This is a genomic window from Lyngbya sp. CCY1209 (genome assembly GCF_035615495.1).
In the GTDB taxonomy this organism is placed as follows: domain Bacteria; phylum Cyanobacteriota; class Cyanobacteriia; order Cyanobacteriales; family Microcoleaceae; genus Limnospira.
In genome coordinates, this window is record NZ_JAJENU010000690.1 from 1 (window position 1) to 52,287 (window position 52,287).

General features: G+C 54.1%; 35 protein-coding genes. 22 read left to right on the top strand and 13 right to left on the bottom strand.

The genetic code is table 11. The features are described 5' to 3' along the window. Positions 1 to 86: 86 nt before the first annotated feature. The 4 genes from LKE08_RS28600 to psb27 all read right to left on the bottom strand — a co-directional run bounded on the left by LKE08_RS28600 (position 87) and on the right by psb27 (position 5,332). The gene (locus LKE08_RS28600) at positions 87 to 2,027 is read right to left on the bottom strand and encodes an ABC-F family ATP-binding cassette domain-containing protein (RefSeq protein ID WP_324707703.1); all 1,941 of its coding nucleotides are present in this window, start codon (positions 2,025 to 2,027) and stop codon (positions 87 to 89) included. 248 nt (positions 2,028 to 2,275) lie between these two features. Next, positions 2,276 to 3,127, bottom strand: a complete 852-nt coding sequence (locus LKE08_RS28605) for a prohibitin family protein (protein WP_324707704.1) — start codon at positions 3,125 to 3,127, stop codon at positions 2,276 to 2,278. A gap of 129 nt (positions 3,128 to 3,256) precedes the next feature. Continuing rightward, entirely contained in the window at positions 3,257 to 4,735 is a 1,479-nt protein-coding gene (locus tag LKE08_RS28610; protein WP_324707736.1) for a family 10 glycosylhydrolase, read from the bottom strand. Between the two features lie 198 nt (positions 4,736 to 4,933). Beyond that, complete coding sequence (psb27, locus tag LKE08_RS28615) at positions 4,934 to 5,332, bottom strand: photosystem II protein Psb27 (RefSeq protein ID WP_324707705.1); 399 nt, start codon at positions 5,330 to 5,332, stop codon at positions 4,934 to 4,936. A 226-nt stretch (positions 5,333 to 5,558) separates the two neighbouring features. Here psb27 and LKE08_RS28620 point away from each other — a divergent pair, with 226 nt between their 5' ends. Further along, on the top strand, positions 5,559 to 11,183 hold the full coding sequence (locus LKE08_RS28620) for a PAS domain S-box protein (protein WP_324707706.1): 5,625 nt from the start codon (positions 5,559 to 5,561) through the stop codon (positions 11,181 to 11,183). A gap of 93 nt (positions 11,184 to 11,276) precedes the next feature. On the opposite strand, the gene LKE08_RS28625 is transcribed toward LKE08_RS28620, so the two are convergent. Further along, complete coding sequence (locus LKE08_RS28625; RefSeq protein ID WP_324707707.1) at positions 11,277 to 12,470, bottom strand: methyltransferase domain-containing protein; 1,194 nt, start codon at positions 12,468 to 12,470, stop codon at positions 11,277 to 11,279. Positions 12,471 to 12,788: 318 nt separating this feature from the next. Between LKE08_RS28625 and LKE08_RS28630 the strand changes: the two genes are divergently transcribed. Then, positions 12,789 to 13,679, top strand: coding sequence for a polysaccharide deacetylase family protein (locus LKE08_RS28630; protein WP_324707708.1), 891 nt, complete (start codon positions 12,789 to 12,791; stop codon positions 13,677 to 13,679). 1 nt (position 13,680) lies between these two features. On the opposite strand, the gene LKE08_RS28635 is transcribed toward LKE08_RS28630, so the two are convergent. Continuing rightward, a complete protein-coding gene (locus LKE08_RS28635) occupies positions 13,681 to 13,950 on the bottom strand; it encodes a hypothetical protein (RefSeq protein WP_324707709.1) in 270 nt (89 codons plus the stop codon). Between the two features lie 619 nt (positions 13,951 to 14,569). Between LKE08_RS28635 and glgA the strand changes: the two genes are divergently transcribed. The 4 genes from glgA (at position 14,570) to LKE08_RS28655 (ending at position 18,510) form a co-directional block, all read left to right on the top strand. Next, entirely contained in the window at positions 14,570 to 16,045 is a 1,476-nt protein-coding gene (gene glgA, locus LKE08_RS28640) for a glycogen synthase GlgA (protein WP_324707710.1), read from the top strand. Between the two features lie 88 nt (positions 16,046 to 16,133). Beyond that, positions 16,134 to 16,928 carry a sulfotransferase domain-containing protein gene (locus tag LKE08_RS28645; RefSeq protein ID WP_324707711.1) on the top strand — a complete coding sequence of 265 codons (795 nt, stop codon included), beginning with the start codon at positions 16,134 to 16,136 and terminating at the stop codon, positions 16,926 to 16,928. A 738-nt stretch (positions 16,929 to 17,666) separates the two neighbouring features. Then, entirely contained in the window at positions 17,667 to 18,101 is a 435-nt protein-coding gene (psbU, locus tag LKE08_RS28650; RefSeq protein WP_324707712.1) for a photosystem II complex extrinsic protein PsbU, read from the top strand. Between the two features lie 247 nt (positions 18,102 to 18,348). After that, positions 18,349 to 18,510: an AAA family ATPase gene (locus LKE08_RS28655; RefSeq protein ID WP_324707713.1), complete on the top strand. Its 162-nt coding sequence runs from the start codon at positions 18,349 to 18,351 to the stop codon at positions 18,508 to 18,510. A gap of 148 nt (positions 18,511 to 18,658) precedes the next feature. On the opposite strand, the gene LKE08_RS28660 is transcribed toward LKE08_RS28655, so the two are convergent. Then, on the bottom strand, positions 18,659 to 19,582 hold the full coding sequence (locus LKE08_RS28660) for a TIGR04168 family protein (RefSeq protein WP_324707737.1): 924 nt from the start codon (positions 19,580 to 19,582) through the stop codon (positions 18,659 to 18,661). 427 nt (positions 19,583 to 20,009) lie between these two features. On the opposite strand from LKE08_RS28660, the gene nadA reads away from it, so the two are divergent. Beyond that, the gene (gene nadA / locus LKE08_RS28665; protein WP_324707714.1) at positions 20,010 to 20,975 is read left to right on the top strand and encodes a quinolinate synthase NadA; all 966 of its coding nucleotides are present in this window, start codon (positions 20,010 to 20,012) and stop codon (positions 20,973 to 20,975) included. Between the two features lie 327 nt (positions 20,976 to 21,302). Here nadA and LKE08_RS28670 read toward each other — a convergent pair whose 3' ends face one another. Beyond that, a complete protein-coding gene (locus LKE08_RS28670) occupies positions 21,303 to 22,010 on the bottom strand; it encodes a Uma2 family endonuclease (RefSeq protein ID WP_324707715.1) in 708 nt (235 codons plus the stop codon). A gap of 389 nt (positions 22,011 to 22,399) precedes the next feature. Between LKE08_RS28670 and mutS the strand changes: the two genes are divergently transcribed. From mutS to thiS, 5 genes are all read left to right on the top strand, one after another. Further along, entirely contained in the window at positions 22,400 to 25,036 is a 2,637-nt protein-coding gene (gene mutS / locus LKE08_RS28675) for a DNA mismatch repair protein MutS (protein WP_324707716.1), read from the top strand. A gap of 395 nt (positions 25,037 to 25,431) precedes the next feature. After that, positions 25,432 to 26,202 carry a hydroxyacylglutathione hydrolase gene (gloB, locus tag LKE08_RS28680; protein WP_324707717.1) on the top strand — a complete coding sequence of 257 codons (771 nt, stop codon included), beginning with the start codon at positions 25,432 to 25,434 and terminating at the stop codon, positions 26,200 to 26,202. A 317-nt stretch (positions 26,203 to 26,519) separates the two neighbouring features. Next, positions 26,520 to 26,978, top strand: a complete 459-nt coding sequence (gene rplI / locus LKE08_RS28685) for a 50S ribosomal protein L9 (protein WP_324707718.1) — start codon at positions 26,520 to 26,522, stop codon at positions 26,976 to 26,978. A gap of 93 nt (positions 26,979 to 27,071) precedes the next feature. Continuing rightward, positions 27,072 to 28,937 carry a replicative DNA helicase gene (dnaB, locus tag LKE08_RS28690; RefSeq protein WP_324707719.1) on the top strand — a complete coding sequence of 622 codons (1,866 nt, stop codon included), beginning with the start codon at positions 27,072 to 27,074 and terminating at the stop codon, positions 28,935 to 28,937. A 207-nt stretch (positions 28,938 to 29,144) separates the two neighbouring features. After that, the gene (thiS, locus tag LKE08_RS28695; protein WP_324707720.1) at positions 29,145 to 29,360 is read left to right on the top strand and encodes a sulfur carrier protein ThiS; all 216 of its coding nucleotides are present in this window, start codon (positions 29,145 to 29,147) and stop codon (positions 29,358 to 29,360) included. Here the strand turns inward: thiS and LKE08_RS28700 are convergent. Beyond that, on the bottom strand, positions 29,357 to 30,355 hold the full coding sequence (locus LKE08_RS28700) for a J domain-containing protein (protein WP_324707721.1): 999 nt from the start codon (positions 30,353 to 30,355) through the stop codon (positions 29,357 to 29,359). The genes thiS and LKE08_RS28700 overlap by 4 nt on opposite strands. 127 nt (positions 30,356 to 30,482) lie before the next feature. Beyond that, positions 30,483 to 32,495 (bottom strand): molecular chaperone DnaK, encoded by a 2,013-nt coding sequence (gene dnaK / locus LKE08_RS28705; RefSeq protein ID WP_324707722.1) that lies wholly within the window; start codon positions 32,493 to 32,495, stop codon positions 30,483 to 30,485. A gap of 169 nt (positions 32,496 to 32,664) precedes the next feature. On the opposite strand from dnaK, the gene pds reads away from it, so the two are divergent. After that, positions 32,665 to 34,128, top strand: coding sequence for a 15-cis-phytoene desaturase (gene pds / locus LKE08_RS28710; protein ID WP_324707723.1), 1,464 nt, complete (start codon positions 32,665 to 32,667; stop codon positions 34,126 to 34,128). A gap of 43 nt (positions 34,129 to 34,171) precedes the next feature. Further along, positions 34,172 to 35,098, top strand: a complete 927-nt coding sequence (crtB, locus tag LKE08_RS28715) for a 15-cis-phytoene synthase CrtB (RefSeq protein WP_324707724.1) — start codon at positions 34,172 to 34,174, stop codon at positions 35,096 to 35,098. Between the two features lie 193 nt (positions 35,099 to 35,291). On the opposite strand, the gene LKE08_RS28720 is transcribed toward crtB, so the two are convergent. Both LKE08_RS28720 and LKE08_RS28725 read right to left on the bottom strand, forming a co-directional pair. Further along, the gene (locus LKE08_RS28720; protein WP_324707725.1) at positions 35,292 to 35,759 is read right to left on the bottom strand and encodes an RNA-binding protein; all 468 of its coding nucleotides are present in this window, start codon (positions 35,757 to 35,759) and stop codon (positions 35,292 to 35,294) included. A gap of 747 nt (positions 35,760 to 36,506) precedes the next feature. Then, positions 36,507 to 38,897: a zinc metalloprotease HtpX gene (locus tag LKE08_RS28725; RefSeq protein WP_324707726.1), complete on the bottom strand. Its 2,391-nt coding sequence runs from the start codon at positions 38,895 to 38,897 to the stop codon at positions 36,507 to 36,509. Between the two features lie 214 nt (positions 38,898 to 39,111). Here LKE08_RS28725 and LKE08_RS28730 point away from each other — a divergent pair, with 214 nt between their 5' ends. From LKE08_RS28730 to bchB, 5 genes are all read left to right on the top strand, one after another. Next, a complete protein-coding gene (locus tag LKE08_RS28730; protein ID WP_324707727.1) occupies positions 39,112 to 39,666 on the top strand; it encodes an adenylate kinase in 555 nt (184 codons plus the stop codon). Between the two features lie 27 nt (positions 39,667 to 39,693). Next, positions 39,694 to 40,416: a ribonuclease PH gene (gene rph, locus LKE08_RS28735; RefSeq protein ID WP_324707728.1), complete on the top strand. Its 723-nt coding sequence runs from the start codon at positions 39,694 to 39,696 to the stop codon at positions 40,414 to 40,416. 164 nt (positions 40,417 to 40,580) lie between these two features. Further along, entirely contained in the window at positions 40,581 to 40,868 is a 288-nt protein-coding gene (locus tag LKE08_RS28740; RefSeq protein WP_324707729.1) for a hypothetical protein, read from the top strand. 85 nt (positions 40,869 to 40,953) lie between these two features. Next, positions 40,954 to 41,967 (top strand): GGDEF domain-containing protein, encoded by a 1,014-nt coding sequence (locus tag LKE08_RS28745; protein ID WP_324707730.1) that lies wholly within the window; start codon positions 40,954 to 40,956, stop codon positions 41,965 to 41,967. Between the two features lie 313 nt (positions 41,968 to 42,280). Then, positions 42,281 to 43,807: a ferredoxin:protochlorophyllide reductase (ATP-dependent) subunit B gene (gene bchB / locus LKE08_RS28750; protein WP_324707731.1), complete on the top strand. Its 1,527-nt coding sequence runs from the start codon at positions 42,281 to 42,283 to the stop codon at positions 43,805 to 43,807. Between the two features lie 438 nt (positions 43,808 to 44,245). On the opposite strand, the gene LKE08_RS28755 is transcribed toward bchB, so the two are convergent. Further along, positions 44,246 to 44,647, bottom strand: a complete 402-nt coding sequence (locus LKE08_RS28755) for a hypothetical protein (protein ID WP_324707732.1) — start codon at positions 44,645 to 44,647, stop codon at positions 44,246 to 44,248. Positions 44,648 to 44,779: 132 nt separating this feature from the next. On the opposite strand from LKE08_RS28755, the gene LKE08_RS28760 reads away from it, so the two are divergent. The 3 genes from LKE08_RS28760 to LKE08_RS28770 form a co-directional block, all read left to right on the top strand. Next, the gene (locus tag LKE08_RS28760) at positions 44,780 to 50,602 is read left to right on the top strand and encodes an Ig-like domain-containing protein (RefSeq protein ID WP_324707733.1); all 5,823 of its coding nucleotides are present in this window, start codon (positions 44,780 to 44,782) and stop codon (positions 50,600 to 50,602) included. Positions 50,603 to 51,102: 500 nt separating this feature from the next. Then, positions 51,103 to 51,354, top strand: a complete 252-nt coding sequence (locus LKE08_RS28765; protein WP_324707734.1) for a UPF0175 family protein — start codon at positions 51,103 to 51,105, stop codon at positions 51,352 to 51,354. Positions 51,355 to 51,762: 408 nt separating this feature from the next. Continuing rightward, positions 51,763 to 52,287, top strand: a 525-nt coding sequence (locus tag LKE08_RS28770) for a tetratricopeptide repeat protein (protein ID WP_324707735.1), incomplete at its 3' end; no start/stop codon positions are given.

Sequence of the window (52,287 nt, forward strand, 5' to 3'; positions counted from 1 at the left end):
AACAGTTGTGGGTTTTTCCGAAAAATTACTGCCGCGCCTAACCCACCCTACTATTGCCTCATTTTAGCCGAAACGGTTCACTACGACTAATCCTGAGAGTCGATTTCCGCCAACTCCATCCACCGTTCCGTGGCGCGATCGATTTCTCCCGCCAGGGATTCGACTTGTTGATGTAATTCCTGCACCCGACTCACGGAGGCGGGGGGTGCGGTGTAGAGTTCGGCTTCAATTTGGCTCTTTTTCTCCTCCAGTTCTGCGATCGCGGTTTCGAGTTTTTCGTATTCCCGCCGCTCCTTCGAGGAGAGTTTCCGCCGGCCGTCTTTTCCCCAGGAATAGCGGGGGGATTTCTCCGGTTCGGGTTCCGCCGCTTTTTGGGGGGCGGCGACCTGTATTTGTTCCTCGGCTTTTTTGACTTCTTCGGCTTGTTTGTAGTCGAGATAGACGGAATAGTTACCGGGGTAGAGGCGGACTTTTCCGGCGGACTCGAAGGCGAAAATCATGTCAACGGTGCGGTCCAGGAAATAGCGATCGTGGGAGACGGCGATCGCGCACCCGTTGAATTCTTCCAAATATTCTTCTAAAACCGACAGGGTTTGCACGTCCAAATCGTTGGTGGGTTCGTCCAAAATCAGCACGTTGGGCGCCCCCATCAATACCCGCAGCAAGAATAACCGCCGCTTTTCTCCCCCGGAAAGTTTGTGCAGGGGGGCATATTGTTGTCCGGGGGGAAACAAAAATCGCTCCAACATTTGGGAGGCGCTAATTTGGGTTCCGTCGGCGGTGGTGACGTATTCGGCGACTTCTTTTAAGTAATCAATAACCCGCTGATTTTCGTTCATCGCCGCCAGCAGGTTTTCGGAATGTTGGTCGAAGTAGCCGATGTGGATGGTACTGCCGATGTCAACGGTTCCCGCGTCGGGTTCGGTGCGCCCCGTTATTAAGTCCAAAAGGGTGGATTTTCCGACACCATTGCCGCCGATGATCCCGATGCGATCTTGGGGGCTGAAGGTGTAGGTAAAGTCTTTAATTAACGTTTTGCCGTCGTAGGATTTGGAGATATTTTCCAATTCGATCACTTTTTTTCCGATCCGGCGTCCGGGGGTGGAGATTTCCACTTTCCCCAACGCCTGTTTGAATTCCACATCCTGCATCCCTTCGATGCGCTGAATGCGGGCTTTTTGTTTGGTGCTTCTGGCTTTCGGCCCCCGCTGCAGCCACTCCAATTCCCGCCGCAATACGCCCCGGTGTTTTTGCTGTTGGCCGGCGGCGACATCTTCCATTTCCGCCTTTTTTTCCAAATAGTAAGAATAGTTGCCGGAGTAGGTGAACAAATCGCCGCGATCGATTTCCACGATGCGATTGGTGACGCGATCCAAAAAATAGCGATCGTGAGTAATTAAAAAGAGTGCGCCCCGATAACTATTCAAATAATCCTGCAACCACTCCACCGACATGGCATCCAAATGGTTCGTCGGTTCGTCCATCAACAAAACGTCCGGTTCCCGCAGCAGCGCCGCCGCCAGGGCGATGCGCTTCCGATAGCCCCCGGAAAGGGTGCCGACTTTGACATCAAAATCTTCGATACCCAGTTTCGTCAAAATAATTTTCGCCTGGGTTTCCAACTCCCAAGCGTTGCTAGAATCCATGCGCTGCATGACCTCGGAAAAGCGAGTCATCAGGCTTTCATCTTCCGGGAATTTGGCAATTTTTCGGGATAAGTCCTCGTACTCTTGAATCAAATGCAACTTCTCGCCGCTGTCGGCAAAAACCTGCTCCAAAACGGTATTATTTTCGTCGAGTTCCGGCTGCTGCGGCAGGTAAATTAATTTAATTTTCGGATTGACCCACAATTCCCCCCCGTCGGTAGGTTCGGCGCCGACGATCATTTTCAGAAGGGTCGATTTACCCGAGCCATTCGTGCCGATCAAACCCACTTTATCCGACACGCCCAAACTCAGATTGGCATCCCTGAGAATTTCCTTGGTGCCGAAATCTTTTTGAACCGATCGCAGAGTTAAAATATTCATATTCAAACGCCAAAAATAAAAATTTTATCAGTTGATAGATTATCAATTATAACAATCTGAATCCACAGAATCCGTAATCTGCGCCATCTGCAAAATCCTTAAAATCGGCGATCGCGGAGGGGGGAATGGGAATTTCACGACATCCCACACCCCCATCCTCCGGCAAATCACCCAAATTCCACTGATCGATTTTCAACTCAATTCAATCTGTGTAATCTGCGTAATCTGCGGATCGCCTCACACCCCAATTACTGGGCTTCTTCGGCAATATCGCCGACATTAAACAAGAAAGGAACGCTGCTCTTCGAGTCCCCGAGGATCAGCACCTTCGGCATCTGAGAGCCGCCCTGGCGCCAAGCTTCAATCGCCTCTTTTTGCAGCACCAATTCACCCCCCTGAGCTTTCAAGGTTTCCGCCAACAGCCGCTGGGCTTCGGCGCGACCTTTAGCCCGGTTGATATCCGCCTGGGCTTGCTGTTCGGCTTCCCGCGCCACATAAACGGCCCGCTGCGATCGCTGTTCGGCGATCTGTTTGTCCTCGACCGCCCGGGCAAATTCCGGGGAGAAGGCTAGGTCAACCACACTGGTATCCAATACGATAATGCCATACTTATCCAATCGAGAAACCAGAGCATAATCAAAATCAGCTTTCAGTTGTTCCCGTTGGGTAATCGCTTCTTCAATGGTCCGTTTTGCCGCCGCAATTTTGAAGGATTCCTGAGTCTGGGGGGCGATAATTTTGGAGACGACATTTTGCAGGGTTCCCTGTTCCCGGCGGATCTTGACCACGTTCACCGGATCGAGGCGGAAGTTGATCGCGAAACTGGCGGAAAGCTCCTGCAAATCCTTGGTGGAACTCTGGGCCGGAACTTCAAATTTCTGCACGGTGACATCGTAGATATCCACCGCAGAAATGAGGGGCGGCTTGAAGTGCAACCCCTCCAACAGCGCGCCATCCTGGGCTTTTCCCAAAATGCTCAACACAGCCGCTTGGCCGGGGGTGATGATCACGAAGGAATTGAGGCCGATGAGAAGGGCCGCTGCGGCGATAATTCCGAGGATAATTGCGGGTAAACCTTGTTGAGGTTGTGCGCTTTTCAAAATACTTACTCCTGTTTTGGATACGACAATTTGAGGGAATAGGGAATCGGTAACTTTTCACTGTTCACTGTTCACTTTCCCCACCGAGCACCGAGCACCGAGCACACCCCAACTCTCCCCACACCCCAATTATTGGCAAAATTTTCGCTCCCGGGTGATTTCCGGTTCCTGCCAGTCGTAGGAATAATGGCTGACGGATTGAATCTGGGGAACGGCGTTGATGATGTCGCGCATCTGGGTTTCCAGAGGGGGGCGGTTTTTGATAGACTGGCCCGAGTCTCCCGCGAGGGCGGGGATAATTTGGGTTCCGGGGGGAGCCCCGGCGGCGACGGTTTGCACCTGTTCGACGATGCAACTTGTGGTTCCGCAGACGCCGTAAGCCATCGGATGCCATTGTATCGAAGATGGGAAGCGATCCCAAGGTTGGAGGCGGGAGTCGAATCCCTGTCCGCCGATGCGGCGGTTGCCTTCGGGGAAAAAGACGGCGCCGGCGGGGATATTGCGCGATCGCACCCTTTGGCTGACATTGCTCAAAAAGTCGATCACCCCCTGCTGCGCGTGGGCGACACTCAACCGCCACAGTTGTTGATTGTAAGTGTCCCCGAGGGAGGGAATTCCGGCCAGGGCGGGCAAAGCTTCCTCGTCGGGCCACGGAGACGGGGGCGGTTCCTGTTTCTTGTCGTCGTCTTCGGACAGTTTGTCTTCCGCCCCGACATTGGCGGGGGAATATTTCTGGCGGATTTGGCTGACGTCGTTTTCGGTTAAATAGCCCTGTTGGAGGTAGCGCCGCAGCAGATCCCGGCCCATGTCGGTGTTGGGGCGTCGCAGGAAGGTTTCCAGGGAGGCGTCGCCGTAAATCCACAGGTCCTTGACGCGGGTGGCGACGGATTCGGGGCCGAGCCCTTTGGGATAGCGAACGTAGTCGAATAAAACGCCGTCGGGACGGCGGCTCAAAACCGCATTCAGGAGGATGTCATAATCCTGCCGCCCCCGGGGATTGTAGGGATCGACGAAGCCTTGGTTGACGTAGCTTTCGCCGAAGTCGTCCCGGTTGGTGGCGTCCACGTCGGCGCTGACGGTGGTTTCCCCGGCGCCGTTGCGGGCGAGAACCTGCTGCCGATCGCCCAACAGGGTGTAAGTGTAGCCGAAGTTGAGCATGAACATCCAGGCGTACACTTGCAGCCCTCGCCGCCGGCCTTTTTGGATGGTTTCGGCTAAAAGGTCCACTTGTTCCAAACCGGGCGATCGCATCGCGGAAGGCCAAGCCGTGGGATTATTGGCGACGGGGAGCAATACCTGGCCATCATAAAACACCTCCAGATAAACCTGGTTGTAGCCCTTGTTGATGATGTCGTCGAGCAGCCGTTCCAAGGCGCCCGCTCGGGCGTCGCAGTCGTACAACCGCACCCAGATCGCCTGATTTTGGGGGCGACTCTGCCGGCGGCAGCGATCCACAGCCTGGGCGTGTTGGGTGAGGAGGTCGTTGTATTGCTGCTCGGCGGTGGCATCTCCGCCCAGGGCGGCTTGGCGGAGGCGGTCTTTTTGGGCGATCGCATCTGGGGACAGGCGGCAGTAGGCCTGGGTTTGCGATCGCGCCGCCGTCATCATCAGGGGCGACAAGAAAACGGCCAGGAGCGTCCCCGCCAGGGTGCGTTTCAGGGCCTTTCGGTGGGGGATTGGGGCGATCAAAGGGTCGGACATGGGTTCACGGGAAAAAAAACGGAAGCAACTCCAAATCAATACGCCTGAAATTGAGTTGCTTCAGTCTATGGGTCGGTTTGAGAGTGGGAAAGTTCGGATCTCGGATCAGGCGCCCCGTTTGATCGCCGCCTCGACTTGCTTGAACTCCTGTTCCAGACGCTGCTGGAGTTTCTCCGGAACCGGGCGGTTGGGGTAAGAACTGTAATGTCCGGCCAGGGCGTTCAATGCCGTCCGCATGGTCGTGAAGGAGGCCAGGTTGGCGACGGCGGGATCGCGGCGGTAGCGGGAGGCGAAACTGTTGATCAGGGTCCGGGCCTCCGCCTGGGCGGCTCTCTTTTCGGGGGCTTCTTCGGGGAGTTCGATCGCCGTTCTCAAGCTGTTGACGACGGCTAAAGTATCCTGGCTGTAATTTCCCGTCAGGCCGTCGGTGGCACTGCCACACCCCACGAGGGTAATCGCGACAACCATAACGAGGGCGAGCAGGCGTGAAACAAAATATCTCATAAAAACGTTGTCAAAATCTTTTCTGTCCTATCCTACCTTGAATTCAGGACGGCGATTATAAACTCCTAGAATGTAGGAGTCCGCACGCAACCCGATCGCCGATCGTGTTACTCCGATTCTCTATCTCCCGCAGGGTCCGCCGAGCGCGATCGCTCCACCGCAGATTGATTGTTCCGCGATCGAGTCGATTCAATGCTGATTGCCCCTATTCTGTAATCTCAACTCCATGAGCAGCTCAAGTTCTCTACTGTCCAACTTGTCGTTGGATACTGCGATCGATCCCCACCCGCTCACCGCTTCTCCTCAAACTGCTTTGACGGAGGTCATTTCCCTAATGAGTCGGGAGCGCGGCCGGTGCGACCTGTCGGAAACGGTGTCGGAGCCGGCCCGGGAAGTTCGGGGCAGTTGCGTTCTGGCCGTCGAAGGCTCCCGACTGGTGGGGCTGCTCACTGAGCGGGATCTGGTGCGTCTGTCCACGCAATATCACGACTTGGGGGATCTGACCTTGGGAGAGGTCATGACCCGGGATTTGATCACCCTGCAAACCTATCCGAACCCGGATATTTTCACGGCCATCGCCCTGATGCGCCAACATCAGATCCGCCACCTCCCCCTGGTGTCGGAAACGGGCGAAGTGCTGGGGCTGATCGCCTCGGAAAGCATCCGCGCCCGGTTGCAACCGGCTGACCTGTTCAAATTGCGTCAGGTCGGAGAGGCGATGACGCCGGAGGTGATCCACGCCTTACCCGGCACGTCGGTGCTGGAACTGGCGCGGCTGATGACGGAATATCGGGTCAGTTGCGTGGTGATTGTTGAACCCCAGATCGCCGCGTCCCACGCACCCCGTCCGCTGGGGATCGTCACGGAGCGGGATATCGTGCAGTTTCAAGCGCTCCAACTCGACTTCCGGCGGGTGACGGCGGCCCAAATCATGAGTGCGCCCCTGTGGAGTTTGCGCCCCACGGACCACCTGTGGACGGCCCACCAGGAAATGCAGCGACGGCGCGTCAGGCGCCTGGTGGTGTGCGACGAACGGGAACAATTGCTCGGGATCGTCACCCAAACCAGTTTGCTGCAAACCCTCAGCCCCGTGGAACTCTACCAGACCGTCCGGGCCCTGCAACAGGAAGTTTGCCAACTGCAGACGGAACGGCTCGAACAGATCCATCAGAACCGCACCGAACTGATCCGGCAAGAGCACACCCAGAGCCGGTTGGAACTGCAACAGGAGCGGGATTTTACCACCGCCATTCTCGATACCGTCGCCACTTTGATCGTCGTTTTGGACCGGCAGGGGCGGATCGTCAAATTTAACCAAGCCTGCGCGAGGGCGACGGGGTATTCTTTGGCAGAGGTGCAAAACCGAGTCTTTTGGGATCTGTTGGTTCCCGAACCGGAGGTCGAGGGGGTGCGGGACACGTTTGCACGGCTCCAGTCGGGTCGGTCGATGAATTGTTACGAAAATTCTTGGGTGACGAAAACGGGCGATCGCCGCCTGATTTCTTGGTCGAATACGGTGCTGTTCAATGATGCGGGGGAGGTGGAGTTTATTATCGGCACGGGGGAAGATATCACTGATCGCCGTCGGGCCGAACTGGAGTTGGAAGAACGGAAGGAAGCCTATCGAAAGTTGTCGGAAGAATTGGAATTGCAAGTCGCCCGACAGACCGAAGAATTAGCCCGCATCAATGAAGAACTCAAGTGCGAAATTGCAGAGTGCAAGCAGACGGAGCGGGACTTGCAACTCGCCCGGGAGCGTTTGGATTATTTGCTCAAGTCCAGCTCGGCGATTATTTACAGTTGCGAACCGGAGACGTTTCGCAGTACGTTCGTCAGCGAAAATGTGCGGGATATCCTGGGTTATGATGCCCAAAATTTTGATGATGACGGGGACTTTTGGCGCGATCGCATCCACCCGGACGATCGGGATCTGGTTTTTGGAATGAGTCCCCAGGAACTGCCGGACCGCTACTGTTACGAGTATCGCTTTCTCCATCGGGACGGCTCCTATCGGTGGATGCGAGACGAGTTCAAACTGGTGCGGGACGGGGCGGGAAATCCCCTGGAATGGGTGGGCTACTGGATCGATATCGGCGATCGCAAGCGGGCGGAAATTGCCCTGAAAGAGAGCGAGAAACGCTACCGGCAGATCGTCGAAACGACCCTGGAAGGGGTTTGGATTATCGCCCAAAATAATATCACCACATTTGTCAACCGGCGCATGGCGGAAATGCTGGGATATACGGCGGAGGAAATGCTCGGGCAATCTTTGATGAAATTTATGGAATCAGGCGATCGAAACTTCGCCGCCCAAAATCTCGTCAATCGCCACCAAGGAATCGGAGAAACTCACGATTTTAAATTCATTTGTAAAAATGGCGATCCGATCTGGGTGTTGGTTTCGGGAACGCCGATTTTCGGCCACGGCGGCGAATATCAAGGCTCTCTTGCCCTGATGACGGATATCACGGAGCGCAAACAAATGGAAGCGGCTCTCCGGGAGAGTGAACAACGGTTTCGCGTCATCTTTGATGAAGCGGATATCGGAATCGGCGAACTCGATTTGGAAGGCAATTTTATTTTAGCCAATCCCAAATTAGCCGAAATTACGGGGTATTCTGTCGGCGAAATACTGCACAAAAATGTCCGAGATATCACCCATTTGGAAGATGTTGCTAACACTCGGACTCAACTCCTGGATTTGCTCGAACAAAAAATCCCGAAGTTGTCCTATGAAAAACGCTTTGTCCGCAAAGATGGTTCGCCCATTTGGGTCAATATCAGCGGTTCTTTGATTGTTAATGATGCCGGGGAACCTCAATATATCCTGGGAATTGCCCAAAATATCAACGATCGCAAACTCGCCGAAATGGCGCTGCAAGAACGGGAGGCAATTCTCAACAGCTTATACAACAGCACGACCCTGATGATGGGGGTGGTGGAACTCCTCGAAGATGACATCCTGCACATCTGGGATAATCATGCGACCGCCGGATTTTTTGGCATTCTTCCGGAGGAAATGAAGAATAAAAAGTCGAGTCAACTCGGCATTCCTGAATCCACGATCGCGCTGTGGTTGAACCATTACCGGCAGAGTCAAAAGCTCGGAAAGCCCGTTCAATTCGAGTACGTCCACTCCACCGCCACGGCTGAATATTGTATATTAGCGACGGCTAACCCCATTCTCAATTCCGACTCCGATCACATCCGTTTTTGTTATATCGCTGAGGATATTACCAAGCGCAAACAAACCGAATTGGCACTCTATCAAACGACCCGAAACATCCTCCAATCCCAAAAAATTGCCGGCATTGGAACTTGGGGATTTGATGCGGTTTCCCGCCAAATTACTTGGTCGGAAGAGGTGTTTAAAATCTTCGGCATCGACCCGACTCAGCCCCACCCGAGTCTGGAAGAACTTGTGGAGATCATTCACCCGGATGACCGCTTCATTCACGAAGAACAATTGAGGCGAACGTTGACGATGGCAGAACCGTTTAACGTCGAATATCGCCTGTTCCGTCCCAGCGGCGAGATGCGGTATTTGAGAGCCCGGGGGGAAGTGGAAATGGATTCCCGGGGACAGGTGGTGCGCCTGTTCGGTCTGGCGATGGATATCACGGACAAAAAATTGGCGGAAATCGCCCTCAGCGCCTCGGAGGCCAAATATCGCCGCCTGATCGAACAGATGCCGGCGGCGACCTATACGGCATCTTTCGACGAGATTTGTTCCACCCTTTACATTAGCCCCCAAATCGAACGCCTGTTGGGATTTTCGCCGAGCGAGTGGCTGGAAAATGCGAATTTTTGGATGGAACGGGTGCACCCCGACGATCGCGATCGGGTGTTGCGGGAGATCGGCGAGGAGACCCAGCGGGACGGGGGATTTAGCGTCGAATATCGGATGGTGTCGCGATCGGGTGAGGTTCTCTGGGTTCGCGATCGCGCCCGCACCGTCGCGGATGAGGGCGGACAACCCCTGTTCATCCAGGGCATCCTGATTGACATTACCGAGCAGAAAAATGCCGAAATTGCCCTCCAAGAAAGTGAGGAAAAATTCCGACAAATTGCCGAGTCGGTTCGGGAAGTTTTCGTGATCACGTCTTTTGACGGCCAGGAAATGCTTTATATCAATCCCGCCTACGAAGCCATTTGGGGGCAAAGCTGCGAGAGTCTCTACCGCAATCCTCGGGCTTGGATGGAGTCGGTACATCCCGAAGATCGGGAGCGGGTCGCCCAAGCTTACCGGCGACAAATTCAGGGGCCGAATTCCTTCGATGAGGAGTATCGGATCGTCCGCCCGGACGGTCAAATTCGGTGGGTGGAAGTCCGCATCTTTCCGGTGAAGGATGAGTCGGGAAACATTTATCGATTTGCGGGTATCGTCGAAGATACAACCGAGCGAAAACGGGCGATGACGAAATTAAAAGAAAGCAACATCTTTATCAAAAAAATCGCCGATACTCTCCCCAATATTCTCTACATTAACGATATCATTCAATCCCGAATGATTTATGTCAATCAAAGCATTCGGGACGTGTTGGGCTACAGTTCCGATGAAATACGGGACCTGGGCGATAATTTTTTAAAACGACATCTTCATCCGGACGATCGCAGGGCCGTTCAAGAACACTACCGACGCTTGGAAGGGGCGCAAGATGGCGAGATTCATTCCGTCGAATACCGATTGCAGCGGTCTGACGGACAGTGGCGCTGGCTGTTCAGCCGCGACGTGATTTTCAGCCGCACTGCCGGCGGAAAGGTGCAAGAAATATTGGGGACGGCGACGGATTTGACGGAACGGAAACAGACGGAAGAGGCACTGCAAAAAACCTATCAGCGGTTGAAGCAGCGCAACCGAGAAATGGAAATCATCAGTGACATGATGGAATTCCTGCAAGCTTGCGACAAGGTTGAGGACGGGTACGGGGCGATCGCAGAGTTTCTCAAACAACTGTTTCCGCAGTTTTCCGGCGCGGTTTTGCTGGTCGAAAATAACGCGGATTATGGCGGCGATCAGGCAAATTTAGAGGCGGTTTCCGCCTTCGGAGAACTCCGCGACAGCGAAATCAAATTCAACCTCAAACAGTGTTGGGCGCTGCGGCGCGGCCAAATTCACGCCGCCAACCACCGACAACCGGGGCTATTTTGTCAGCACGTTCACCTCGATCTGCCTCCCGCCAATACCGTATGCATTCCCCTGATTGCCCAAACTAAAATTTTGGGACTGTTCTATTTGAGAACTCAACTCCCGTCGTCGAATTGGCCCTACCTGGAACAGTTGGCCCGCACCGTGGCCGAACAGTTATCCCTCGCCCTTTCCAACCTCAAATTGCAGGAACAATTGCGCTTGGAAAGTATCCGCGATCCCCTCACGGGACTTTTCAACCGCCGCTATCTGCAAGAAACCCTCAACCAAGAGTTTGCTAAAGCGCGACGAAACCAAAATCCGTTGTGTATTATCATGGTCGATATCGACCATTTCAAGGGCTTTAACGATACCTTCGGCCACGAGGCGGGGGATTTCGTCTTGCAAATCATCGCCAAATTCTTGCAAGAAAATGTCCGCGCCTCGGATGTCGCCTGCCGCTACGGCGGGGAAGAACTGACCCTGATTTTGCCGCAAACGTCCCTGGAAACCGCGATCGCCCGGGCTGAGTTTTTATGCCGGGGAATTCGAGGGTTACAACTCCGACATCAGAGTCGAGATCTCGGTCAAATTACCGCCTCTTTCGGGGTGGCTTGTTTCCCCGAACACGCACAAATTCCCGACGACCTGCTCAAGATGGCCGACGATGCGTTGTATCGCGCCAAAGAGCTGGGGCGCGATCGCGTCATCGTCTGGGAGTGAAAACTCGGGGAAAATTGATAATTGATAATTGATCATTGATAATGATCAATTGATTCCCCCGACTCCCGATTCCCATTTTCAAGTTTGTCACCCTCAACAACAGCCGGACGGTGAGCAGCAAGAGTCCCCGTCATTGTCGGTGGTGACGCGATAATCCGCCCCCTTCGTCAGCTTCGGGTTGCGGACGGAATTTCGCAGGCAGTCGAATTCTTTCGCCTCCTCCAGCGGAATTTCTTGGTAAGGAGAAATGGGGATAATATCTTCGTGGTAGGGGCCGTGGCGATCGCCGTACAGTTGGAAGGTTTTGTCGCAAACCGCCATCCGCTGTCCTCGGTACAAAATGTGACCGTCGTCGTCCATCACCTGCTTCCAAGGACCTTTGTAAATGACGGCCTGATTCCGGTCTAGACAAGGCCCGTCTTTGCCCTTGTAGGCGCGGACGGTGAGCGATCGGAATTCGATGCCGTCGATCGCTTGCCAGGGTTCCACCTGGCGGGTGAGGATTTCGACGCCGTAAAATCCCGCCTCTTCAAACATTGCCAAAAATTCGTCTTCCCGAAATGCTCCGGAAATGCAGCCGCTCCACAATTCGGGATCGTTCATCATTTCCTCCGTCGGATTTTCGTCGCAGACGATATCGGAAATGACGGCCCGTCCCCCCCGCTTCAAGACGCGATAAATTTCTCGAAACAGTTGTTTTTTATCTTGGGAACGGACGAGGTTGAGGACGCAGTTAGATACCACCACGTCTACACTGTCGTCGGGGATCAGCGGCTCCTCTCGGCGGAGGCGATCGCAGGTCGCCTCGAACCCGGAAATCTCCTCCACGGAGGCGATGGGGTGCGCCCGCAACCACTCCTGAACCCGATCCAGATTCAAACTCAGATCTTGAATTTTACCTTTCACAAATTCGGTATTTTTGTACCCCAACTTTTCGGCGATCGCATCCTGATATTTTCGGGATAGCGACAGCATTTCGTCGTTGAAATCGACCCCGATAACCTTGCCGGACTCCCCGACTTTCTGGGCGATGATGTAACAATTTTTGCCCGCACCAGAGCCGAGATCGACGACGACTTCCCCCGCGTTGACGTATCGGGTCGGGTCGCCGCATCCGTAATCTTTATCAATAATTTCTTGGGGCAAAATTTCCAGATAATTGTTATCGTAGGAGGTCGGACAGCACAGGGACGGTTGGACGGCTTTCGCGCCGGATTTGTAACGCTCCAATACTTCCCGCTCCAAATCGGAGTTGACTTTCATTTCTTGGGGTTGGGCTTGGGTCATCGGGAAAAACTCTCCTCGCGGCTTCTATTGATCGTTCTTAATTGCCAGGGATGAAACTCGCGATCGCGGTCATCCGACTTCAAATTATACCGCCAATTCGAGCGGTAAAACTTAATTTTTTCTGAGAATTGACGGAGAATGCCCGCAGCGTAAAACCGAGGTCAATTTATCAATTTTTTTTGATGTGAAGTGGCGCTTTCAACGGCAGTCGAGTCGGGGACGCGAATCGATCATCAACAAATCTCAATTTTTCCGAAGCACAGGCCGCGCCCGATGAAGATAGAATGAGTCGTAATCATTACTCACCCAAAACCGACGATGGGAGTCCAGGTTTTCAACCCAATACTCGGAATCGGGCCGATCGCCCTGGGAATGTTGACGGCGATCGCATCCCCGGAACCCGCCCGGGCGGACATCCCCGGACTCTGGCGGCCCTCGGAACCCGAGGCGGTCGAAACCGATCCCTTCGCGGCCCCCGCCGTCCCCCCCCTCGGCGAAGGGCGTCTCTACCTGCCCAATCCCGCACCGCCGTCGCCCCCGGTTTTTCCCAAATCCGCGCCCAAAACCCGCACCTTTACGATTCCGGCCCGATATTACGGTGCGATCGTCAATCGAGTCTACCCCAAACAGGGGGAACGGGTGGTCGCCCTCACCTTCGACGATGGCCCCTGGCCCGACACCGATCGCGTCCTGGCGGTGCTGCGACGCCACGGAGTGCGGGCCACCTTCTTTTTCCTCGGCCAAAACCTGCCCCGGTACCCGGACATCGCCCGCCGGGTGGTCGCGGACGGCCACGCGGTGGGGAACCACACCTGGAACCACCCCTACCAGGCCCTGGACGGGGCGGCAGCAGCCCGGGAAATCGACGAGACGGCCCGCCACATCGCGGAACTGACGGGGACTCCCCTGTTGATTTTTCGTCCCCCCGGTGGCATTCTCGATAACGGGGCGGTCGATTATGCCCGCCGGAAAAATTATGTAGTGGTGATGTGGTCCATCGACACCCAGGACTATCAGCAGCCGTCCGCGGCCACCCTGGCCGATCGCGTCCTCACCCAGGCCCACCCCGGTGCGATCGTCCTCATGCATGACGGGGGGGGAAACCGGGGGCGGACGGTGGAGGCCCTCGGAACCATTATCGCCGGACTCAAAGCCCGGGGTTATCGGTTTGTCACCGTACCGGAATTGCTGGAAATGGATGGCGAGTAGATCACGGGATGTATTCCGGACACATCTGTTTGACCAAACTGTTGCGAATCATTTGATCAGCCTGCAAGATCTCCCGCAGTTGGGGGTCCGGATTCACTTCCTGGCGGAGGGACTCCTCTTGAATTTCCTGGCGTTCCTGCCAGGTCAACTCCCCGGATGCCAGGGCTTCGCAGGTTTCCCCCACATCTGCAACGATGGAGTTGAGATCGTTTTGTGCCGAAATCAGCAACATCCGCTTGTTGGGTTCCGGTTGCGAAGACTGCTCGACCATGCGCCTATAACGGGAGATAATATTGGAACCGGTCAGAATTGTCGGCGGCCCGGCTCCGGCCGGCAGTCCAGAAACCGCAATCCCAAGAGAAGCTAAAACTCCTATCCACCCATACACACCGTTCTTCATCAGGGTTCCCTCCTAAGCGGAAGTTTAAATCGGTACGGTTGTTAACGGATTCTCCAGTCCGGCCCGGGCCCAATCGGGGGAAGGGGCTATCCTCGGGATCGGCATCGATCCGGATCGACGCCGGACTCGAATCCATCACCCAACCAGGTCTGGGGGGCGATCCCCGTCGCCCCGACTGGTTTTTGAGTCCTGCGACATTCTAACCTCAGACTATACATCAAGTCTCGAATCAGCGGACCATTTGACCCGGTTTGCCCGAAAATAACTATCTGGGGTCCGAGAGCCGATCCCGGCTGATCCCCGCCATCGCACTCGGGTGGGGAAATGGGCGATCGTCGCCCCCCCGGGTTCTCGGTCCATCACCCCGGTTGAAAGATGATTCTATGGGTAGAAATGGCGGGGGTTATTTGCTCAGTTCCCGAGCGATCGGTGCTTTTTCCTGGTTGAATGGGAAAATAGAATATAAACTTTTGTTACGCGAGGAGTGAAGATGTACATCGTACAGATTGCCTCTGAATGCGCCCCCGTTATCAAAGCCGGAGGTTTGGGTGATGTCGTATTCGGGATCAGCCGGGAGTTAGAAAAGCGGGGCCACGCCGTCGAGATCGTGCTGCCCAAATACGATTGTATGCGTTATGACCACATCTGGGGGCTGCACGAAGCCTACAAAGATCTGGTCGTCCCCTGGTACGGTGCGGCCATCTACTGCGACGTTTACTGCGGCTGGGTTTACGGACGATTGTGCTTTTTTATCGACCCCCACTCCGACGACCTGTTTTTCAACCGGGGCTGCTACTACGGCTGCGAGGACGACCCCATGCGGTTCGCGTTCTTCAGCAAAGCCGCCCTGGAATTTTTGCTGCGGACGAACAAGCGGCCGGATATCATCCACTGTCACGACTGGCAAACCGGTTTAGTCCCGGTGATGTTATTCGAGGTTTACAAATATCACGGGATGGAAGATCAGCGGGTCTGCTATACCATCCACAATTTCAAACATCAGGGCATCAGCGGAACGGATATTTTGTGGGCGACGGGTTTGAATCGGGAAGCTTATTATTTTGCCAGCGATCGCCTCTGCGATCCCTTCAATCCCTTCGCATTGAATATGATGAAAGGCGGGATCGTCTACTCCAATTTCATCACCACGGTGTCTCCCCATCACGCCTGGGAAGCGCACTATGGAGATTGTGGCTACGGTTTGGGACACACCATCCACGAACACCAGCACAAGTTCGGCGGGGTGCTAAATGGCATCGATTACGAGGTTTGGAATCCGGCGAGCGATCGCTACATTCCCCACCATTTTGATGCCGATACTTTTGAAGAAAAAGCTAAAAATAAAAAGGCGCTGCGGGAGCGACTGTGGCTGGCCCACGACGACAAACCCCTGGTGGCTTACGTCGGCCGTCTGGACCAACAAAAAGGAGTCCACCTCGTCCACCACGCTATTTACTACGCCCTGCATCGAAACGCCCAATTCGTGCTGCTGGGTTCGGCGACAGAAAAGGGGATCAACAATTGGTTCTGGCATGAAAAGAATCACCTTAATAATAATCCGGATTGTCACGTCGAAATTGGGTTCAATGAAGAATTGTCCCATTTGATTTATGCGGGGGCGGATATTATTATCGTCCCGAGCAATTTTGAACCCTGCGGGTTGACTCAAATGATCGGATTGCAGTACGGGACGGTTCCGGTGGTGCGCGGCGTGGGCGGTTTGTTGAATACGGTGTTCGATCGCGATTATGACAACTATCACGACCCGGATAAACGCAACGGTTACGTTTTCTTCCAAACGGACAATACTGCGTTAGAATCGGCGATGGATCGGGCGATCGGGCTGTGGTATCACTATCCCAAGGAATTCCAAAAATTGGCAATTCAGGGGATGGAATATGACTACTCTTGGAAGAATCCCGGGACGCAGTATTTGTCAATTTACGAATACATCCGGCACAAGTAAGAGGGCGGGAGGAATTGAAAATTATTAATTATTAATTATTAATTATTAATGGATATTCCTTCCCCCGTCGTTTCAGGGCGATCGCTTTATGTTTTCATCGAGTTACCGATATCAGATTAACCGCTGGTATTTCCGGCCGAGCGATGTCTTCATCGCCTCCTATCCCCGCTCCGGCAATACCTGGATGCGGCTGTTGTTGAGCGATGTCATCCGCCAGTTGGGGGGTCACGAAACGGAGGCCGGGGGCAACGTGATTCCGGACGTTTACAAGGTGGATATCGAAGATTGGTATCGCAATCCCCAGATTGACATCCCGTTTCGGGCGATCAAAACCCACGAACCCTACGATTTGATTTCCGACTATCGGATCATTTACCTGTTCCGAAATCCGAAAGATTGCCTCTGTTCTTACTATTATTATTCGCTGCGATCGCCCAAATTTCGGGATAACAATTCCGGCATCGACGCCTTTTGTTTGGGGCGGATGGAGCAGTGGAACGCCCACATCAAAAGTTATCTGGCTGGGAAAGAAACGGCCGGCGATCGCATCTTTTTGGTATCCTACGAATCGATGAAACGGAATCCCCAAAACGTCCTCAAACGGGTCTGTCAGTTTCTCGGCCTGGAGGTGACGGACTGCCCATGTCGGAGGGCCGTCGAACATCAAGAATTTCACCGCCTCAAACAATTGGCCGACCGCGAAGATAGCCGCCGTTTGGGATTCGCCGAACAGGGGGGATTTCAGAATTTCTTTCGTCGGGGTCGAGTCAACGGCGGCGATGAAGAATTGTCGGCCGAGACGGTGAGAATTCTGGACACCCACTCCCGCCCCCTCTACGACCAGATCAAACAGTGGGAAGCCGATTTTTCCCGACCCGTTTGACGGTCCGGGGCGATTTTCGTCCCGCCGGTCCCGAAACCCATTCCGCCGCGGTCGCCCCCGGGGATCGCGGTCCTCGGATGGAGGCCAACCTCCCGGCACCGGGCGATCGCAATTTGGCCCCCTATTTTGGGTGTCGGGCGTCCGGTATTGCGGTATATTAGCAAAAAATTGGGTCTAAAGTCTTTCCCCGGGAGACTTGATGGTATCATTGGATCGGTTTGAATCCCCCTGAGTGTTGCATTGAGGCAAAATAGCCGACGATCGCCACTCAAAGGTATCCGCCGAGGATACAAAAAATTGGGTCGCGAAAACCAATAAAAACAGAGCGATCGAACTGGAGCGTCGCACGACCATAAAAGTCAAACTTTGGCTTGGAAAACGTATCGCGGGACGGGCGAGAACGCTAGGTAAATTATCCTAGTAAGCCTCGGGCGATCGTGCCATTGGGGTCAACTCGACCGGGCGTTTTTACCGGTTTTTGCCGAACGGTGAAACGGTTTAAAGATTGCCCGTCAGAGCGGGTGGATTCCCGGGGGCGATCGCAGAAACGAGGAAGTCTTGAAAGTGATTTCAAGAATCCCCATTCCGTCAGGTTGGGGAGGGCGTCAAAAACAGTATCATTTATTGCGAGACGGTGATGAAATATCGCCAGCAACGATGCTCCCCACTCAAACCGATTGGGAGTCAGTTCCTGGCATCCCGTCTGCACAGTTGATATCAATTAGGAGAAGAGTTTTGATGAAACGATTGGGACAGCTATTGGCTTTGTTGGGCTTGTTGGTCGGTTTTCTCGGGTGGACCAGTCCCCAGCGGGCAGACGCGGCAAATTTGAGCTTCGTTCAATTTCCGACGATTCAGCCCCCCGTTTTAGCCGAAGTCAACCGCATCAACCGGGCGGATAAAAAGTTGGGAACTGAATTCGGTGACAAATTGGATTTGAACAACACTTCGATTCGGGAATTCCGCAAATTACCCGGAATGTTCCCCACCCTCGCCTCCAAGATTGTCAAAGAGGCACCGTTCGACTCGGTTGAAGAAGTCTTGGAAATGCCCGGATTAACCGATGCTCAAAAAGAAGTGTTAGAACGCTATATCGACGAGTTTACCGTAACTCCGATCGAGCCGATTCTCCAAGAGGGCGACTTCCGACTCAATACCGGAACCTACGACTAGGACGAATTGCCAATTCGACACCCAAATTAAACGACCCTCGGCGTAAATGCCGGGACTGAGATGACCGCTGCCATCTCTGGGGACACCGCATCAAACGAGTGTGGTTCTCTCAAAGGTGGGAGCGGTTTAATCTATGGCTTCCCGATGATGACGTTCCCCCTAAATTCCCCTTTTCAAGAGGGACTTGAAGCAGTGCGCGTTGTGCTATAATTGACTGGAAAGCCGTAATTTTTAATTTTAGAAAAGTATGGCAACTGAAAAACTGATAATTAAAAATTTTGCAGGCTTAAATCATATCGATATTGAAATAAAAAAAATCAATATTTTGATGGGTCCTCAAGCCAGCGGGAAAAGTATGATCGCCAAAATCCTCTTTTATTGCAAAGGGTTGTCCGAACCATCCCCCTAAATCCTCCGTGGGGGCAATCGTCTCGGGTTGCCCCTTCGCCCCTTAGTCAGGGGGACGATTCCGATCCGAACCATCCCCCTAAATCCTCCGTGGGGGCAATCGTCTCGGGTTGCCCCTTCGCCCCTTAGTCAGGGGGACAGCTCAAAATTCATTTGACGCTTTCTATCGACTCCCGCTTCTCTATCAGCGGTTTTTCGGCGAGAATTTCACCGTCCGAACCCACCCAAACCTGGGAGGCTGCGGCAATTTTTCCGCCCCGCAAAACGGCGATCGCGAAATGTCGGCGTTTTTCGAGTCCGGTCCCCTGAATTCGCGGGACGCTGGCGGCATTGAGATAAACGGTATCGTGCTCGTCCACCTCCAAAGACGATCGCAGGCGGGTTTTGGTGTGGCGGAGGGTGTGGTGCATATGGCCGAAGGTGACGAGGGGAATCGTTTTTCCGAGGTCGCGGGTTTTTGCGATCGCCTCGGCAAAATCCGGGTCGCCGAAGTCCCCGCCCAGGGGCTTCCAATCCCGCCCGCAGGCCGATTCCGGGGTATCTCCCAACCCCGTCGGGCCGTTATGTCCCAAAAAAATAATTTGATTGTAAGCCGCCGTTTTCGCCGCCTCCACGATGCGATCGCGAGATTCGGCCAAGTCATTCACCCCGAACCATTCTCGGTAAAAGCTTTTATACCGCCACTCCGGACCCCCCCAACTGAAGGGGCGAGTCCCCACCACCGTCAGTCCCAACTCGGGAAAATCCCGCTTTCCATAGCCGACGTGGGCTTCCCCCAACAGGTCGATCTGATCCTGCACCCAATCTTCGGCGGCGCGATCGTAGGGGCACCGCTTCCGCCCCCAGTCCGTCATCGTGTACCAGGCATCGTGATTGCCAAACACCGCCGCCTTGGGGATATCCAGATCCGCGATCGCCCGGACGACTTCCACCGCCTCGTTGCCGAAATCCCCGACAAATAGGGCCAGATCCACCCCCAACTGTTTCAACGCCGCGCCGTCTTCCGGTTCCCACTGGTCGTGAACGTCTCCAATGACAGCAATTTTGACGGCCGTTTCCGGATTCAAACTCATGCGGTTCCTCTCGCCACTCCTTTTATAAGGATAAGGCAATGGGGAGTCGGGAGTCGGGAGTCGGGAGCAGAGGAAGCGGAGGGAGCGGAGGGAACGGAGGAAGCGGAGGGAGCGGAGGAAGTCGAGAAACAGGTTGAACAGCCAAACCGCTTGGGAATTAATTCCCAAGCTAATAGCCAAAATCATATTCAGATGATTGGGGAGATTTAGGGGGGGATAACCAGATCTGATATTAGTAAACAATAGAACTGAGTCCACTAGAGTGGACTTTAGCTATTAGCCTTGAAATTTATTTCAAGGCGGGTCTTCCTCAGCCCCCTCAGCCCCCCCTGCCTCCTCCGCCTCAACCGATGGCGGTTTCCCCCCCGACACTTTTGGTGAATTCAACTATAATTGTCACTACAGAGTAAAAACACCCAGTCAAGCCATGTTTGCAGCGACCTTAGACCGACAATCGAGCCGTGCCGAAACGCCGGACGACCTGTTCGAGGCGATCGCGACGTTGAAAAAAGACCTGAACGCGATCGTTTTGGCCCACTACTACCAAGATCCCGACATCCAGGACATCGCCGACTACATCGGGGACTCCCTCGGACTCTCCCGCAAAGCCGCCGAAACCGATGCCGAGGTCATCGTTTTTGCCGGGGTCCACTTCATGGCGGAAACGGCGAAAATCCTCAACCCCGACAAACAAGTTTTGCTTCCGGATCTCAACGCCGGGTGCTCCCTCGCCGATAGCTGCCCCCCCGACGCCTTCGCCGCTTTCAAAGCCGCCCACCCCGATCATTTGGTGGTGTCTTATATCAACTGCACCGCCGAAATTAAGGCGATGAGCGATATCATCTGCACCAGTTCCAACGCGGTGGATATTGTCAATCAAATTCCGCGCGATCGGCCGATCATTTTCGCCCCCGATCGCAACCTGGGCCGCTATGTAATGGCGGAAACGGGACGAGAAATGCTGCTTTGGGAGGGCGCTTGCATCGTCCACGAGAATTTTTCCGAAAAGAAAATCGTCCGACTCAAAGTCGAACACCCCGGCGCGGAAGTGATCGCCCATCCCGAGTGCGAACCCCCCGTTTTACGCCATGCCAACTACGTCGGCTCCACCACGGCTTTGTTAAAATACGCCAAACAGAGCCCGAATTCTTCCTTTATTGTGGCGACCGAACCGGGCATCATTCACCAAATGCAAAAAGAGGCATCCGGGAAAACCTTCATTCCCGCGCCACCGACGAACAGTTGCGCCTGCAATGAATGTCCCCATATGCGCCTGAATACGCTCGAAAAACTGTACTGGGCGATGAAAAATAGAGAGCCGGAAATTACGATGTCGGAAACGGTCAGGTCTGCTGCCCTGCGCCCGATTCAACGGATGTTGGAAATGAGTTAGGTGCGAGATGAATTGAGAGTCGAAATAGGTGAGTTATCTGTACCCAAGATAATTCCGGAAAATCCGGCTCACATCCCCCGAAAGATAGAGAAGCAAAAAAAAGCCTGATCTGGATACATTTCAACCTTTTTGGTCTATTCTCTATCTTCCTTCCTTTTTTCGCGTCAATGGAGCTGGGAAGGCACGGGCGCGAGAAGATTGGAAAATCGGGGAATTTTTTCTCATTTCCGAGGAATTTGGCACGGGGGCGGGCCAGGGAACCGCCCCGAGAAATGACAACTGCTGTAGGGGCGCAAGGCTTGCGCCCCGCATCCGATGCCGAGAATATCAATCCTCCGGTTCAATTCCAGCCGCCCGCAGTTGGGCGATCAGTCGTTCGGCGCGATCGCGTTCTTGTTGCACCTGTTCCGTACCCCACAAGAGTAAATTCCCCTGTTCGTCCCACCAACGCAACCAGTAACCGTCTCGGTTTTGCCGCGTCCCTTGCCAGACGCCCAAGAAAAGCTGCATTTCCGGGAGCCAAAATCGGTTGTTTTCGTCGGGAGATGCCAACTTATAGCGTTTATTTTCGCCGAGGCGATAGAGTTCCAACGTGCCGGTTTCCAAGTTAAAAATACCGTAACTCGGGATTTGCAAAATTCGCTCGTAGAAGAGGAATTTGCCGGGAGGATAGGTTTCTTTGATCGAGTATTCTTCCCCCGGCGTATCCGATAAAAATTCCAGCGCCACCATCGGGATTTCACCCTGAAGTTGGGGGGTATAACTGCGGACAACTTCGGTGCGATCGACGGTAATTCGGGGGATAAAAGCCCAATCGGGCGCTTTCACCACGGTTTTGCCGTCAACCGTGGCACAAATGCCGTAGTTGGTCGGAGTGAGGGCGGTTTCGGGCAGTCGGCCGGCGACTTGCAAGCTTTCAGTTAAAGCCGCGGCGAGGGCGGGTTGATTGATATTGTCCACGGGATCATCGGGGAGTTTAAAATCATCGGGTAACTTTTCCCATGTAACGTTGTAAGTTGGGGGAGTTGCTAACATGATGATTCGTCGAATTATTGCACTCCAATTCTAACTCAAAATTGAGGCGGGGGGATTTCCATTTCAGATATCGGACGGGGAGTCCGCGAATCGGGGGGACTTTTCACAAGTTGGAGGCTTGTGCTATTCTATTGGCTGAAAGTCCGATCCGAACGATCCCCCTAAATCCCCCTTAAGAAGGGGGACTTTGATACGATCCCCCTCAATCCCCCTTTTCAAGGGGGACTTTGAGGCCGAAGCGGTTTTCGATCTGATGAGAGCCGAACGATCCCCCTAAATCCCCCTTAAAAAGGGGGACTTTAGCCCCAAACTGTACTCCGCCAGCTTGAGAAACTCTAGATCTAAATTTCCGACAATAAATCGTTAAATCCCGACATCTTCAAAATCCTATGACTGTCTCCCCCAGTGCATCTGAATCGCCATCCCCCAACACCGACTACCGACAGCTCGATCGCGACAAACTGTCGGAAATGATGCAGCGTTACATCGACGTAAAATATCAATATCCCCACGCTTTACTGTTTTTTAGAGTCGGGGATTTCTTCGAGTGTTTTTTCCAAGATGCCGTCACCATTTCTCAAGAATTGGAACTGGTGCAGACCACGAAATCCGCCGGTAAAGAAATCGGCCGGGTGCCGATGACGGGGGTTCCCTTCGAGCACGTCTACCGCTACAGCAATATGTTGCTAGAAAAGGGCTATTCGGTGGTAATTTGCGACCAGGTGGAAGATGCGGCGATCGCGGCGAAGGAACGGCGGCAGGTGCGGCGGGAAATCACCCGAATTCTCACCCCCGGAACCCTGACGGACGACGAAATGTTGCGGGGCCGGCAGAACAATTATTTGGCGGCGGCCGTCATCGCCGGGGACCATTGGGGACTCGCCTACGCGGACATTTCCACGGGGGAATTCCTCGCCACCCAGTCCAAAAACTTGGAACATTTGACCCAGGAATTGATGCGGTTGCAGCCCTCGGAAGTGCTATTTCCCACCAACGCCCCCGACTTGGGGCGGATGCTGCGTCCGGGGGAAACCAGCCAGAGTTTGCCGGAGTGCCTGCCGGAGTGTTTTTGCTATTCTTTGCGATCGCAACTTCCCTTCACTTTGGGAGAGGCGAAATCCCGCATTTTGGAAGAATTCCAACTGCGATCGCTCGAAGGCGTCGGCTGCGAACACCTGCCCCTGGCGGTGCGGGCGGCGGGGGGATTATTGGAATATTTGGAAGAAACCCAAAAGGAAAATCCGGTGCCCTTGCAGTGCCTCCACAGCTACACGATCACCGATTATCTGATTCTCGACCACCAGAGCCGCCGCAACTTGGAAATTACCCAAACCGTCCGGGACGGGACGCTGCACGGTTCGTTACTGTGGGCGATCGATAAAACCGCCACGGCGATGGGAAGCCGCGCCCTGCGTCGCTGGCTGCTTCAACCCCTGTTAAATCTCAAAGGTATCCGCGCCCGCCACGACACCATTCAAGAACTGGTGGAAAATGCCGAATTGCGGCAGGATTTACAACAGCTATTGCGGCAAATTTACGACCTGGAACGCCTCACCGGGCGGGCGGGAAACGGCACGGCAAACGCCCGAGATTTGGTCGCCCTGGCGGATTCCCTCTCGAAATTGCCCGCACTGTCTAACCTGGCGATGTCGGCAAAATCTCCCTATTTGAAAGCCCTGCAAAAAGTTCCCCCGACGCTGGAAGAATTGGCGACAAAAATTAACAGTTGCCTCGTCGAATCGCCGCCCATCCATTTGAAAGAAGGGGGATTAATTCGCTCCGGAGTCGATCCGCAACTCGACGAAATGCACGCGCTGGCGGCGGGCGATCGCGAGTGGATTGCCAACTTGGAAGTGCAGGAACGGGAACGGACGGGCATCCCCACGTTGAAGGTCGGTTTTAACAAAACCTTCGGCTATTATATCAGCATCACGCGATCGAAATCCGACCAGGCGCCGGACGATTATATCCGCAAACAAACCCTCACGAATGAGGAGCGTTACATCACCCCGGAATTGAAGGAACGGGAGGCGCGAATTCTGACGGCAAAAGAGGATTTGAATCAACTGGAATACGAGATTTTTGCCCGGTTGCGATCGCAAGTGGGGGAACACACGGATTCGATCCGGGATATCTCTCGGGCGATCGCCGCGATCGATGTTTTGTGCGGGTTTGCGGAAATCGCCGTTTATCAGGGTTACTGCCGCCCCGAGATGGTCAACGGCCGAGAAATTCGCATTATCGAAGGGCGGCATCCGGTGGTTGAAAAGTCGCTGCCGGCGGGATTTTTTGTTCCCAATACCGCCCAACTCGGTAGCCGGGAGGAGGGCGACAATTCCGCACCGTCCCACCCGGATTTGATTATTTTAACCGGACCGAATGCCAGCGGAAAAAGTTGTTATTTGCGGCAGGTTGGGTTGATCCAATTGTTGGCACAGACGGGCAGTTTCGTCCCGGCAACTTCGGCGAGGTTAAGTATCTGCGATCGCATTTTTACCCGCGTGGGGGCCGTGGACGACCTGGCGACGGGTCAATCGACGTTCATGGTGGAGATGAACGAAACGGCGAATATCCTCAACCACGCCACCCCGAAATCCCTGGTTTTGTTGGACGAAATCGGCCGGGGGACGGCGACATTTGACGGCTTGTCGATCGCGTGGTCTGTGGCGGAATATCTGGCGACGGCGATCGCGGCGAGGACGATTTTTGCCACCCATTACCACGAGTTGAACGAACTGGCTTCGATTCTGGAAAACGTCGCCAACTACCAGGTGACGGTGAAGGAATTGCCCGATAAAATTATCTTTTTGCACCAGGTGCAGCCGGGGGGTGCGGATAAATCCTACGGCATCGAGGCGGGGCGGCTGGCGGGGTTGCCGGACGTGGTGATTCGGCGGGCAAAACAGGTGATGAAACAGATCGAAAAACACAGCAAAATCGCGATCGGTTTGCGGAAGGGAATTCAGAAGCAAAAACCGAAAGATAGCGCGATCGGGCAGTTGGATATTTTTGAGGATGATATTTGAATCTAAAAAATAATATCACACCCGGTTGAATGCCCGGAACACAACGGGTTGGATATCGAGTCCGCTTGGGAATTAATTCCCGAGGGCGCAAGCCAGGGGCCCCTACAAGCTCAAATCCTCGCTTCGTGGATTGGGGAGTTTGTTTTGAGTCATCTTGAGATGACTTTTGCTATGAGCCTTGAAATTTATTTCAAGGCGGGTCTAAAATTGACAGATCTGTCCGAACCGCTCTGGCAGTTGCTATAAATATCTTAGTAGTTGATGCTAAAACGGCAGAGGTTCAACAATGGATACCATAACTCGCGGCGATCGCCAAATCTTCCCCCCAGCACGATGTCGCAACCGGGCAACAATGTCACAATAGAAAATCGATGTTGACTCAGCGGTAAAGATTCATGGACGTTTATCGACTCCCGGCCCTCTCCGACAACTATATTTTTCTCCTCCACGACACCGAACGAAATCAGGCGGCGGTGGTCGATCCCGCCGAAAGCCGCCCCGTCCTCCGCAAGTTGAAGGAACTCGGCGCCGAACTCGTCGCCATTTTCAACACCCACCACCACTCGGACCACGTTGGGGGAAACCGCGATTTGATGCAAAAATTCCCCAACCTGACGGTTTACGGCGGCGCGGAAGATCGCAACCGCATCCCCGGACAGGAAGTCTACCTGCAAGAAGGCGATCGCGTGGAATTTGCCGATCGCACCGCCGAAGTCTTCTACATCCCCGGCCACACCCTCGGCCACATCGCCTACTATTTCCCCCCCACCGACACCGAAGGCGGCGAATTGTTCTGCGGCGACACCCTATTTGCGGGGGGATGCGGGCGCCTGTTTGAAGGAACCCCGGCCCAGATGGTCGATTCCCTCTCCAAACTGCGATCGCTCCCCGACGACACCCGCTTCTGGTGCGCCCACGAATACACCCTCAAAAACCTGAAATTCGCCCTCACCGTCGATGAAAATAACCCGAAATTGCGCGATCGCTTTGAACAGGTGAAATCTGCCCGCGATCGCGACGAAGCCACCGTCCCCTCCTCCATCGGCATCGAAAAGCAAACCAACCCCTTCTTCGGTTGGGACCGCCCCGAGTTACAGTCTGCGGTCCAAGGCAAAGATGCCGTCCAAACCTTCTCCCGCCTGCGGGGAATGAAAGATCGCTTCTGACACCCAATGTAGGGGCGCAAGGCTTGCGCCCTCCCCCGAACCGGCATCCCCCGAACCGGCATCCCCGAACCGGCATCCCCCGAACCGGCATCCCCGAACCGGCATCCCCCGAACCGGCATCCCCCGAACCGGCATCCCCCGAACTTACAGAAGATATTGCAGAGGGCGAATGCCATAGATATTGCAGAGGGCGAATGCCATAGATATTGCAGAGGGCGAATGCCATTCGCCCCTACATTCACCTCCGCCTTATTGCAATCTCGCCACTTCTGTCGTTATGATAGAGTGTTTGGGATAAAAATTTATCAGGAACCATTATGTCAAAGCGGATTCAAGTCGTTCTGACCAAGGATGTCAGCAAATTGGGACGGGAAGGCGATCTCGTCGATGTGGCGCCCGGTTACGCCCGGAACTATTTGCTCCCCCACAGTTTCGCGGTGCGGGCCACCCCCGGCGTGCTCAAGCAGGTGGAACGGCGCAGGGAAGAGGAACGGCAGCGGTTGATCGAACTGAAAAAAGAGGCCGAAGCCCAGAAAACGGCCCTGGAAACCGTCGGCCGCTTTACCATTTCCAAGCAGGCTGGTGAAGGCGAGGCTATCTTCGGAACCGTCACCGCCAGCGAGCTCGCCGAAGCCATTCAGGCGGCCACCGGCAAAGAAGTCGATCGCCGGGAAATCACCCTTCCGGACATCAGCAAAACCGGCTTTTACAAAGCACAAATTAAGCTGCACCCGGAAGTTACCGCAGAAGTGGAAGTTCACGTGGTCGGAAAATAGCATAAATGTTTCGGGAATAATTATTAACTATTAATTGTTAATTATTAATTATTCCCGACTCCCTAATACCGACTCCCGACTCCCAATTTTCCTATGGCTGACAATCTCCCAATTTCACCGTCCGATCGCCTGCCGCCCCAAAATATCGAGGCGGAGGAGGCGATTTTGGGGGGGATTCTCCTCGATCCGGAGGCGATTTCTCGGGTGGCGGAACTGCTCAGACCGGAGCATTTCGCGATCGCCGCCCACCAGACCATTTATCGGGCGGCCCTGGCGCTACACTTGCAGGGGAAACCCACGGATTTGATGACCGTCACCAGTTGGCTGGCGGACCAAAAGCAACTGGATTCGGCCGGGGGTCAGATGAAGTTGGCGCAACTGGTCGATCGCACGGTTTCTGCGGTGAATATCGACCAATATTCCCTGTTGGCGATCGACAAGTTTATCCGCCGTCGCCTGATTCAGGCGGGGAATGAAATCGCCCAGTTGGGATATCAGACGGCGACGGATTTGGACGTGATTCTAGATCAGGCGGAACAGCGGGTTTTCAACGTCACCCAAGTTCAGCCGAAACAGGATTTGGTTTCCATTTCGGAAACGTTGATCAATACTTTTCAGGACATTGAAGACCGCAGCGAAGGCATCGCCCTCCCCGGCATCCCCTGCGGTTTTTACGATTTGGACGCGATGACGGGGGGATTTCAACGGTCGGATTTAATTATTGTGGCGGGGCGTCCGTCGATGGGAAAAACTAGCTTTGCGGTGGCGATCGGACACAGTATCGCCAAGATGCAAAAGTTGGGAATTGCGGTGTTTAGCTTGGAGATGTCCAAGGAACAATTGGTGCAGCGGCTGCTGTCGAGTGAGGCGAGAATTGAGAGTAACCGATTGCGATCGGGGCGCATCAGCCAAGCGGAGTGGGAACCGCTGACGGAGGCGATCGGAAACTTGTCGGAATTGCCCGTTTTTATCGACGATACCCCCAACGTTACCGTCACCGAAATGCGATCGAAAGCGCGGCGGTTGCAGGCGGAACAGGGGGGCGCGTTGGGGTTGGTTTTGATCGATTATTTGCAGTTGATGGAGGGGGGAAATCCGGACAACCGGGTGCAGGAATTGTCACGAATTACGCGATCGCTCAAAGGGTTGGCGCGGGAACTCAACGTCCCGGTGATCGCCCTGTCTCAGTTGAGTCGCGGCGTGGAATCCCGGACAAATAAGCGCCCGATGATGTCGGATTTGAGAGAATCCGGCTGTTTGTCGGGGGATAGTTTAGTCACCCTCGCCGACAGTGGCTTGCAAGTTCCCATGCGGGAATTGGTCGGCAAATCGGGCTTTTCGGTTTGGGCCGTGAATGAAGCGACCATGAAGTTGGAAAAGGCGACAGTTCGGCGCGTTTTTCCGACCGGAATCAAGCCGATATTTTGTTTGAAAACTCGTTTGGGTCGCACCATAAAAGCGACGGGAAATCATCAATTTTTGACGGTTCGGGGTTGGCAACGTTTGGATCAGTTGAGCGCGGGTTCTCGGATCGCTTTACCCAGATGTTTGCCGAGTTCGGACGGGCGATCGATGAGTGATAATGTCAGCCGCGAACGAGCCACAAAATTGGCTCAAATTGTCAACTCGCGTCAAATCGCTGGTCTGGCAGAAAGTGATATTTATTGGGATGAAATTTGCGCGATCGCACCCGCCGGAGAAACGGAAGTTTACGATCTGACCGTTCCGGGGTTACATAATTTTGTGGCAAATAATATCATCGTCCACAACTCCATCGAACAAGACGCCGACATGGTGATCATGCTCTATCGCGACGATTATTATAACCCCGATTCCCCCGATCGCGGCATCACGGAAATCATCATCACCAAACACCGCAACGGCCCCACCGGCACCGTCAAATTATTGTTCGACCCCCAATATACCACCTTCCGAAATCTCGCCACCGGCAGACATTAAAACCGATTTCGTATTCTCCCCCCTACCTCCCCCCTTACAAAGGGGGGCGGGGGGGATGGGGGTTGGGGGGGATCTCTGTCTTTATTGAGGAGCGGCGATCCCCCATTATCCCCCTTCAAAAGGGGGACTTTGAGAACACAATTTATAAAGATTTATATTAAAATAAAAACCGCGATCGCACCCACCCAGTCCAACCATCAAAAACCGATGTCCGATTCCACCATCACCCTGAAAGTCAACGGAGAACCCCAAAGCTGCCCCCCAGACACCCCCCTGCCCGCATTTTTGGAAAAAATGGGGCTCAATCCCCGTTTGGTCGCCGTGGAGTACAACGGGGAAATTCTGCACCGCCAATACTGGGACGCCACCACCATGCAAACCGGCGACGTGCTCGAAATCGTCACCATCGTCGGCGGCGGCTAGACGGGGAGGGCCTGGCGGGGTTTGAACGTCTCCACCTGGCGGAGTTTTTCGTACAACTCCCGCTCCTGGGACGTCACCTGCTTGGGCACCACGATCTCAATTTCCACCAACTGATCGCCGCGATCGCCATTTCCGTTCGGATACCCCTTATTCGCCAACCGCAGCCGCTGGCCGGACGTCACCCCCGCCGGGAGCCTCATCTTCACCCAACCGTCCAGGGTGGGCACCTCGATATCGCCCCCCAACGTCGCCTCGCTCGGCGTCACCGGCACGCGACAGATGATGTCCGATCGCTCCAACTGAAAAAACTCGTGGGGCTCCACCACAATTTTCAGGAACAGGTCCCCCCCCTGAATGCCCAAATTTCTGAGGCGAATCCGCTGTCCCGTCACCATTCCCGGCGGCATATTCACCTCCAGCGATCGCCCGTCCTCCAGGCGAATCCGCTCCGTCCCCCCCGTGTAGGCTTTCTCCAGCGGCAGCGTCAACCTCGCCTCGATATCCCGTCGGGGTTGCGTCGGCACCCGCTGCACGGTTTTGCGGCTGGGGCGGTAGGGGTCCGAAGACGTCACGCGGGGGGTATCCGCGCTCACCGTCCGCACCTCCCGGCGGCGTCCGAGAAGCTGATCGACGAAGGTGTTGAAATCGGCGTAGTCGCCAAAATCCACCGGTTTGGTCTGGGTCTGGGTTGGGGCGCGGCCGGCCACCCGGGAACCCCAGGTTTTGATCCCCGCCATCGGCGATCCTTTCTTGCCGCCGAATCCCTTCTGTTTCCAGAATTGGCTGTACTCGTCGTACTGCGATCGCTTCTCCGGGTCGGACAGAATATTATAGGCCTCGCCGATATCCTTGAACTTCTCCTCGGCTTCCTTGTCGCCGGGGTTTAAATCGGGGTGGTACTGTCTCGCCAACCTCCGGTAGACCTTTTTAATCTCCTCGACGGAGGCATCTCTGGAAACCCCTAAAATTTGATAGTAATTCCGAAAGTTTTGCATCAGCGGTCAGTGTAGTAGGGCAGGCAACAGGGAACAGGCAATAGGCAATAGGGGAGGGGATGGGGAATGGGGAAAATTTCATTTTTCACTTTTCACTTTTCACTTTCCCCATCTCCCAATTTAACGTCTAGAGCCAATCGTCATCGTCATCGTCCCAATCACTGCTCTGCTGGGGATAGTAGGGGCGCCCGGGACGGCCGGTTCCCACGCCGTCGTAGGGGGAATAGCGCCCCGGCGCCACCTCGTAGGGATCGACCCGGCGCCGCTCGGTGCCCCCGAAGGTGCGGCGGATGGAGCCGAACAGGTCGTCTTCATCCTCCTCCTGGGCGAACAGCGACACCTCCCGACTCAAATCGTACAGGGCATCCTGGAGGTCGGAACTCGCCCGGTCGATGCCGCGATCGTCGTTCCGCTCCAAACTGTCCCGCAGGGCTCGAATTAAGGTTTCGATGCGGCCCCGCTGCCGTTGGGCGAACTGCATCCCGTAGTCCAGGGCAACTTCCCTCAGTTGCCGTTCCGCCTGGTAGGTGAGGGCTTGGGCGCGGTTGCGCTTTTCCACCCGCTCCCGCTGCAGGCGATCCTGGTCGGCGAACTCTTCGGCCTCCCGGATCATCTGGTTCACCTCGTCCGGGGACAGGGTAGAAGCGCCCTGGATGGTGATGCTCTGTTCCCGGCCCGTGGTTTTGTCCAGGGCCGTCACCAACAAAATCCCGTTGGCGTCGATATCGAAGGCGACCTGAACTTGGGGCACCCCCCTCGGTGCCGGGGGAATTCCCGTCAGTTTGAACCGGCCGAGGGATTTGTTGTCCTTCGCCAGTTCCCGCTCCCCCTGGAGGACGTGGATTTCCACCAGGGTCTGGTTGTTCTCCGAGGTGGAGAAAATGTCCGATCGCCGCACCGGGATCGTCGTATTGCGGGGGATCAGTTTTTTCATTACCCCGCCGATGGTTTCCAACCCCACCGAAAGCGGCGTGACATCGAGTAAGAGAATGTCGCGGACTTCCCCGCCCAGAATACCGGCCTGGATGGCCGCGCCCACGGCCACCACCTCGTCCGGGTTGACCCCCTGATTCGGTTCGCGATCGATGAGCGATCGCACCAACTGCTGGACGATGGGTATCCGGGTCGAACCCCCCACCAACACCACCTCGTCAATTTGGACGGGGGAAATCTGGGCGTCGGCCAGAGCCCGCTTCACCGGGCGCCGCAACCGCTGGATCAAATCCCCGCACAGCCCCTCGAACTCCCCCCGGGTGAGGCGGGTTTCCAGGTGTTTCGGGCCCTCCTCGTCCGCGGCGATGAAGGGCAGGTTGATGTCCGTCACCCCCACCCCGGACAGTTCGATTTTGGCTTTCTCGGCCGCTTCCGTGAGGCGTTGCAGGGCTTGGCGATCGCGCCGCAGGTCGAGTCCCTCTTCCTGCAAAAACTTCTCCGCCAGCCAGTCCACGATCTTCTGGTCGAAATCGTTCCCCCCCAGTTGGGTGTCGCCGCTGGTGGCTTTCACTTCAAACACCCCGTCCCCCACTTCCAGGATCGAGACGTCGAAGGTTCCCCCCCCCAAGTCGAACACCAAAATCGTCCCGAAATCCTGCTTTTCCAACCCGTAAGCCAGGGAAGCCGCCGTCGGTTCGTTGAGGATGCGCTTCACCTCCAACCCGGCGATGCGTCCGGCGTCGCGGGTAGCCTGCCGCTGGGAGTCGTTAAAATAGGCGGGAACCGTGATCACCGCCCCCGTGATTTCTTCCCCCAGATAGCGACTCGCCTCCTCCGCCAGCTTCCGCAGCACCATCGCCGAAATCTCTTCCGGGGCGAAATCCCGCTTCAGCCGGGGGCATTTGAGTTTGATGTTTCCCGTGTCGTCCCGGCGGATGGTGTAGGGGACCCGCTTCGAGGCCGGGTTGAGCTCGGCGTACTTGCACCCCATCAGTCGCTTGACGTTGTAATAGGTATTTTGGGGGTTGAGCACGGCCTGCCGCCTAGCCATCTGTCCGACAATCCGCTCCCCCTCTTTGGTGAAGCCAACGACGGAGGGGGTCGTCCGCATCCCTTCGGAATTGGCGATCACGACGGGCTTGCCCCCCTCCATGATCGCTACCACAGAGTTGGTCGTCCCCAGGTCAATGCCGACTACTCTACCCATTCGTTGGTGTTCTCCTTACTCTTTTTGATGTGGCTAGATCTTTCAATAATTTTATCGTCTGACATCCTCGACGCCCCAAAGGTGCGGGGATCGCTACCTCATCCATTGAATGTAACAAGATGTAACGTATAATGAGAACGAAATACAAGCAAGTCATAAAGGGTTGTCAATGCGAGTTGCGATCGCCGGGGCGGGTTTGGCCGGCCTCAGTTGCGCCAAATATCTAACGGATCTGGGTTATACGCCCATCGTCCTGGAACGCCGGGACGTCCTCGGCGGCAAGGTCGCCGCCTGGAAAGATGAGGACGGGGACTGGTACGAAACCGGACTGCACATCTTCTTCGGGGCCTATCCCAATATGTTGCAGTTGTTCAAAGAACTCGACATCGAGGACCGGCTGCAGTGGAAAGAACACACGATGATTTTCAACCAGCCGGACCATCCGGGAACCTATTCTCGATTTGACTTTCCCGACCTCCCGGCCCCCATCAACGGCATCATTGCGATTCTCCGCAACAACGATATGCTCACCTGGCCGGAGAAAATTCGCTTCGGTTTGGGCTTGATTCCGGCTATGATCAAGGGTCAGAAATACGTCGAGGAGATGGATAAATATTCCTTCTCGGAGTGGCTCAAACGCCAGAACGTGCCGCCCCGGGTGGAAACGGAGGTGTTCATCGCCATGTCCAAGGCTTTGAATTTTATCGGACCCGACGAGATCTCCTCCACGGTGATTTTGACGGCCCTGAATCGCTTCCTGCAGGAGAAGAACGGCTCGAAGATGGCGTTTTTGGACGGATCTCCGACGGAGCGATTGTGTCAGCCCTTGGTAGACTATATTACGGAGCGCGGTGGACAGGTGCGGTTGAATGCGCCCGTCCGGGAGTTCCTGTTGAACGACGACGGCAGCGTCCGGGGATTCCGGATTCCGGGGCGCCATGGCGAACCGGAGGAGGAGTTGACGGCGGATGTTTATGTATCGGCGATGCCGGTCGATCCCCTGAAGCTGATGCTGCCCGATTCGTGGCGGGAAATGGACTATTTCAAGCAACTTGAGGGTTTGGAAGGGGTCCCGGTGATCAACGTCCATTTGTGGTTCGATCGCAAGTTGACGGACATCGACCACCTGCTGTTTTCGCGATCGCCACTGCTGAGTGTCTACGCGGACATGAGCAACACCTGCCGGGAGTACGCCAACCCGGACCGCTCGATGTTGGAGTTGGTTTTGGCCCCGGCTCAGGATTGGATCGGCAAGTCGGACGCGGACATTGTGGCGGCGACGATGGCGGAATTGGAGCAACTGTTCCCCGAGGAGTTCCCCCACCGCGCCCAACTGCTGAAATCCCATGTGGTGAAAACGCCGCGATCGGTGTACAAAGCCACTCCCGGCCGCCAAGCCTGCCGCCCCGACCAAAGGACACCCATCCCCAATTTTTACCTGAGCGGAGACTACACCATGCAACGCTATCTGGCGAGTATGGAGGGTGCCGTACTTTCTGGTAAGCTGACAGCACGAGCGATCGAACGGGATTCAAAGACCGGCCGCGATCCGAAGCTGTCAGACCCGTCTGAAGCGGAAAACGGACAATCCCCCGTCACGGTTTCCGAACTCCCGACCCCCGTCAAGCAGTAGCTTGAGGACGATGGCTGATAGCTGAGGGCTGAAAAAAAAACGAATGCTGCAACTCTCTAAATCCCCCCGCATGAGAACTCAGGCAACCCGGTCAGATTCCTACGAACTCTGTCGTCAAATTACCGCCGAGTACGCCAAGACGTTTTACTTGGGAACTCAGATCATGCCCGAGGCGAAGCGTCGGGCGATTTGGGCGATTTACGTCTGGTGCCGTCGCACGGACGAACTGGTGGACGGCCCGATGGCGGCTTCGACGACGGACGAGACCCTCGATCGCTGGGAAGAACACCTGGAATCGATTTTCGCCGGAAACCCCATCGACGAGGTGGATGTGGCCCTGGTGGATACCCTGAGCAGATTTCCCCTCGACATCCAGCCGTTCCGGGACATGATCGCTGGCCAGCGGATGGACCTGTACCGGAGCCGCTACAGGACTTTCGAGGAATTGAAGCTGTACTGCTACCGGGTGGCGGGGACGGTGGGTTTGATGTCGATGGCGGTGATGGGGACGGCCGAGCCTGACCCGAGCCCCTGGAACCGCGATCGCCCCCCGTACTGTCCCAAAGAGGAAGCGATCGCCCTGGGAATCGCCAACCAACTCACCAATATTTTGCGGGATGTGGGGGAAGATGCCCGCCGGGGACGGATTTACCTGCCCTTGGATGACCTGGCGTTGTTCGATTACACGGAGGCGGATTTGCTCAACGGCGTGGTGGACGACCGCTGGCGGGAGTTGATGCGCTTCCAAATTCAGCGATCGCGCAAATTTTACGCCCGGGCGGAGCGGGGGATCGCTTCCCTGAACCCGGACATCCGCTGGCCGGTGTGGACGGCTCTGATGCTCTACAGCCAAATTCTCGACGAAATCGAGCGCAACCAATACGATGTCTTCACCAAGCGGGCTTACGTCCCCACCTGGAAGAAGATGGCCTGTCTCCCCGTCGCCCTGCTGCGGGCGAAAGTCCTTTAAGTTGGGGTGTGGGGTGGGTTCGGTGGGGTGTGGGGATTTGAGATTTGAGATTTGAGATTCCCCCCGGTTCGGAAATTCCCTATTCCCTATTCCCGACTCCCTAGGACCGACTCCCTCAAAATAGACAGACCCGGCACCGATTTTAAAAGTGCCGGGTCTGTTTGGTTAAATGGAGAAAAAATTGGGCGGGGGATTAAGAATTGCTCGTTTGGGCGGAGAGCATTTGCTTGAGTTTTTCTAAGTCGCTGGCCCAGCGGGGATCGGGTTGGATGGAACCCGAATCGCCGGAGGGGGAGGAAGAACTGCCCGCGCTGCGGTTGGATTTTTTCCGGTTCTTGCCGCCACCGCTGGAACTGCTCTTTCCGACGGGGGCGACGGAGCGATTTTCCTCCTCGGATTCCCCTTTACTTTTCTTGCGGGGTTGTGCCCGCTCGATTTTCAGGGCGTTTTCCCCGAACATGACACCATTGTATTTCTCGACGATTTGATCGGCTTGATCGTCACTTTGGACGGTGACGAAGCCGAAGCCCCGGCACTTGCCCGTTTTGCGATCCGTGATCACTTTCGCCGAGATGGATTCGCCTTCCTCTGCAAACACGGCTTGCAAATCTTTGCGATCGAGTTCTTTTGGCAAATTTCCGACATAAAGGCGAACAGACATTGATGATACCTCCAGTAAGTAACTGTAATATTTGGGTTGAAAAATCCTGTTAAATCAGGTCATCTTAAAAAAAGCACAATTAAACTCAGGCTGACTTGACAACGCCAATTGCCTGCGACTCGTTTCCGCTTGGGCTGTTTGCAAATTACCATCGTCTTCGACCCAAAAATAACGTCTCAAGTTGGCTTTGAATCGGAGTCGCAAACATGGAAAAGATTGATCTGGGAAATTGTCGCGTAAAGTTTGAGTCATGCTTCAAAACTGACTGCTATAGATTTTGACATCACTCTTGCCGAGTTCCAATTTGAATGCTTCTATAGCCAAGATCGTCAAAAGAAGTGTCAAAGGACTTCAACTTCGGAACAATGAAATGCTTCTTCAAGTTTAGTACGGTTGGGGCAACAAAACAAAAAATTTTGCAGAACGATTAATTTGTCTCGTAACTATTCAAGTGAGAGAACGGTGACAACCGAACTGCGGCGCTATCTAGTCATCCCAAAAAGAACGGTAAGAACAGACCATCCTCTAAGATACCACAACCTAGCGCACATTCCTAGCAGTTGACCGAAACAAATTTCCGTCTTCCCTGTGGATGACAGGAGTCTCGGCCGTTACCCCGCAAGCGATCGTGCTTTCCGCCATGAAGTCAGCAATCTTGTTAAATTCTATTTTTCAATGTAAACAAATGTAACACCGTCGGGACAAAATGTAAACCCTCGCCGGGAAACATTACGATCGCATCCGGCATCAAAACCCCCCCCGGGAAATCAAACTCGCCCCCCACAGGGCGATCGCGATCGCCAGAATCACCGACCACAGGGGATGTCCGCCGTAGAGTTCCAGCCGTTTCTCGACGCTTTGCAACCGTTCCACGTCGATCCAGGGGGTCGCCCCCCGCCGCCACCACCCCGTCACTTTCACCGGACGCCCGATCAGATCCTTGGGGTGGGGAGATTTCAACCAGAAGTTAGCGAGGGGGGTAAATGGGGGGACGTAGTGGAGGCGGACCAAACCGCCGGCGGTTTTCAAGATCAGATCCTGACCCATAATATTGTCGATTCCCCCCCGTCCGATCAACTCGCCCTGTACACAAATCGGTTTGGAGTCGATGGGGAGGGTTCGGGGATCGCAAAATAACTCCCGCAGGTCCGGATCGATCGCCGTTTTCGCCGGTTTGATTTCGGGAAAAAAGGCGTTATTCCGCAAAAAGATCCCCAAACTGCAGCCGATGGGAATGCAACCGTACAAAATCCACCGATCCCCGAACAGCCATTCCAACTGCCAGAATCCGATCAGCCCGAAGATCGCCCCCATCAGCCAAACCGCCAAGCCGATGGCCACTCCGGCGGGGAGTCCGAAATAGGGGGCGCCCTGGATCGCCAATTTTTCGCGATCGCCCCGAGATTTCGACGGGGCGGGACTTTCCAGATTCAACTCCTGATCCAATTTCCAGAATTGGGCGTAGTAGGAGAGGATCAATAAGCGATCGCCCAAAGCCGGGTGGGAATTGGGGATCTCCAACCATTTGCGGTGGGGATTTTGCAGATCCCATATGAATAAGGACTCAAAATCTCCCCCTCTCGCCAGACTTCCCAAAGTCATCGCCTGCCGGTATCCCACCGGAGTCAACAGATCGAACCCCTCCAATAGGGTATCGGTTTTGCCCTCCGCCGCGATCGCTGCGGCCATTCCCACCGCCATTTTAGACAATGCCCGGGTCAGGCCGTTGGGATTGCCCGTCAAATTGCAGGCGAGGCGATCGTTATAGTACACCCGGCGCCGAGACACCCACAGGGCCGGAAATCGCAGAATTTGATAAATCCCGTAGGCTGCGGCGGAGATGGGAAACGCCAGAAAGCGGAAAATTTTAGCGGGGGGTTTTAAAAGCGACGGGGCGAAATCCGGAACCCAGCGGGGGAGTGAGTCCCTTTGGAGGCGATCGAAATCGTTTTCGCCCCAATCGGCGAACTGACAATAAATCAAATAGGGAATTTGAGTCAACACCGTCGCGAAAGACATCGCCAAAAAATCCCAATTTCCCACCGAAGCGATTTCGCGGGCGTAGATGGCGGCGAGCTCGTCTTCCGTCAGGGTGTCGAGTAACCCCTGGCTGACACAAATGCGGACGAACCGGGGCCAGCATCCGTAGGTCATGGCGATGGGGGCGGCGGTGGGCAACACCCGCAGGGCTGGAAATTTCCAGTTTCGGTTTCGGCAGTAAGTCTGCAAAATGCGGCTGGCTTCCTGGGAGGATTGTAACAGTTGGGTGCGGGGAAAAACCTGTTGGCCGTAACAGAATTTGAGCAATGCATCCAACAGCCAGGGGGAGGCGACAAATAAGATTCCCAAGGTTAGATAAACCCACCGGCTCGGGTCGCGATAAAAAAACTGGATCGGTTTGACAAAGGGCAGTTGTCTCAAGATATGGTTGGTGGTTTCCAAGAGAAATTCCACCAGGCGGGGACTCAGCCACAGCAATACGAAAACGGTGAGGAATTGTTCGATCCGAAATCGGGTCAATTTCAGTTTGCCCAGACGTCGCCATCCGATCGCGGCCCGTCCCGCCTGTTTCCACTCGTGTCGGGGTGGGGTAACGTCGGCGACAGGGGGCTGGGGTTCGGATTCCACCGTTTCGGCGGGGGCGGGTTCTTCCTCCGTCGTCGGGGGGGCGAATGTGGGCTGTCCCTGCTGTTTTTGGAGTCGGACGTAGACGGGCGGATTTTCGTCTGTTTTGGGTGGTGTCGGTGTCGGTTTCGGGGGGGGTGGGGGGGGTTGGCGGTTGGCGGTGGATTCGACTTTGGGGGGTTGGAGGGTGGGATCGAAGGGGACGAAGCCGGTGGAGACTGGGGGTTGGCGGCGGCGGAGTTGTTCGAGGATTTGGGTGGCCCGGGTTCTGACTTTTTCGGATGGGTGGCGGGTGAGGGTTTCGCACAGGGCGATCGCCCGATCGCTCTGTCCGGCGCGATCGTAGGCTTTGACCAGTGCCATTTTAGCTTTCAACCGGGCGGTGTGATCGGGTTGGGATGCGGCGACGGGCTCCAACAGTGCGATCGCCTGCCGGTATTGCTTCTGTTTGAGGGCAGCCAACCCCCGTTCCAGGGGGGAAGAATCGGAACCGCGATCGGGGGTGGATGGCATGGGCGTTCCCTCATTCAACCTTCCTTCTAAGATACCCCAGGCGGTCGGAGATATTGCGATGGGGGATTGGGTGGGGATGGGATGGGGAATATCTGGGACAACCGTATCAGGTTGCCATCGATCGGGAGTCGGGGGGAATCTAAAATCTAAAATTCAACAACCCGATGGCACAATATCAGGGGACACCGTTGATGGAAAGAGGAGCCGGACGGACGTGAAATTGGCGATTCTCGGGGGACCCGGAGCCGGAAAGGGAACCCAGGCGAAAATACTGTGCGGCTACCTGGAGATCCCCTGTGTGGATATGGGTCAGATCCTGCGACGGGCGATCGCATCCGGGACGGAGTTGGGACGCCAAGCCGAGCCCTACGTCGAAAAGGGGGAACTGGTTCCGGATGAAATTCTGATTCAATTTGTTCGCGATCGCCTTCTGGAGCCGGATGTCAGCAACGGATGGCTCCTCGACGGCTATCCCCGCACGGCTTTTCAGGCGGAAGAGTTGGATTTTCTGTTGGAAGATTTGGGACAAAAACTGCGGTGGGCGATTTATCTGAATGTCTCGGATGATGTCTTGATGACCCGTTCTTTGAAGCGATCGCGGGCCGACGACACCCCACAAATTATCCGGCGCCGCATCGAAGTGTTTCACCAGCGCACCGTCCCCATACTAGAATATTACGAGCCTCGGGGGCATCTGCTCGATATTAACGGCGATCACCCGCCGGAACAGGTTTCTCAAGATATCCTCGATGTCCTCGTCCGGCAGTAGCGGCCCACCTTGAGGTGATAAAAGATCATGTCCTGGCAACGTCCCGATGGCAGAGAGCCCCAACAATTGCGTCCGGTTGCGTTTGAACTCGATTATACGAAGTTTGCCGCCGCTTCGGTTCTGACCAAGTGTGGCAACACCCAAGTGCTGTGTACGGTGACGATACAGCCCGGAGTGCCGCGGTTTTTGCAGGACTCGGGACGGGGGTGGCTGACGGCGGAATATCGGATGCTGCCGGGGGCGACTCCCCAACGGCAGTCCCGGGAGTTGATGAAATTGTCGGGGCGGACCCAGGAAATTCAACGCCTGATCGGGCGGAGTTTGCGGGCGGCGGTGGATCTGGAGGCGATGGGAGAAATGACTGCGATTGTAGACGCGGATGTTCTCCAGGCGGACGCGGGAACCCGGACAACTTCAATTACTGGCGGGTTTGTCGCCCTCGCTCATGCGTTTGACAAGATGGTGAAACGGGGGGAATTGGAGCGATCGCCCATCCGCCACCAGATCGCGGCGATTTCGGTGGGACTCATGGAGGGGGAGGCGTTGCTCGATCTCAACTACGAGGAAGACGTGGCGGCGGACCTCGATTTTAATGTGGTGATGCGGGACGATCTGGGGATGATCGAGTTGCAGGGGACGGCGGAGGCGGAGAGTTTCAGCCGCGCCGAGTTGAACAAGATATTGGACTGCGCCCAAAAGGGCATCCTAGAATTGTGCGAATTGCAACGCCGCGCTTTGGCGGATACCTGAACCGGGGGGCTGCGATCGGCCGGGGTGTGGGCAAAAGTCGCGATCGCATTTAAGATTGAAAAGAAAGCCCCCTTAAAAAGGGGTTGCGATCGGTTTTTTTCATCGATTCGTCTGCATCTGCGATGGTGGGATGTGACGAGGATTTTTACAGGAGATTGTCAACAATGTGGGTCAAGATCAATGTCGTTTTGATCGGAATTACCCTGGTTTATACGATCGCTCCTCTGGCGATCGCATTTCTGGGGGTGGCACTGGCCGGTCTGTTCGGCTGCGAATCCGGCGGTGGAATGGACGTTTACTGTCCGGGAAAACCCGGGTTGGGACAGTTGCTCACCACGATGGGAATGATGCACTGGTTCGCCCTGTTTACCCTTCCGTCCGGGGCAATTATCGCAATTATATTGTCCGTCGCCTTGGGCGTGCAGTTGATTGGCCCCAAATTGATCCGTTAAATTCATCGCGCTCTCAAGTCCAATCCATAGTCATATCCATCTAAGCGTTCGACCGTGAGTCATTATTTATTGCTCTGAATTTTTAATGATGGATCATCTTACCGTAGAATCCACCCTCGTGGATTTGAAGCTTTATGATACCCGGGCAGAATTGAGTCAATTGGGAAAGGTACTCGCCCAAATTTTTGAAAATGATGGGAATATTCCGGGAGTTATTCTCTGCGATCGCGGTGAGTTTTTGGGGATGATTTCCCAGCGACAATTTTGGCGACTTCTCAGCCGCCCCTACGGGCGGGAGCTCTTTTTAACCCGTCCCATTCAATCCTTATATCGATTTTTGGGGGTGTCGCCGTTGGTGTTGCCCGCCCAGACGACCATTTCCGATGCGGCCCGCCAAGCCGTGAAACGCCCCCCGGAACATCTGTACGAACCCTTGGTGGTGCGCCTTTCCCCTTCCGAATTTCGAGTCCTCGACACCCAACAACTCCTCGTCGCCCAATTGTTCGTCCACCAACTGGCAATTCAACTGTTGGAAAATACGGAACACCTCCTCAAAGAGGCTAACTTGGAACTGCACCGAATGGTGCGGATCGACCAACTGACCCAAATCTCAAACCGCCGCAAATTTGATGAGTTTATTGAGGCTGAGTGGAGGCGACATTTTAGATTACAGTTTCCTCTGTCAATTATTATCGCAGATGTGGATTATTTTAAAGCTTATAATGACTATTACGGACACCAAGCCGGAGATGATTGCCTCAAAACCGTGGCCCAACTCATCGATCGCGCCGTCCGGCAATCTTCCGATCTCGTCGCCCGCTACGGCGGGGAAGAATTTGCCGTCATTTTACCGGAAACCTCCCCGGACACTGCGGAGGCGATCGGCGAAAGAATTCGGGCGACGGTGGAACAACATCAACTTCCCCACGTCAAATCTAAAGTTTGCCCCTATATCACTTTGAGCCTGGGAATTAGCAGTCAAATTCCCACCTATTCTACCTCATTTAAAATGTTGATTTCTACCGCAGATGCCGCCCTTTATAGAGCTAAAGAATCGGGTCGCAATCGTATCGTTAGCCTCTGTGGTGAGAAGATTTGAATGGGATTTTTACTTCGTCGCACAGGCTTCTCGCCGGCGATCGCCGAAATCTCAAGCCCGTAAGTTTTTGTACTCAATTTCACTTGTCAAGATACCGACTCCAAAATTTACAAATCTCCACAAAAAATATAAGAATCATTGCATAAAACAATTTTGGTATTGCTTTAATGGCACACTGAATCCTCAGAACCGACAAACGTCAGACCTTGCGGCAGAAAATAGGTGTTTTTACTCCCCTGCTGCGATCGCGTTTAAGGTTTGAGACAATAGCGAAAAGCTACCCGCACTGATTATCAATACCGGAGAAAATTGTATGAAATTGGCTTACTGGATGTATGCAGGTCCGGCCCACATCGGCACTCTCCGCATTGCCAGTTCTTTTAAGAACGTCCACGCCATCATGCACGCCCCCCTCGGCGACGATTATTTCAATGTCATGCGATCGATGTTGGAACGGGAACGGGACTACACGCCAGTCACCGCCAGCATCGTCGATCGCAACGTGCTGGCCCGGGGTTCCCAGGAAAAAGTCGTCGATAATATCGTCCGCAAAGATAAGGAAGAAAACCCCGATCTGATCGTCCTTACCCCCACCTGCACCTCTAGCATTCTCCAGGAAGATCTGGAAAATTTCGTCAGCCGCGCCCAGTTGGACGCCCGAGGAGACGTGATGCTGGCGGATGTGAACCACTACCGCGTCAACGAACTGCAGGCAGCCGATCGCACCCTGGAACAAATCGTCAAATTCTACATCCAAAAAGCCCGCAAAAAAGGCGAACTCCCGGAGGATAAAACCGAAAAACCCTCCGTCAACATCATCGGGATGTCAACCCTCGGCTTCCACAATCAACATGACTGCACCGAACTGAAGCGGTTGATGGCCGATCTGGGCGTCGAAGTCAACGAAGTGATTCCCGAAGGGGCGTCGGTTCACAACTTGAAAAACCTGCCCCGGGCTTGGTTTAACTTGGTTCCCTATCGCGAATTGGGATTGATGGCGGCGCGGTATTTGGAGGCTGAATTCGGAACCCCTTATATCGACATCACGCCGATGGGGGTGGTGGAGACGGCCCGCTGCATCCGCAAAATTCAAGCGGTGATTAATAACCAAGGGGCAGATGTCGATTATGAAGACTATATCGACAATCAAACCCTGCACGTTTCCCAGGCGGCTTGGTTCTCCCGTTCCATCGACTGTCAGAATTTGACGGGTAAAAAGGCGGTGGTATTTGGAGACAACACCCACGCCGCCGCCATGACCAAAATTCTGGCGCGGGAAATGGGAATTCATGTGGTTTTGGCGGGGACTTATTGCAAGTATGACGCGGACTGGTTCAAGGAACAGGTGGGCGAGTATTGCGACGAGGTTTTGATCAGTGATGATAATGGCGCGATCGGGGATGCGATCGCCCGCATTGAACCGGCGGCAATCTTCGGAACCCAGATGGAACGCCACGTCGGAAAGCGGTTGAGTATCCCCTGCGGCGTGATCGCGGCCCCCATCCACATCCAGGATTTCCCCATCGGTTACAAGCCGTTTTTGGGCTACGAGGGGACGAACCAGATCGCCGATTTGGTGTACAATTCCTTTACGTTGGGGATGGAAGATCACCTGCTGGAAATCTTCGGCGGACACGATACAAAAGAGGTGATTACGAAGGGAATTTCGGCTGATTCCGATTTGAGTTGGGCGAAGGATGCCCAGGCAGAATTGAACAAGGTTCCCGGTTTTGTGCGGGGTAAGGTGAAGCGGAATACGGAGAAATTTGCCCGCGATCGCGGTTTGCAGGAAATTACCCTGGAAGTCATGTACGCGGCGAAAGAGTCTGTGGGTGCTTAGTTGGGGATTTGGGGAAGAAGAACCACAGAGGCACAGAGGACACAGAGAGAATTTTTTTGTGTCTTTGTGGTTTGCATTAGAAATGAATGATCGGGGTATTTTATAGTTTGGAAGGACGCAGGAGATCCCCCTAAATCCCCCTTAACAAGGGGGACTTTGAATTCGGTTTTTATCCCTTAAAATGGGATAACACGGTTAGGACAGATCGGCTAATTTGAGTCCCGCCTTGAAATGAATTTCAAGGCTGATAGCAAAAGTCCACTTAAGTGGACTCGTTCGGAGTAATCGTGTCCCAACCTAAATGCGTACTGCTATAATCCCTTAAAAATGGGGGCTTTGAATTCGGTTTTAACTCCTTAAAATGGGGGGCTTTGAATTTGTTTTTTATTACTTAAAAGGGGGGATTCACTGGCTTGGGAAAGTTATAATTTCATATTTTCAACGCCCAATTCTTCCGGGAATGATGACGTTGGTGCGATCGAAGCTGGGGGGTAAAGAGGGGCGGGGTGTTACTCCATCTTCGGAGAAATTGCCGCGCAGAAAACTCGGGGAAAAATTGCGATCGCCGAGGACTCCTCGTTGAACTTCTACGTTTTTGAGAGAGTCTACCGTTGTCGCCACTCCTTTACTGGTGGTTAGGGGATCGGCGACGCCTCCCAAGGCGTCGATCAAAAATGTGTTGCTGAAGCCGCCAATCATTTCGACATCCTGTTCTTCTTCAAAGAAACCGGGACGCAGGCGGCGGGTTGGTTGGGCATTGGTGGGGGATTCTCCCCAAATCACTGCGGCGATCGCAACACCGGACAACAGACAGAAGAATCGAAAAATACTGCAATTCATGGGGGTGTCTCCGTTTCTATCAATTTTATCGGCATATTTTGATCGTCTCCAATGTATATTAAAACTGTTTGATAATTGTGAACAGTTTTTGAATTTAAACCTCAACAAGCCCCGAATAACGGACAATTGACCATGATCCAGCCGACCACCCCACCCCTACAAACCCTTCCCGGCGAAGGAATGCTCGTCGCGATCGCCCCCCAAGTCGAAGATTACCAAATGCTGGAGGCGGGGGTGCTCCCGGGGGCGAAGGTTCTGATACTGGACGGGGATGCGATCGCCCAGATTACGGCGGTTTTGGAGGCGGATGCCTCCATCACCCGTCTCCACATCATCTGTCACGGTGCCCCCGGTGTATTGGAGTTGGGGACGACTCGCCTCGGCGGGGAGAATGTGGGACGGTATCGCCACCAGTTGCGGCGGTGGCGTGTGGCGGAGATTCTGCTGTATGCGTGTAATGTTGCCCCCCTAACCCCCCAATTTTGGGGGGTGGCCCCCCTAACCCCCCAATTTTGGGGGGTGGCCCCCCTAACCCCCCAATTCTGGGGGGAACCCATTTCTGTAATTGCCTCCCCTCGCCCAGAATTGGGAGAGGGGCCGGGGGTGAGGGCCGATCTCCTGTCCCGCCTCCACGAACTGACGGGGGCAAATATTGCGGCGGCTTCCGGTTGGGTGGGAAGTGCGACAAAAGGGGGAAGTTGGAATCTCGATCGCGCGATCGGACGGGTTCGGCGTGACTTCCCATTTGTCGATTCTATTCAACAAAATTATAGCGGAATTTTGGCAACTTTTACAGTTACGACAACCGACGATATTATTACGGGATCTCTTCGAGATGCGGTCGAAATTGCCAATGTGACACCCGGAACAGATAGCATTATTTTTAATATTCCCATCACCGATCCAGGTTACGACCCGATCACCGGAATTTACACGATTCAACCCTTTTCAGAACTTCCTGAAATCACCGATTCTGTTATTATTGACGGTACGAGTCAGCCCGGATTTGCCGGGACTCCAATTATTGAAATTGACGGTTCTCTCATTGACGATGATGCCGACGGTTTGACAATCAGTGCCGCCAGCAGTACGGTTAAAGGTTTGGTTGTCAACCGCTTTTCCGGAAGTGGCATTCGAGTGCAGTCCGACAATAATACAATTGAAGGAAATTTGATCGGCACTGATGGAACGGGAAATTCAATTTTGGGGAACGGAGTCGGCATCGATATTGCAGGCAATAATAATGTCATCGGCGGTGCGATCGCGGACTCACGAAATCTGATTTCCGGCAATGAAGAAGATGGAATTAATCTCCTTTTGGGAGCGTCAGGAAATCAAATTCTGGGAAACTTTATCGGGACTGATATTAGCGGTGCGATCAATTTGGGAAATGGAGATGATGGCATCAGTGTCTTGGGTGATAATAATTTTATCGGTGGTTTCGAGGCTGGAAATATTATCGCATTTAACGGCGATACCGGTGTCGCCGTTCAAATTGATGCCACTGAAAATGCAATTCTCGATAACCGCATTTTTGATAATGAAAATTTGGGAATCGATTTGGATGGAGATGACGATGATATTGACGATGATGGAGTCACACCAAATGACGGCGGAGACGGAGACACGGGGGGCAACAATTTACAGAATTATCCCATTTTAACCGCCGCCATTCTGGGAACTGGCGACACCACCATTGCGGGGACGCTGAACAGTACGCCGAACACCACTTTTACCGTCCAATTCTTCTCAAATCAAGAATTAGATCCCAGCGGTTTTGGCGAGGGCGAGACTTTTTTGGGACAAGCCAGCATCACCACGGACGCAGCAGGAAATGTCAATTTTTCCGAAACTCTTCCGGTGGTTTTGACGGGGACTGAATTTATTACCGCCACCGCCACAGATCCCGATAATAACACCTCGGAATTTTCGGCCGGAATCCCCCTCAATGTTGCGCCGAATCTCGATCTGGATGGAACCGCCGACGGCATCAATTTTAATACTAATTTTGTCGAGGGGGAAGGCGCGATCGCGATCGCCAACAATACTCAAATCGCCGATCCAGACAGTCCCAATTTGGCATCCGCCACCCTCACCCTATCTGTCTTTGATTTCGGTTCCGAAACGTTATCTCTCCCGACTCCCCCCGCCGGAATTGCGGTTGACGGTTTTGAAGATACCGAGTTGGAACGGTATATTTTGGAGTTGACGGGAACCGCCACGATCGCCGATTATCAGAATGCGATCGCCGGGGTAATTTACAATAACATTGCCACAAATCCCGACACCAGCGATCGCACTGTCGAAGTTATTGTTAATGACGGACAGGCGGACAGCGAAATTGCCACAACGACGATTACAATCACACCAAATTTACCTCCCACCGCCGCCGACGACACCGCCACAACTCCCGCCAACATTCCGATTACATTTAATATCACCGAAAACGATAGTGACAGCGACGGAAGTATCGACACCGCCACCGTGGATCTTGATCCGGCGACGGAGGGAATTCAAACCAGCTTCACCGCCGCAGAGGGAGAATTTACCGTTGATGAAACGGGAGATGTCACCTTTATTCCCAATACTGGATTTGTGGGAAATTCCGCGATCGCTTACACCGTCGGAGACAACCTCGGGAAACGCTCCAACGAAGCCACAATTACCGTCAATGTCGAGAATACACCCCCCACCGCGACAGACGACACCACCCTCACCTTGGCGGGACTTTCCGCCTCCGTTGACGTTTTGGCGAATGACTCCGATCCAGACGGGGATAATTTGACGGTAATTGCCACGACACCGGGAAATTTCGGGACTGTTGCGATCGCCGATAATAACCGAGTTGTCTACACGCCAAACGCCGGTTTTCGGGGAAATGACAGCTTCACCTACACCATTTCCGATCCCAACGGCGGAACGGATACCGCCAGGGTAAACCTCTCAATTCTCAACAGCAACCCCATCGCTTTTAACAATAGTGCAACCACCCCCAGTAACAGTCCCGTTAATGTTAATGTCCTCGGAAATGATTACGACGGAGACGGGGATATTCTCTCTTTGGTTGATTTCACTTCCGGGGAAAATGGCGATGTCAGCCGCGACGACAACGGAACCCCCAAAATTCTCACCGATGACTCTCTCATTTACACCCCAAATACAGGATTTAACGGTTCGGATACCTTCACTTATACCGTCGATGACGGCAACGGTGGAACCGATACGGGAACCGTCGTTGTCGAAGTGACAAACGCAACCCCTACCGCCACCGACGACACCGCCGAAACTTCAAACAACGCCGCAGTTAATATCGACGTTCTCGCCAACGACAGCGATCCGGACGGGGATATTCTCAGCATTACCAATGTCACCTCCGGCGATAATGGCAGCGTTGAAATCAACGAGAATAATACCGTCACTTACACCCCAAACCGGGGATTTTTGGGAACCGATACCTTCTCTTATACCGTCGATGATGGCAACGAAAATACCGCCACCGCCACCGTCACCGTCGAAGTGACAAATAGTCCCCCCGTCGCCAACGACGACACCGCCGAAACCCGACACAACCCGGCATTTACAATAACTCCACAAGACTTGGCGACAGTGACGATTGACGTTCTTGCCAATGACAACGATCCGGACGGCGATATTCTCAGCATTACAAATGTCGTACAAGGCGAGAATGGCAGCGTTGAAATCAACGATGATAATACCGTTACTTACACCCCAAACTATGACTTTTTGGGGACTGATACCTTCACTTATACCGTCGATGATGGCAACGAAAATACCGCCACCGCCACCGTCACCGTCGAAGTGATAAACAGTCCCCCCATCGCCAACGACGACTTCATAGAAGTCCCAAGTGGCATCTCCACTGAAATGCGGTTTCTCCTCAACGATCGCGATCCGGATGGCGATATTCTGGTGGTGACAAGTGCCACCCAACCGATGAATGGTGAATTAAATTTACAGCTAGAAGATGTGACAATTTTTTACACTTCTAATCCCGGATTTATCGGCACAGATAGTTTTACTTATACCATTTCAGATCGCCTGGGGGGTACTGATACCGCAACCATCACGATTAATGTTGTCAATTTTCCGCCGATTATCGATTTAGATGAAAGTGCTGATGGTATCAATTTTAACACAGTTTTCAATGTGGGGGGAGAGGCGATCGCGATCGCGAACAATAGCCAAATTACCGATTTGGACGATACCACCCTCGCCTCGGTGACGGTTAATTTTACTCCCATCGACGGCGAATTTGAGACACTTTCTCTGAGTACCATTCCCCCGGAAATTACTGCCACTCCCACCCCGAACGGTTTGAACTTGACAGGAACCGCCAGTTTGGAAGCCTATCAAACGGCAATTGATGGAATTATTTATAATAATACCGCCGAAATTCCCACTCCTGGCGATCGCATCATTACCGTCACCGCCAGCGACAGCAAAACCACCGGCGAAGTCGCAACCACCACCATTTGCCTCAACCAACCCCCCATCGCCACGAATTTAGAAACCACAACCCGCGCCGATACTCCCGTCAGCCTCGATATTTTAACAGAGGCGATCGATCCGGATGGGGATGCGATCGCAATTTCTAACTTTACAAACGGCGAAAATGGCATCGTCACTTTATCCGAAAATGGCTTAATTTATACCCCCAATCCAAGTTTTGGCGGGTTCGACACTTTCACCTATACCCTCACCGACAGCAACGGTGCCACGGCATCCGCAACCGTCACCGTGGGAGTCAGCAACATCGTCGTCACCCCCCCCATTCCCCCCGTCACGGCAGAAAACGACGGTTCGGCGGTGGATGTGGCGTTGAGTCTCCCGCCGACGGCGGATGTCAGAGTTGGGATCGTCTCTTCCGATCCCACGGAAGCGATCGTTGTTCCCAATACCCTAATCTTTACCCCGGAGAATTTTTCCACTCCGCAATCCGTCATCGTTGCGGGTATTTCCGACTTTGAAATAGACGGCGATTCTGCGTTCAATCTGATAATTTCTCCCGCCGACAGTGCCGATCCAAATTATGACGCGATCGACGCACCCGATCTGGCTTTTACCAATCTCGACACCACCAGCATCATCGAGTTTTCTACCCCCACGTTTATCGTCAGCGAAGAAAATCCGGCGATCGCCATCACCCGCAACAATACCGCCGGCGTTGTCGGCATCCGTTTAGTTCTGAGTGGCGGCACCGCCACCCCCAATTCCGACTACGATCCGATCCCCCTAAATGTCGTTTTTAATGAAGGAGAAAATAGCAAAGTCGTCACCCTTCCCATTTTTGACGATCGCCAAATTGAAGCAGCCGAAACCGTCGAGATCAGCCTTGAAAATCCCCAAGCAAATGCCATTTTGGGAACCCAAACTGTCGCCAATGTGGTGATCAATCCCAGCGATGGCGGAGCGTTAAATTTGAATATTCAGAATTTAAGATCCATTACTTCAACCAATCCCCAATTGCGCGATCGGGGTGTCGAATTTTCCAATAATGCTCTGGGAATTGAGGATTTCAACTTAAATGGCAGCGGCAATTTTATCGATGAAAAACCCGGACGATCCGACGCCATCACCTACGATCGCGGCGACTCCATCGATATCGACGTTCCGGAAGGCTTTGTAGACGAAATTTCCTTCCGCTACGCCTCCCCCTTCCGTTCCCATCAAGTGGTGATTCGAGATGCCTTCGGAAACGAACTCGCCAGCCGCACGCTATCGCCGACAAACGATTCCGGACTGACGCCGGGTGCCTACGTTTTGAGCGATCGCATCACGACAATTGAATTTGAAGGAGTCGCCACTTCCGTCGAACTGGGAAGCCAAGCCAACAAGTTGTTAATCGCCGATTTGATGCTCGGTTCTTCTGATAATAATTTACCCGAGTTGGGATTCATGGGTGCGATCGTCGATCCCTTCACCCAGTTATTTTAGTAGGGTGCATTCCCTGCCGTCACCTCCCCCAAAATCTCCCCTATAAACCCGCTTTCTCCCCCCACCAGACACCTAGAAACCGGGTTTCTACCAGCATCTCTCATCCTCCCCAAAAATCTCCCTAGAAACCCGGTTTCTTCCTCCCCAACAGACGCCTAGAAGGTTCCTTCCTCCCCCACCAGATGCCTAGAAACCGGGTTTCTACCAGCATCTCTCATCCCCCACCCACATCTCTCCTAGAAACCCGGTTTCTTCCTCCCCACCGAATCCTTAACCGAGCGTGAAAATCCGGCGGCAGGCGGCGCCGCGCCGCTATAATGGGCAAAACGCCAGCAAGTCACCGGTTATGGACGAACAACCAAAATGTTTACTTATTTCGGATCGAAAAAGAGCAGGCTGAGAATTTGGTTTATAATTGAGTCAGGAGCGCGACCCGGGAAAACTCTGGCTAATCCTGAAGTTGACCCAGAAAGTTAATGTAAGCTTGGGAGGGTGAGCGGATGCAAATTACTCTAAATCTACCGGATAGCCTTAGCCAAACCGAAACCTTTAATCAGAACGACTGGCTTAGGGAAATTGCTGTGGCTCTGTTTGAGCAAGAGCGGGTTTCTCTCAGCCGTGCCAGCACAATTGCGGTGATGGATATTATGGACTTTCAAAAGCTGCTGGCAGAGCGTGGCATCTGTGTACACTACGATGTGGCAGATTTTGAACAGGATGTTGAACACCTGCGCGATCGCGGCTGGTTATGATTGTTGTGAGCATCTCTCATTCTCCCCAAAAATCTCCCTAGAAACCCGGTTTCTTCCTCCCCAACAGACGCCTAGAAGGTTTCTTCCTCCCCACCAGATGCCTAGAAACCGGGTTTCTACTAGCATCTCTCATCCCCCACCCACATCTCTCCTAGAAACCCGGTTTCTTCCTCCCCACCGAATCCTTAACAGGGCGTGAAAATCCGGCGGCAGGCGGCGCCGCTCGGCTATAATGGGCAAAACGCCAGCAACTTCGCCCCCCTAGCCCCCCAATTCTGGGGGGAACCGGAGCTTCAAGTCCCCCAAAGTTGGGGGATTTAGGGGGCGAGTGTTCAATCAGTAGGGATGCGGGATTCGTGCAGGTGTGCGGGTTGGTGGCGGAACAGTTGCAGGGGGAGGCATAGGAACATGAGTTTTTGGCGAAACTGGCTGCGAAAATTAGCGCAATCTCTCAACAATTCTCCCACAGAAAATGACCGTAGGGGCGCAAGGCTTGCGCCCGACACCGCCAATTCGGACGCCTCCACAGCAGAAGATTTGGCATTTTTACAGGAAGCGGTAAAATTGACAGCCGAGAGTAATGTTAACCCATCCGTCGTTTATCCGTTCCTCGCCACTCGCACGGCTCAACTTAATATCAACTTAATTGCAGCGATTCGAGCCTTTGCTACAGATAGCACAATTATCGATCTCTTGAATTTTGCTAATTTAGTCCAGCAATTTCCCCTCGGTCAGCGCGATGTTAATCTAGAAATTTCTATCGCGATTTACAGTATTGCTCTGGACTTTTTCAAGCGGGATACTAACGCCTCTTCTTGGGCAACAATCCAAAATAATCTGGGGACTGCCTACTCTGACCGCATCCGGGGAGAGCGGGCACAGAACATAGAAGATGCGATCGCCTGCTACCGAGACTCCTTGCTAGTCTACACC

Coding starts and splice junctions, on each gene's coding strand:
- LKE08_RS28600 (WP_324707703.1), bottom strand. CDS start 2,027: ATGAATATTTTAACTCTGCGATCGGTTCAAAAAGATTTCGGCACCAAG.
- LKE08_RS28610 (WP_324707736.1), bottom strand. CDS start 4,735: ATGATGACGGCGGCGCGATCGCAAACCCAGGCCTACTGCCGCCTGTCC.
- psb27 (WP_324707705.1), bottom strand. CDS start 5,332: ATGAGATATTTTGTTTCACGCCTGCTCGCCCTCGTTATGGTTGTCGCG.
- LKE08_RS28620 (WP_324707706.1), top strand. CDS start 5,559: ATGAGCAGCTCAAGTTCTCTACTGTCCAACTTGTCGTTGGATACTGCG.
- LKE08_RS28625 (WP_324707707.1), bottom strand. CDS start 12,470: ATGACCCAAGCCCAACCCCAAGAAATGAAAGTCAACTCCGATTTGGAG.
- LKE08_RS28630 (WP_324707708.1), top strand. CDS start 12,789: ATGGGAGTCCAGGTTTTCAACCCAATACTCGGAATCGGGCCGATCGCC.
- LKE08_RS28635 (WP_324707709.1), bottom strand. CDS start 13,950: ATGGTCGAGCAGTCTTCGCAACCGGAACCCAACAAGCGGATGTTGCTG.
- glgA (WP_324707710.1), top strand. CDS start 14,570: ATGTACATCGTACAGATTGCCTCTGAATGCGCCCCCGTTATCAAAGCC.
- LKE08_RS28645 (WP_324707711.1), top strand. CDS start 16,134: ATGTTTTCATCGAGTTACCGATATCAGATTAACCGCTGGTATTTCCGG.
- psbU (WP_324707712.1), top strand. CDS start 17,667: ATGAAACGATTGGGACAGCTATTGGCTTTGTTGGGCTTGTTGGTCGGT.
- LKE08_RS28655 (WP_324707713.1), top strand. CDS start 18,349: ATGGCAACTGAAAAACTGATAATTAAAAATTTTGCAGGCTTAAATCAT.
- LKE08_RS28660 (WP_324707737.1), bottom strand. CDS start 19,582: ATGAGTTTGAATCCGGAAACGGCCGTCAAAATTGCTGTCATTGGAGAC.
- nadA (WP_324707714.1), top strand. CDS start 20,010: ATGTTTGCAGCGACCTTAGACCGACAATCGAGCCGTGCCGAAACGCCG.
- LKE08_RS28670 (WP_324707715.1), bottom strand. CDS start 22,010: ATGTTAGCAACTCCCCCAACTTACAACGTTACATGGGAAAAGTTACCC.
- mutS (WP_324707716.1), top strand. CDS start 22,400: ATGACTGTCTCCCCCAGTGCATCTGAATCGCCATCCCCCAACACCGAC.
- gloB (WP_324707717.1), top strand. CDS start 25,432: ATGGACGTTTATCGACTCCCGGCCCTCTCCGACAACTATATTTTTCTC.
- rplI (WP_324707718.1), top strand. CDS start 26,520: ATGTCAAAGCGGATTCAAGTCGTTCTGACCAAGGATGTCAGCAAATTG.
- dnaB (WP_324707719.1), top strand. CDS start 27,072: ATGGCTGACAATCTCCCAATTTCACCGTCCGATCGCCTGCCGCCCCAA.
- thiS (WP_324707720.1), top strand. CDS start 29,145: ATGTCCGATTCCACCATCACCCTGAAAGTCAACGGAGAACCCCAAAGC.
- LKE08_RS28700 (WP_324707721.1), bottom strand. CDS start 30,355: ATGCAAAACTTTCGGAATTACTATCAAATTTTAGGGGTTTCCAGAGAT.
- dnaK (WP_324707722.1), bottom strand. CDS start 32,495: ATGGGTAGAGTAGTCGGCATTGACCTGGGGACGACCAACTCTGTGGTA.
- pds (WP_324707723.1), top strand. CDS start 32,665: ATGCGAGTTGCGATCGCCGGGGCGGGTTTGGCCGGCCTCAGTTGCGCC.
- crtB (WP_324707724.1), top strand. CDS start 34,172: ATGCTGCAACTCTCTAAATCCCCCCGCATGAGAACTCAGGCAACCCGG.
- LKE08_RS28720 (WP_324707725.1), bottom strand. CDS start 35,759: ATGTCTGTTCGCCTTTATGTCGGAAATTTGCCAAAAGAACTCGATCGC.
- LKE08_RS28725 (WP_324707726.1), bottom strand. CDS start 38,897: ATGCCATCCACCCCCGATCGCGGTTCCGATTCTTCCCCCCTGGAACGG.
- rph (WP_324707728.1), top strand. CDS start 39,694: ATGTCCTGGCAACGTCCCGATGGCAGAGAGCCCCAACAATTGCGTCCG.
- LKE08_RS28740 (WP_324707729.1), top strand. CDS start 40,581: ATGTGGGTCAAGATCAATGTCGTTTTGATCGGAATTACCCTGGTTTAT.
- LKE08_RS28745 (WP_324707730.1), top strand. CDS start 40,954: ATGATGGATCATCTTACCGTAGAATCCACCCTCGTGGATTTGAAGCTT.
- bchB (WP_324707731.1), top strand. CDS start 42,281: ATGAAATTGGCTTACTGGATGTATGCAGGTCCGGCCCACATCGGCACT.
- LKE08_RS28755 (WP_324707732.1), bottom strand. CDS start 44,647: ATGAATTGCAGTATTTTTCGATTCTTCTGTCTGTTGTCCGGTGTTGCG.
- LKE08_RS28760 (WP_324707733.1), top strand. CDS start 44,780: ATGATCCAGCCGACCACCCCACCCCTACAAACCCTTCCCGGCGAAGGA.
- LKE08_RS28765 (WP_324707734.1), top strand. CDS start 51,103: ATGCAAATTACTCTAAATCTACCGGATAGCCTTAGCCAAACCGAAACC.